55 protein-coding genes, 4 pseudogenes and 2 CRISPR repeat arrays (1 of these 61 only partly in view) are annotated in these 57,671 nt (G+C 44.4%); of the genes and pseudogenes, 7 read left to right on the top strand and 52 right to left on the bottom strand.

Annotation, left to right across the window (positions count from 1 at the left end; translation table 11 throughout):
• From CI597_RS03010 to CI597_RS03000, 3 genes are all read right to left on the bottom strand, one after another.
• Positions 1-150, bottom strand: partial view of an acyl-CoA dehydrogenase family protein gene (locus CI597_RS03010; protein WP_024728214.1) — the 5' end (the start) only. The gene continues 993 nt to the left of window position 1, outside the view; the window shows 150 of its 1,143 coding nt (coding positions 1-150); the start codon lies at positions 148-150; its stop codon lies off the left edge, out of view.
• A gap of 147 nt (positions 151-297) precedes the next feature.
• Positions 298-1,194 carry a LysR family transcriptional regulator gene (locus CI597_RS03005; RefSeq protein ID WP_024728215.1) on the bottom strand — a complete coding sequence of 299 codons (897 nt, stop codon included), beginning with the start codon at positions 1,192-1,194 and terminating at the stop codon, positions 298-300.
• A gap of 129 nt (positions 1,195-1,323) precedes the next feature.
• On the bottom strand, positions 1,324-1,704 hold the full coding sequence (locus CI597_RS03000; protein ID WP_024728216.1) for a BlaI/MecI/CopY family transcriptional regulator: 381 nt from the start codon (positions 1,702-1,704) through the stop codon (positions 1,324-1,326).
• Between the two features lie 145 nt (positions 1,705-1,849).
• Between CI597_RS03000 and CI597_RS02995 the strand changes: the two are divergent.
• Positions 1,850-2,568: pseudogene (locus tag CI597_RS02995) on the top strand (YeiH family protein); the annotation flags it as partial.
• 58 nt (positions 2,569-2,626) lie between these two features.
• Here the strand turns inward: CI597_RS02995 and CI597_RS02990 are convergent.
• The 25 genes and pseudogenes from CI597_RS02990 to CI597_RS02865 all read right to left on the bottom strand — a co-directional run bounded on the left by CI597_RS02990 (position 2,627) and on the right by CI597_RS02865 (position 24,711).
• On the bottom strand, positions 2,627-4,018 hold the full coding sequence (locus CI597_RS02990) for a glycoside hydrolase family 32 protein (protein WP_024728219.1): 1,392 nt from the start codon (positions 4,016-4,018) through the stop codon (positions 2,627-2,629).
• Positions 4,019-4,022: 4 nt separating this feature from the next.
• The gene (locus CI597_RS02985) at positions 4,023-5,957 is read right to left on the bottom strand and encodes a PTS beta-glucoside transporter subunit IIBCA (RefSeq protein ID WP_024728220.1); all 1,935 of its coding nucleotides are present in this window, start codon (positions 5,955-5,957) and stop codon (positions 4,023-4,025) included.
• 5 nt (positions 5,958-5,962) lie between these two features.
• Positions 5,963-6,989 (bottom strand): annotated as a pseudogene (locus CI597_RS02980) (glycosyl hydrolase family 32).
• Between the two features lie 200 nt (positions 6,990-7,189).
• Positions 7,190-8,167, bottom strand: a complete 978-nt coding sequence (locus tag CI597_RS02975; protein WP_024728221.1) for a LacI family DNA-binding transcriptional regulator — start codon at positions 8,165-8,167, stop codon at positions 7,190-7,192.
• A 141-nt stretch (positions 8,168-8,308) separates the two neighbouring features.
• Positions 8,309-9,019 (bottom strand): tRNA threonylcarbamoyladenosine dehydratase, encoded by a 711-nt coding sequence (locus CI597_RS02970; protein WP_024728222.1) that lies wholly within the window; start codon positions 9,017-9,019, stop codon positions 8,309-8,311.
• A 1-nt stretch (position 9,020) separates the two neighbouring features.
• Positions 9,021-9,437 carry a secondary thiamine-phosphate synthase enzyme YjbQ gene (locus tag CI597_RS02965; protein WP_024728223.1) on the bottom strand — a complete coding sequence of 139 codons (417 nt, stop codon included), beginning with the start codon at positions 9,435-9,437 and terminating at the stop codon, positions 9,021-9,023.
• An 86-nt stretch (positions 9,438-9,523) separates the two neighbouring features.
• Positions 9,524-9,811, bottom strand: coding sequence for a hypothetical protein (locus CI597_RS02960; protein ID WP_024728224.1), 288 nt, complete (start codon positions 9,809-9,811; stop codon positions 9,524-9,526).
• A 143-nt stretch (positions 9,812-9,954) separates the two neighbouring features.
• Positions 9,955-10,554 (bottom strand): recombinase family protein, encoded by a 600-nt coding sequence (locus CI597_RS02955; protein WP_024728225.1) that lies wholly within the window; start codon positions 10,552-10,554, stop codon positions 9,955-9,957.
• A gap of 210 nt (positions 10,555-10,764) precedes the next feature.
• A complete protein-coding gene (locus CI597_RS02950; RefSeq protein ID WP_024728226.1) occupies positions 10,765-11,628 on the bottom strand; it encodes a damage-control phosphatase ARMT1 family protein in 864 nt (287 codons plus the stop codon).
• Between the two features lie 405 nt (positions 11,629-12,033).
• On the bottom strand, positions 12,034-12,516 hold the full coding sequence (locus tag CI597_RS02940; RefSeq protein WP_024728227.1) for a PTS sugar transporter subunit IIA: 483 nt from the start codon (positions 12,514-12,516) through the stop codon (positions 12,034-12,036).
• Between the two features lie 14 nt (positions 12,517-12,530).
• The gene (locus tag CI597_RS02935; RefSeq protein ID WP_024728228.1) at positions 12,531-12,830 is read right to left on the bottom strand and encodes a hypothetical protein; all 300 of its coding nucleotides are present in this window, start codon (positions 12,828-12,830) and stop codon (positions 12,531-12,533) included.
• A gap of 15 nt (positions 12,831-12,845) precedes the next feature.
• Positions 12,846-13,502, bottom strand: a complete 657-nt coding sequence (gene deoC, locus CI597_RS02930; protein WP_024728229.1) for a deoxyribose-phosphate aldolase — start codon at positions 13,500-13,502, stop codon at positions 12,846-12,848.
• Between the two features lie 35 nt (positions 13,503-13,537).
• The gene (locus CI597_RS02925; RefSeq protein ID WP_024728230.1) at positions 13,538-14,785 is read right to left on the bottom strand and encodes a PTS galactitol transporter subunit IIC; all 1,248 of its coding nucleotides are present in this window, start codon (positions 14,783-14,785) and stop codon (positions 13,538-13,540) included.
• A gap of 29 nt (positions 14,786-14,814) precedes the next feature.
• Complete coding sequence (locus tag CI597_RS02920; RefSeq protein WP_024728231.1) at positions 14,815-15,708, bottom strand: aldo/keto reductase; 894 nt, start codon at positions 15,706-15,708, stop codon at positions 14,815-14,817.
• A 21-nt stretch (positions 15,709-15,729) separates the two neighbouring features.
• On the bottom strand, positions 15,730-16,023 hold the full coding sequence (locus CI597_RS02915; protein ID WP_024728232.1) for a PTS sugar transporter subunit IIB: 294 nt from the start codon (positions 16,021-16,023) through the stop codon (positions 15,730-15,732).
• 56 nt (positions 16,024-16,079) lie between these two features.
• Positions 16,080-17,012, bottom strand: coding sequence for a sugar-binding transcriptional regulator (locus tag CI597_RS02910; RefSeq protein WP_024728233.1), 933 nt, complete (start codon positions 17,010-17,012; stop codon positions 16,080-16,082).
• Between the two features lie 244 nt (positions 17,013-17,256).
• Positions 17,257-17,508, bottom strand: a complete 252-nt coding sequence (locus tag CI597_RS02905) for a hypothetical protein (RefSeq protein ID WP_024728234.1) — start codon at positions 17,506-17,508, stop codon at positions 17,257-17,259.
• Positions 17,509-17,594: 86 nt separating this feature from the next.
• A complete protein-coding gene (locus CI597_RS02900; protein ID WP_024728235.1) occupies positions 17,595-17,831 on the bottom strand; it encodes a hypothetical protein in 237 nt (78 codons plus the stop codon).
• Positions 17,828-18,439, bottom strand: coding sequence for a DUF1700 domain-containing protein (locus tag CI597_RS02895; protein ID WP_024728236.1), 612 nt, complete (start codon positions 18,437-18,439; stop codon positions 17,828-17,830). Before CI597_RS02895 ends, CI597_RS02900 begins: the two co-directional genes overlap by 4 nt.
• Entirely contained in the window at positions 18,432-18,749 is a 318-nt protein-coding gene (locus CI597_RS02890) for a PadR family transcriptional regulator (protein WP_024728237.1), read from the bottom strand. Before CI597_RS02890 ends, CI597_RS02895 begins: the two co-directional genes overlap by 8 nt.
• A 158-nt stretch (positions 18,750-18,907) precedes the next feature.
• Positions 18,908-19,879: a carbohydrate kinase family protein gene (locus CI597_RS02885; protein WP_024728238.1), complete on the bottom strand. Its 972-nt coding sequence runs from the start codon at positions 19,877-19,879 to the stop codon at positions 18,908-18,910.
• A complete protein-coding gene (locus CI597_RS02880) occupies positions 19,876-21,339 on the bottom strand; it encodes a glycoside hydrolase family 32 protein (RefSeq protein ID WP_024728239.1) in 1,464 nt (487 codons plus the stop codon). The genes CI597_RS02885 and CI597_RS02880 overlap by 4 nt, the downstream gene beginning before the upstream one ends.
• A gap of 10 nt (positions 21,340-21,349) precedes the next feature.
• Positions 21,350-23,254, bottom strand: a complete 1,905-nt coding sequence (locus tag CI597_RS02875) for a sucrose-specific PTS transporter subunit IIBC (protein WP_024728240.1) — start codon at positions 23,252-23,254, stop codon at positions 21,350-21,352.
• A gap of 153 nt (positions 23,255-23,407) precedes the next feature.
• Positions 23,408-23,593 carry a hypothetical protein gene (locus tag CI597_RS18345; protein ID WP_235824532.1) on the bottom strand — a complete coding sequence of 62 codons (186 nt, stop codon included), beginning with the start codon at positions 23,591-23,593 and terminating at the stop codon, positions 23,408-23,410.
• A gap of 128 nt (positions 23,594-23,721) precedes the next feature.
• Positions 23,722-24,711 (bottom strand): LacI family DNA-binding transcriptional regulator, encoded by a 990-nt coding sequence (locus tag CI597_RS02865; RefSeq protein ID WP_024728242.1) that lies wholly within the window; start codon positions 24,709-24,711, stop codon positions 23,722-23,724.
• 140 nt (positions 24,712-24,851) lie between these two features.
• On the opposite strand from CI597_RS02865, the gene CI597_RS02860 reads away from it, so the two are divergent.
• Positions 24,852-25,295 carry a MarR family winged helix-turn-helix transcriptional regulator gene (locus tag CI597_RS02860; RefSeq protein WP_024728243.1) on the top strand — a complete coding sequence of 148 codons (444 nt, stop codon included), beginning with the start codon at positions 24,852-24,854 and terminating at the stop codon, positions 25,293-25,295.
• A complete protein-coding gene (locus CI597_RS02855; protein WP_024728244.1) occupies positions 25,292-25,840 on the top strand; it encodes a flavodoxin domain-containing protein in 549 nt (182 codons plus the stop codon). The genes CI597_RS02860 and CI597_RS02855 overlap by 4 nt, the downstream gene beginning before the upstream one ends.
• An 87-nt stretch (positions 25,841-25,927) precedes the next feature.
• Here the strand turns inward: CI597_RS02855 and CI597_RS02850 are convergent, their stop codons facing one another.
• From CI597_RS02850 to CI597_RS02835, 3 genes are all read right to left on the bottom strand, one after another.
• Positions 25,928-26,914 (bottom strand): bile acid:sodium symporter family protein, encoded by a 987-nt coding sequence (locus tag CI597_RS02850; protein ID WP_024728245.1) that lies wholly within the window; start codon positions 26,912-26,914, stop codon positions 25,928-25,930.
• 219 nt (positions 26,915-27,133) lie between these two features.
• Positions 27,134-27,238: an iron hydrogenase small subunit gene (locus CI597_RS19330; RefSeq protein ID WP_235824536.1), complete on the bottom strand. Its 105-nt coding sequence runs from the start codon at positions 27,236-27,238 to the stop codon at positions 27,134-27,136.
• A 183-nt stretch (positions 27,239-27,421) separates the two neighbouring features.
• Positions 27,422-28,384: a D-2-hydroxyacid dehydrogenase gene (locus CI597_RS02835; protein WP_024728246.1), complete on the bottom strand. Its 963-nt coding sequence runs from the start codon at positions 28,382-28,384 to the stop codon at positions 27,422-27,424.
• Positions 28,385-28,450: 66 nt separating this feature from the next.
• On the opposite strand from CI597_RS02835, the gene CI597_RS02830 reads away from it, so the two are divergent.
• A complete protein-coding gene (locus CI597_RS02830) occupies positions 28,451-29,359 on the top strand; it encodes a PfkB family carbohydrate kinase (protein ID WP_024728247.1) in 909 nt (302 codons plus the stop codon).
• Here the strand turns inward: CI597_RS02830 and CI597_RS02825 are convergent.
• The 7 genes from CI597_RS02825 to CI597_RS02795 all read right to left on the bottom strand — a co-directional run bounded on the left by CI597_RS02825 (position 29,349) and on the right by CI597_RS02795 (position 36,100).
• On the bottom strand, positions 29,349-30,107 hold the full coding sequence (locus CI597_RS02825) for a DeoR/GlpR family DNA-binding transcription regulator (RefSeq protein ID WP_024728248.1): 759 nt from the start codon (positions 30,105-30,107) through the stop codon (positions 29,349-29,351). The two genes, CI597_RS02830 and CI597_RS02825, sit on opposite strands and share 11 nt — an antisense overlap.
• 23 nt (positions 30,108-30,130) lie before the next feature.
• Complete coding sequence (locus tag CI597_RS02820; RefSeq protein ID WP_024728249.1) at positions 30,131-31,144, bottom strand: Gfo/Idh/MocA family oxidoreductase; 1,014 nt, start codon at positions 31,142-31,144, stop codon at positions 30,131-30,133.
• Positions 31,145-31,159: 15 nt separating this feature from the next.
• The gene (deoC, locus tag CI597_RS02815) at positions 31,160-31,846 is read right to left on the bottom strand and encodes a deoxyribose-phosphate aldolase (RefSeq protein WP_024728250.1); all 687 of its coding nucleotides are present in this window, start codon (positions 31,844-31,846) and stop codon (positions 31,160-31,162) included.
• Between the two features lie 131 nt (positions 31,847-31,977).
• Positions 31,978-32,457, bottom strand: coding sequence for a hypothetical protein (locus CI597_RS02810; RefSeq protein WP_024728251.1), 480 nt, complete (start codon positions 32,455-32,457; stop codon positions 31,978-31,980).
• A 118-nt stretch (positions 32,458-32,575) separates the two neighbouring features.
• The gene (locus CI597_RS02805; protein WP_024728252.1) at positions 32,576-34,852 is read right to left on the bottom strand and encodes a xanthine dehydrogenase family protein molybdopterin-binding subunit; all 2,277 of its coding nucleotides are present in this window, start codon (positions 34,850-34,852) and stop codon (positions 32,576-32,578) included.
• A 1-nt stretch (position 34,853) separates the two neighbouring features.
• Positions 34,854-35,312 (bottom strand): (2Fe-2S)-binding protein, encoded by a 459-nt coding sequence (locus tag CI597_RS02800; RefSeq protein WP_024728253.1) that lies wholly within the window; start codon positions 35,310-35,312, stop codon positions 34,854-34,856.
• A 2-nt stretch (positions 35,313-35,314) separates the two neighbouring features.
• On the bottom strand, positions 35,315-36,100 hold the full coding sequence (locus CI597_RS02795; protein WP_034549709.1) for an FAD binding domain-containing protein: 786 nt from the start codon (positions 36,098-36,100) through the stop codon (positions 35,315-35,317).
• 497 nt (positions 36,101-36,597) lie between these two features.
• Positions 36,598-37,149: direct repeats of the CRISPR family, unit length 30 nt; unit sequence ATTTCAATACAACTCTTGTTACTGTTTATC.
• An 864-nt stretch (positions 37,150-38,013) separates the two neighbouring features.
• Between CI597_RS02795 and CI597_RS19675 the strand changes: the two are divergent.
• Together CI597_RS19675 and CI597_RS02785 are read left to right on the top strand one after the other, a co-directional pair.
• Positions 38,014-38,313, top strand: a pseudogene (locus CI597_RS19675) (rubredoxin); the annotation flags it as partial.
• Positions 38,314-38,604: 291 nt separating this feature from the next.
• Positions 38,605-39,018: an RrF2 family transcriptional regulator gene (locus CI597_RS02785; protein WP_024728256.1), complete on the top strand. Its 414-nt coding sequence runs from the start codon at positions 38,605-38,607 to the stop codon at positions 39,016-39,018.
• A gap of 26 nt (positions 39,019-39,044) precedes the next feature.
• Here the strand turns inward: CI597_RS02785 and CI597_RS02780 are convergent, their stop codons facing one another.
• The 8 genes from CI597_RS02780 to CI597_RS02745 form a co-directional block, all read right to left on the bottom strand.
• Complete coding sequence (locus CI597_RS02780; RefSeq protein ID WP_235824530.1) at positions 39,045-40,247, bottom strand: Wadjet anti-phage system protein JetD domain-containing protein; 1,203 nt, start codon at positions 40,245-40,247, stop codon at positions 39,045-39,047.
• Positions 40,228-43,611: an ATP-binding protein gene (locus CI597_RS02775; RefSeq protein WP_024728268.1), complete on the bottom strand. Its 3,384-nt coding sequence runs from the start codon at positions 43,609-43,611 to the stop codon at positions 40,228-40,230. The genes CI597_RS02780 and CI597_RS02775 overlap by 20 nt, the downstream gene beginning before the upstream one ends.
• Positions 43,550-44,206, bottom strand: a complete 657-nt coding sequence (locus CI597_RS02770; RefSeq protein ID WP_024728269.1) for a DUF4194 domain-containing protein — start codon at positions 44,204-44,206, stop codon at positions 43,550-43,552. The genes CI597_RS02775 and CI597_RS02770 overlap by 62 nt, the downstream gene beginning before the upstream one ends.
• On the bottom strand, positions 44,203-45,564 hold the full coding sequence (locus CI597_RS02765) for a Wadjet anti-phage system protein JetA family protein (RefSeq protein ID WP_024728270.1): 1,362 nt from the start codon (positions 45,562-45,564) through the stop codon (positions 44,203-44,205). The genes CI597_RS02770 and CI597_RS02765 overlap by 4 nt, the downstream gene beginning before the upstream one ends.
• Positions 45,565-45,782: 218 nt before the next feature.
• A CRISPR array of direct repeats spans positions 45,783-46,330; the repeat unit is 30 nt; unit sequence ATTTCAATACAACTCTTGTTGATGTTTATC.
• A gap of 226 nt (positions 46,331-46,556) precedes the next feature.
• Positions 46,557-46,697: a FeoB-associated Cys-rich membrane protein gene (locus CI597_RS02760; RefSeq protein WP_034549895.1), complete on the bottom strand. Its 141-nt coding sequence runs from the start codon at positions 46,695-46,697 to the stop codon at positions 46,557-46,559.
• A gap of 59 nt (positions 46,698-46,756) precedes the next feature.
• Positions 46,757-48,940: a ferrous iron transport protein B gene (gene feoB / locus CI597_RS02755; RefSeq protein WP_024728272.1), complete on the bottom strand. Its 2,184-nt coding sequence runs from the start codon at positions 48,938-48,940 to the stop codon at positions 46,757-46,759.
• Between the two features lie 92 nt (positions 48,941-49,032).
• Positions 49,033-49,254, bottom strand: coding sequence for a FeoA family protein (locus tag CI597_RS02750; RefSeq protein WP_024728273.1), 222 nt, complete (start codon positions 49,252-49,254; stop codon positions 49,033-49,035).
• Between the two features lie 12 nt (positions 49,255-49,266).
• Positions 49,267-49,482 carry a FeoA family protein gene (locus tag CI597_RS02745; protein ID WP_024728274.1) on the bottom strand — a complete coding sequence of 72 codons (216 nt, stop codon included), beginning with the start codon at positions 49,480-49,482 and terminating at the stop codon, positions 49,267-49,269.
• Between the two features lie 195 nt (positions 49,483-49,677).
• Here CI597_RS02745 and CI597_RS02740 point away from each other — a divergent pair, with 195 nt between their 5' ends.
• The gene (locus tag CI597_RS02740; RefSeq protein WP_024728275.1) at positions 49,678-50,037 is read left to right on the top strand and encodes a metal-dependent transcriptional regulator; all 360 of its coding nucleotides are present in this window, start codon (positions 49,678-49,680) and stop codon (positions 50,035-50,037) included.
• A 66-nt stretch (positions 50,038-50,103) separates the two neighbouring features.
• Here CI597_RS02740 and CI597_RS02735 read toward each other — a convergent pair whose 3' ends face one another.
• From CI597_RS02735 to CI597_RS02710, 6 genes and pseudogenes are all read right to left on the bottom strand, one after another.
• Positions 50,104-51,762 (bottom strand): FAD-dependent oxidoreductase, encoded by a 1,659-nt coding sequence (locus tag CI597_RS02735; RefSeq protein WP_198959570.1) that lies wholly within the window; start codon positions 51,760-51,762, stop codon positions 50,104-50,106.
• A gap of 12 nt (positions 51,763-51,774) precedes the next feature.
• Positions 51,775-52,338: an alkyl hydroperoxide reductase subunit C gene (gene ahpC / locus CI597_RS02730; RefSeq protein WP_024728277.1), complete on the bottom strand. Its 564-nt coding sequence runs from the start codon at positions 52,336-52,338 to the stop codon at positions 51,775-51,777.
• 108 nt (positions 52,339-52,446) lie between these two features.
• Positions 52,447-52,869 (bottom strand): annotated as a pseudogene (gene eno / locus CI597_RS02725) (phosphopyruvate hydratase); the annotation flags it as partial.
• Between the two features lie 39 nt (positions 52,870-52,908).
• Positions 52,909-55,533 (bottom strand): pyruvate, phosphate dikinase, encoded by a 2,625-nt coding sequence (gene ppdK / locus CI597_RS02720; protein WP_024728279.1) that lies wholly within the window; start codon positions 55,531-55,533, stop codon positions 52,909-52,911.
• Between the two features lie 190 nt (positions 55,534-55,723).
• Positions 55,724-56,488 (bottom strand): DUF975 family protein, encoded by a 765-nt coding sequence (locus CI597_RS02715; RefSeq protein ID WP_024728280.1) that lies wholly within the window; start codon positions 56,486-56,488, stop codon positions 55,724-55,726.
• Between the two features lie 337 nt (positions 56,489-56,825).
• On the bottom strand, positions 56,826-57,530 hold the full coding sequence (locus CI597_RS02710; protein WP_081723869.1) for a C39 family peptidase: 705 nt from the start codon (positions 57,528-57,530) through the stop codon (positions 56,826-56,828).
• Positions 57,531-57,671 lie beyond the last annotated feature (141 nt).

Below are 57,671 nucleotides of genomic sequence, written 5' to 3'. Positions count from 1 at the left end.
ACCGAATTTTTTCATTTTTTCAAGCAGATCCATGCTGAATTCTTCTGTTTCATCCATATCCCTGGCAATTGGTTTGATTTCTGTCTCTGCGAAATCTTTGAACATCTGCTGTGCAAGCAGCTGTTCTTTTGTCAATTTAAATTCAACCATTTTCTTTTTCCTCCTGTTTGCTTTTACATAAAACTTATTAGCATCCCTACTATTAGCCCGCCAATACTTTGTAAGCTAAATATTTGTGAGCTAATAGTATCACTTTGTGAAAGTTGTGTCAACAGCTTTCGTTAATTTATTGTCTATTTATATTGTATATTCATCATCTTTGTGCAAACTGTTGAATATATCAAGGTAATCTTGTGAAAAAATGCTATGATACCTCCACACGAATGTAAAATCATGAACTACCGGAAAATCTTTCAATTCCAGTTTTCTCAGTATACCGTCTCTTAATTCTTCTCTTGCGGCTGCCTCATACAGGAAGGTAATCCCGCACCCTTCAGCCACCAGTTTTTTTATCATATGCAGACTGCTGGCCTCATGATTTTTCTTAAAATCTCCGATCTTTAAGTTCCTTCCCTCCAGACTTTTTTCCATAATCTCTCTCGTACCTGATCCCGCCTCCCTCGTTATCAAAGGTTCAGAGAGCAGGTTCTCCAGCACCTCCGGTTCCTTTTGAAAACAATAGTCTCTGCCGCAGACAGCAATATAGGATTCCCTGGAATATATGCGGTAATCATATTCCTTCTTTTCAAAATATCCCTCAACCATGGCAAAATCAATCTCACCCTGATCCAGCTGGTTTAAGAGATCCTCTGTATTTGCAATCCTTATTGAAATTTCTGTGTCGGGATGCATTTTAATAAATTCAGCCGCTGCATGGGGAAGAATAAAATCTCCGATCGTCAAGGTCGCTCCGAAATAAAACCTGCGTTTTCCCTTTTTCATTTCCTGTATTTTATGTTTTAAGTACATCTCATCGTGCTGAAATGTCATAGCCGCATTCCGGAACAGATCTCCTTTTTCGGTAAGACTCAGCTTTTTCCCTTCCATCTCAAACAGCTTTATCCCGTATTCCTTTTCAAGCCATCTTATATGCTGTGACACCGCAGGCTGTGTGATATTCAGTTTTTTAGCTGCCTTTGTAAAATTCATCTGTTTACATACTTCAAGAAATGTAAAAATCCTAAAATCCAGCATATCGTTCTCCTTTGTCTTTTATGTCTGGGACAGAATGGACAAGTTTATATAACGAAAAAGACATCCCTGCAAATCAGAATGTCTCTCCTCTCCCGGCTGAACTTTTCCCGTTTCCAATACTCTGTCAGATCAATCTGCATCCAATTCGTCCAGCAGCTTCTTCAGTTTTTGGTGCTCGTCCCCGGATATTCTCTCGCTGAGAGCACTGATAAAGTTTTTTGCTGATCCGTCAAACCAGATATCCAATACCTCTTCTGCCTTGACTTTCTTGTAGTCATCTTTTTTGACAACCGGCTTCACATAGGAAAATTTTCCCCGTCTCTCAACCACCGCATATCCCTTTGCTTCCAGATCAAAAAGAAATGTACGTACGGTTGTCCTCTTGTAATCCTTACCATACTTATCCTTCAGCTCTTCTATTAATGTCAAAAACGGGATCTCTTCTTTCTCATAATTCCAAATACATCTCATTACTACTGATTCTGCTTCTGTTAGTTTTGCTCCACTCACTTAAATGCATCTCCTTTATATTTTTTGACTAAGCATACAGTTAGATTAACATATATGAATGCTTTATTCAATAGCAATTATGATAAATGTATATATATTTTTTATTTTGAATCAAAAATCATTAAATTATCTTATTATATGATCTATGAAGCCCGGGATTGCCTTTACCTCGAAGAAAATTTTGCAGTATGCGGTCATCCTCCTTGGATTCGGCATGAATCTTACCGATATCCTGGAAAAAGGACAGCAGCCACTGCACCTGTGATCGAAGCCGATGACGAAGAGATTGCACAATCTATCTCCGTCATCTTTCTGTTCAACGTGATTGCTGCCCTTATATTTCCAGCACTCGGAAATATACTTCACCTGTCCAATGGAGGCTTTGGCCTGTTCGCAGGCACAGCCGTCAACGACACATCCTCCGTCACTGCCACCGCTGCAGCATGGGATGGAATTCATGGCAGCAATACTCTGAATGTTGTTACTATTGTAAAACTTACATGAACTTTAGCAATTATTCCGATCACCCTGGCGCTTGCGATTTTCCGTGCAGAGAAAAAAGAGAAGACTTTGGAAGAAAGCGGCTCCAATTTCAGCCTAAAGCAGGTCTTTCCAATATTTGTATTGTTTTTCATCCTTGCCTCTGTCATCACAACTGTGTTTTCCCTGCCTGTAGCTGTGACAGATCCTTTAAAAACTTTAAGCAAATTTTTTATCGTTATGGCAATGTCCGCTATTGGGCTGAATACTCATATCGTCAAACTTGTAAAAACTGGCGGTAAGCCAATCTTTATGGGATTTTGCTGCTGGGTTGCCATCTCTGTGGTAAGCCTTGGGATACAGAGTATTATCGGAATTCTATAAATCGTGAAAAAAAGAAGTCTCAGCCTAAAAGCGAGAGACTTCTTTTATCTTTAAATCTTTATATCATTTCAACTTTATATGACTCAGGAAACAGCCGCAGTGACATAACGTCCTTTCCTCCATCAATATAAATCTCTAAAAATGTATTATCATAATACAGATCAACTTCAACAGATTTATGTGTATCCAGAGGACAGACCCTTCGTGTCCCATATTCCTCACTGATCTTTTGTTTCAGACAGCTCCGGTCAGCAATGAATTGTCCTTTGATTGGGTCCATAACAATCTTCAAATGATCATACGATTCCCCAATATGAATTTCTGTTTTGCATTCTGTATCAGATATGAGATGAAGTCTCCATGCATTTTCTTCCGGGATAATAATTTGACCTCTCTTTATGTCCAATGCAGAAAACTGTGAAATTATTTCCTGTGCAGGCATCTGATACAGTCTGCCGTCTTTAATACAAATTTCTCTTGGCAGAGTCAAAGCATGCTGCCACATATCTTCCCTGAAATACGGCAGTTCCTGTACTCCGCACCCGAACCAGCCAAACATCAGCGGCCTTCCGCCTTTGCCGCAAAACATCTGAGGAGCATAAAAATCAAATCCCTTATCCAGTTCTTCCATAGTTTCCGTTTCAAATGTAAGCTTTTCAAGATCAATTCTGCCAGTAAAACATACTGTGCTGAATTCATTCTGAAAACGTTCTTCCTGGGCTGCGCGGCCGATCAGAGATAAAAGAAGTACATCCTTTCCATCAATTTCCATGTACGCAGGGCATTCAAACATTGTGCCAAGATCCTGCCTACCAAGATCCAGATTTCCCCTATAGTCCCAGCTTAAGAGATCCGCACTTTTATAAATTAAAATCTGTCCGGTTCCGTCAAGATCTGAACCTCCAAGCATCATATAATAACTATCGTCTTTCTCAAATACAAACGGGTCACGGATCTCTCCTGACATTCCTTCCGGTGCTCCGTCTATGACGGGATTACCCGAATATTTATGAATTTTTCCGTCTTTTTCCATTACGGCCAATGCCTGTTTCGGCACCTTTCCCTGTTTGGTCTTATAGTTGGCTGTATAAAACAGATACTGTTTTCCTCCAGCCTCAATAGAATTTCCCGAATAACACCCGTTTTTTTCAAACTCGTGATCCGGCACAAGCATCTCCTCAGACCATTCCCAGTGTACAAGATCTTCAGAAATCACATGGGCCCAGTGTTTCATCCCATGTTTCGGGGCAAACGGAAACCATTGATAAAAAACATGATATTTCCCTTCAAAGTAACAGAGGCCATTGGGATCATTCAGCAACCCGCACGGCGGATGAATATGATATCGTGGAAGACGCGGGCTTTTTTTACAGAAGTCTTTCAGCTGGTCCAAATAACCGCGGTGTTTTTCTTCCAGATATGTATACTTTTCTATATTCAAAAATTCCATAGCTCTACCATTCTCCAATAACATCCGTACCAGCACTTACTTTCTGTCCGGTCTTAAATTTTATCGGCATCGGTGTTCCCTCTTCTGTTGCTACTACGATGACTGTTGGATCAAGCCCGTTTTTCTCAATCTTTTTCTTATCAAATGTCAGCAGTCTCTGTCCTTTTTTGACCTGATCCCCTACCTTCACGTAACAGGTGAACCCATCGCCGTTCATGGATACTGTTTCAATTCCCACGTGGATCAGAAATACAAAGCCATTAGCAAGTCTTATTCCTACCGCATGATTTGTTCCTTCCATAACAGTACAAATCTCACCATCGGCCGGAGCTTTTACCGTTTCTCCCTCAGGACGTATTCCGATTCCGTCACCCAGGATTTTTTCAGAAAACACCCCGTCGTTGACTTCTTCCACCGGAATCACGGTCCCGTCTGTCACTGCAAAAACTGCATGAACTTCCGCCTCTGCAGAGTTCTGTGCGAAAGCAGGCACTTCTTCCTCCGTTTCCTCATTCTCCTCTTCCTGTTCTTCTCTGGGCACCCCTTTACTCTTGTCATAAAGCAGGATTAATCCAATCGGCACAACAAATGCGATCAGGTTGCCTATTACATACATGAGAAGTTTATCCGGCACTACGATCAGCATTCCCAATACTCCGGTCAGTCCCTGTCCGATTGCTCTCACGGACATCAGCTTCATAAAAGCACCTCCCATTCCCGCTCCCAGACAGGAACAGATGAATGGAATGATGGAATACTTCATATTGACCGCGAAGATTGCAGGTTCTGAAATTCCTACCAAAGTCGGTACAAAACTGGACATTGCGATATCACGGTCTTTTGATTTTTTCTTTGCCAGCAAATACATTCCAATAGCTCCGCCGCCCTGAGCAATGATAGAGACAGACCAGATTGCCTGGATATAGTTATATCCGGTGGTGGCTACAAGATTAGCCTCAATTCCCTGGATTGCCTGGTGAGTTCCTGTGACAACCAGCGGCTGGAGCATAGCTGCGAACACAAAAGCTCCCAGAGCGCCTAAACGGTTATAAAGGACATCAATGATTCCTGCCAGCACACTTCCAATCACGTTGCCCACCGGCCCGAATACGGTAAAAAGTGCAATATTTGCCAATAGAATAGTGATTGTCGGTACTAATACAAAAGAAACTACTTCCGGTACATATTTCTGTGCGATCTTTTCAACCTTGGACATAAACCATGCGGTCAGGATTGCCGGGAACACACCTCCCTGGAAAGCCACTCTCGGCACAGAAAGTCCGAGGAAATTCCAATAATCGGCCTTCTCCGGCGTCAATGCAAAGACATTCCGGTTTAACAGCTCCGGATGAACCATAACAATTCCAACCAGGATACCAAGGACCGGATTGCCGCCGAACCGTTTTACTGCACTGTACATAACAAGAATCGGCAGATAATCAAAGGTGGTGGCTATAATTCCAAAGAAATCGGCCATGTTTGCCAGCAACACACTTTTGTCAGCCAGACTTCCTGTTATACCGAATAGACCGTCTGCCAAAAGCAGTGATTTTATTCCAATAATGATCGCTGCCGCCACAAAGGCCGGAATGATGGGGATAAAAATGTCTGAAAAGACTTTGAAGCCCTGCTGAAGTTTTCCCATCTTGCTCACGGCCTGTTTCTTGGCATCCGCCACAGTCACTTCTTTAGCCCCTGTCAGTCTGATAAATTCATCATATACCTTATTCACTGTTCCCGCTCCAAAAATGATCTGCAGCTGACCGCTGTTGAACATGACACCTTTCACCCCTTCAATCTTCTCCAGAGCCTTCCTGTCATATGCTGTGCTATCTTTTAAAATCAGTCTCAATCTTGTCACACAGTGAGTAGCACCATCTATATTCTGCGCACTGCCGATCAGTTCTGCCACATCCCGGGCCGTCTTCTGATAATCCATATCTGTTACCTCTCTTTCTTTACTTTCTTTGAAATCTTTGTATCCTTACAGTAGAATGTACCGTCTGTCACCGTCATTCCCAATGCAGTACCCGGTTTGTCATAAAATCTGGCGTTGAGTGCCGTTCCATTAATATACAAAGTGCCGATCGTATCATCCACGATAAGCCGGATCTTATATTCCTTCTCTGCCTCCAAAAGAATCGGACGCTCCAGGCCAATATTAAAACACTGATACCATGGATAGTTTGGAGACTTATCAAACACCACTCTGTTTTCTTCTATGAGAAATCTATATTCATAAGCAGTTCCGCTTTCCGGATCTTCATAGAATTTCAGCGAAAAAGCTCTGGTGCCTTCCGCAAATCTAATGGTTGTCTCAAAAGCCATCAGATCTCCTGTGTCTCCGATTATGATCTTTTCTGTTTTCGTGTCAATCGTTTTCACACAAAACCCAGAGAAATTTTCCCATTCCTTAAACGCATTCCACAGAGAATCCACTGGTTTTGCTCCCAGTGTCCCATCTTCTCTCTGGTAAAGCTCATGAGGTACAAAGGTCCCTCCCCAGAGGTAAGAGTTCTTATCATTATCTCCTTCAAATGACCACTCCTCCAGATCTCTGGATGTAAACTTTACCAGGCGTCCCGTCTGTTTTCTTTTATCCTCACCCTTTCTGGCACCAAGGATCAGCAGATACTCACCTTTATTTTCATCCCATAGTACAAACGGATCTCTCCAGTTTCTCCTGTCATATCCCTCCTGGGGCGGAAGTTTTAAGATCCCTTTTGATTTTTCCCACGTAACCCGTATAAAACGCATGAAACTTCCCGCCTGAACGAAACACGCTTCCCGCATAGATAAACTGGTCCGGGTCTGTATCAGATCCTCTTTTCAGACTTTCTCCCAAATCTTTATACTTCACAAAGTCCTCAGTCTTTGCCAATGCCCATCCAAACGGCTGACCAAATGGCACCGGATCCCGGGTATCTCTCTGGTGGTAGACAAAAAATTCTCCATCTTCGGCGTATGGCATGATATCACCCACCCATACACCCTCTGGCTGGTAGTAAAGCTTGTGCATGGCTGCTCCTCCTTTTCCCCTTTTTATGACTTATTATATGTCAATCGTTACCATACTGTCACTTTAAATAAAATTTCCATTGCAGATTTGGTGATATCCAACAAAAAAAAGAAAGTCCCTGAGAACTTTCTTTCGTTTTTTACCATATCTGTTTACGCCGTAGTACCCTCAATCAGCCGAACAGGAAGATCCGTATGACTCTCCACTTCTTTCCCTTCAATCTGATCGATCAGCGTCTGGACCGTCACCCTTGCAATGGCTTCAATAGGCTGCTGGACCGTTGTTAGCTCCGGCACCATACTGAGTGTCTGCTCTGCGCCGTCCACCCCGATCACTTTCATATCCTTGGGTATCTGGATTCCCTTTTCCCTGGCCAGGTTTAATACAAGCACTGCCAGTGTATCATCACCAGCAAAGACTCCGTCGATCTCCGGATGTTTCTCCAACATTTCGCTGACCAGCTTCTTCTTTTCCTCAATTGTTTTTATAAATTCCACTTCCATGATCAGCGGTTCATAGTGATATCTTTTCATCGTTTCCATATATGCGCGGCTTCTGTCGTTTCCAGGCATCTTAAGCCGGCTGTTTCCACGGATACACAAAATATGACGGCAGCCTTTCGCAATGAGCCGTTCAGTAGCGATCTTCCCTGCAATGTAATTGTCGCAGGAAACTGTTGCCACATCTTTTGCAATGTAACGGTCAATGGCCACAATTGGAAGTTTAGCCTCCTCATACTCCTTTAAATTTTCATTATGGGTTCCCACAATGATGCCGTCCACCTGGTTCCGCCTCAGCATACTGACATATTCTTTTTCCGTATCCGACCTGTTTTTGCTGTTGCACAGCAATGTTTTGTAATTGTCCTTTGCAAGAAACTGCTCAACATATTGTACAACCTGGCCGTGGAAAGGACTGGAGATTGATGGAACGATGACACCCACCAGGTACGTTCGGTTATTCAACAGTGCCCTGGCTATTTCATTTGGAGTATAGTCAATCGTTTTCATAGCCCGGTAAACTTTCTTTCTCGTCTCTTCGCTGATATACCCCCGGTCATTCAGCACTCTGGAAACGGTGGTTGGTGAAACTCCCGCAACTTTTGCCACATCTTTTATTCCCGGCTTCATTTTATTTCTCCTTTATCTCTTGGACTCATTCAAAGATATTTTAGATCATTTCCTTAAGATCCGTCAAGAAAACAAATGTGCAGGGATCCTTTCTGTTACTTCACTAAATAATCCACAGTATACATCAATCATCCTGCTGCTTTATTTAGTGATCAGATCCTTGATGACTTCCCCTGCTGCGATCAGTCCTGCCACAGAAGGCACAAACGCCACGCTTCCCGGCACCGCTCTTCTGCCTTCTTCCCCGGACAGATCAACTCCAGGCTGCAGGGCTTTTTCTGTAGAGTATACTACCTTCAGATTTTTTACACCCCGTTTTTTCAATTCCTTTCGCATAACCTTTGCCAGAGGGCAGACGGATGTCTTATAGATATCCGTCACCTCAAATTTTGTCGGGTCCAGCTTATTGCCCGCCCCCATACTGCTTATGATCGGGACTCCGGCTTTCCGGGCCTGCATCACAAGCTCAATCTTTGCAGTTACCGTATCTACTGCATCCACAACATAAGAATAACGGCTGAAATCAAACTCCCCTGCATTTTCCGGCAGAAAGAAGCACTTATGAATGTTCACCTTTGCTTCCGGATTGATCTCCAGGATCCTGTCTTTCATCACTTCCACTTTGACTTTACCGACAGTACTGTGTGTGGCGATGATCTGACGGTTGATATTGGAAACGGAAACCGTATCTCTGTCGATCAGGTCAAAAGTGCCGACACCCGTCCTTGCCAATGCCTCCACCACATAGCCTCCCACTCCCCCGACTCCGAATACAGCCACATGGGACTTTTTTAATTGTTCTACTGCCTCTTCTCCCAAAAGCAGCTCTGTTCTGATCCACGGGTTCTCCATATCATTCTCCAATAATCTTGATCAGTACACGCTTGTCCCGTTTGCCGTCGAACTCAAAATAAAAAATCTGTTCCCATGTGCCAAAATCCAGATCACCTTCAGTAATTGCCACAACAGATTCCCTGCCCATGACCGTCCGTTTCAGATGGGCATCCGCATTGTCCTCAAATCCATTATGCTGATACTGGCTGTATGGTTTTTCAGGGGCCAGTTTTTCCAGCCATTTCTCATAGTCATGGTGAAGCCCGGACTCATCGTCATTAATAAATACACTGGCTGTGATATTCATGGCATTTACTAACACCATGCCTTCTTTTATGCCGCTTTTATCCACAGCAGCCTGGACCTTATCCGTAATATTCACAATCCCCCGCCTGGACGGCAGATGAAAATGCAGTACTTCTCTGTATGATTTCATAAAACCTCCTGGATATTATATGAGTGATACTTTTTGTTTTCTTTCTACAATATCTTAACCCATACAACATCTATCTGCAACAGACATTACATCCTTTTTCCGGCCTTGTTATCCGTATAAAAATTGTCCTTATTTACTTCCAGAAATTGCTGTGCCTGTATGGGAGAAGCAAACCGGATATTCTCCCCTGTCAGATATCTGACAGCCTCATTCCATTCCCTCACGCTGTAACGTTCAGCCTTAACGGAACCGGCAATAAAACATGCCACCGGGAACCAAAAACCGGTGGGCAGATCGGACAAGTCCTGACAGCCCGCCTCCTCTGCCAGATATTCTAAAAGCCTGTTCCTGAAATCTTTTTTCTTCTGTATCATATCTTACCTCCAAAGAACGATAAAGCAGACTTTTTCGTTCGCTTAATGTATACTGTAAGAAATGAATTTATCTCTTAAATATATGAATATTTTTTGCAGTTTTATGTACAAAATGGATTGAATGATAATGTCTACTATTTCTTTTACTTCTGTCCTCTCGCCCACCTAAGAAATGTATCCTGGGCAATCTGAAGCTGTGCAGCGGCTTTCCGTGATGAAATTTCACCGCGTTTCCACTGTTCTTTTAACTCATAAAATTTCTCCGGTATCGGTTTCCTCGGCCTCCCAAAATGAACACCTCTCAGTTTGGCCGCCCTGATTCCTTCCTGTTGGCGTTTCTTTATATTTTCCCGTTCTGTCTGGGCCACATAGCTTAAAATCTGAAGTACCAGATCGGCTATAAATGTGCCTGTGAGATCATCCTGTTTCTTTCTTGTATCCAAAAGCGGCATATCTAGAACGACGATATCGGCTTTGGTCTCTTTCGTGACGACCCTCCACTGCTCCAGAATTTCGCCGTAGTTCCGCCCCAGCCTGTCTATGCTCTGGATCACCAGTACGTCTCCTTCCCTCAGTATTTTTGTCAGTTTCCTGTAGCTGGGCCTGTCAAAGTTTTTTCCGCTCAATTTGTCCAAATAAATATTCTTTCTCTCCACTCCAAACGCTTCCAGTGCAAGAAGCTGTCTGCTCTCATTTTGGTCCTTAGTTGACACACGGGCATAACCATAAATATTTGATGCCATAAAACTCACCTCCATATGAAATAGAGTTTCGTAAACGAAACTTTGCGCCTGCGTTGGCTGCCATAAGGCAGCAATTTCCCTATGCGCCGCAGTGCGATCCCACCGGAGAATTTTTATGGCAGAGGAAGGGTCCCAGAACTTTCCTCTGTTATAAAAATAGTACCCTGCCTCGGCGGGATACTATTTATTATGGAGCTTTTGAAATTTTTTTTACATTTCCTTTATAAACATATGCTGAAGATATTCCCCCTCAAACCGTTTGACAAAATAGTCGCATTTGCATAAGAAAAGATAATATACATTCAGCCCGCATCCGGATAAGGTTTCATAATTTCCCTGTCCTTTCGCTATGATCACGTCGGCTCTGCCAATGATTTCTTTTGCTTCCCTGCTGATCCTGTTTAAGCTGGTCCCTGCGATCCTCGTACCGTTTCCGATCACCCTGGCCTCGTCGGAGAGACCCACCTGTACTGCATCCTCCATGGACGCATCATTTGCCACACCCGCTCCACGAACGATCACTGTGACATCAACCTGAGGATAAAATTTTTTCAGTTCCTGGATCAAAACCTTATCCACCACAATCTCACCGCAGTTATCTGTAATATAGACAAGGTTTTTTGCAGAACTGAGATCTGCCTTAAAAGAATCGTAAACCTCAGGCTTCAGCCCTTTTTCTCCATTTTGAAACAAGAGCTGTTCCAGCTGGTCCCCGTCAATTTCGCCCAGAGCGATATAGTCTATGTAATTCCCCGCCTGTGCCGCCTGAATCGCTGTAGCTACCGGATCTTCAGACGCCTCGATCCTTTTTCTGATCTCCGGCTCTTTTTTAAGCATCAGTTCATTAAAATGCCGTTTGAGCGGATCAAAGGCTGTCTGCGCCCCAAAGTGCCGCTCATACAGTTCTGTAAACTCAGCCAGATATTCCGGCGGAGACAGTTCCAGATCCTCATCTCTTAAAGCTGCCCGCACCTGGTCAAGAAACAGCTGTTTCTTCTCCCAGTTCTGCTCCTGTTCCACTTTCCGCTCTTCGCTCCGAAGCAGACATTCCCTGCAATATTTCCCTGTCCTCATAATTTCCCTTTCCTTATCCCTGAATCACTGACTCATAAAAATCATACCTTTATAATATCATTCAATCCTCTGCCTGCAAAGCATTTCCTTATCAGTTCATCCTCTGACGGCACATATCCTTTTGCACTGTACCGGCCATTTCTCAGGCATTCGCTGCTTTGTGATGAATCTCGGAAGAAATGACCAGCCCGGTTCCTGCTTTTTTCGTGGAAAAATCGAGACAGGGATTGATTGTCCCCATCTCCCATAGATGAAACATATCAGGGACCTGCGCCGCAAGTCCCTGGAAAATAGTGTACGGTTATGATATAATACATCCATAAGAAAGAAATGCTCTGCCGACGCTTCGCCCCAAATGAAGACTGTCTATGAGTGTTTCTTTTTTCTTTCTGTGCTGTATATCCATCATTTTAACCCTTTCTGCATATGCTCTTTAAAAAATTCATTCAGCAGTGCACAGATCTGCGCCGGTGAATCCAGAACTTCAAGCTTTGCCATTTCTTCTTCATTGGAGATCAGCAAAACCAGAGTACTCAGCACCTCTACCTGCTGACTCGGCTCTTTGACGCCCAGAACAAAAGCAAATTTTGCGTTCACCTGGATTTCAGGATCTCCCATGTGCGAAAACAAAACCGTCTCTTTAAATCTTACAAAAGATATGGATGCCTCTTTTACATGTTCCACATCCGTATGCGGAATTGCAATCTCAAATGCTTCGGTCTTGAGACCTGTAGGATAAACTGCTTCCCTGCTTTTCAGCCCATCGGCAAAACTTTCTCTGACTTTGCCCTGCTCATAAAGCCTTTCTCCGATCTGTTCAAAAAACTGATTTCTGTCCTCAAATGCTTCGTCCAGCCAGATGAAATCTTCTCTGAAAATCTGCTCCATCCTGTCTCCTCCCTTTATCTGCCGTCAAGATTCTTTTCCACTTCCTCATACAGTTTCCCTGTCCCCATCCATGGATATAAAAGACACAGTCCCTGAAGTACCGGAAGCGATGTATTCAGACTGCCTGTCGCCGTGGAGATCACCATATCATGGCCCTCTTCCAGACTTTTTATGTCCGTCACCTCATATGTATTTACAAATGTCACCTCGGCCTTTATGTCCCTTTCTATTAATCCTTCTTTCAGAAAATCTGCCGCCTTTTGGGCTTTTTCTTTCTTCATGCCCCCGGCCAGCAGTAAAGATGTCTCTCTCATAATATCACGCTCCTATTAGAATTCTTCCAGGATCGCTTTTGTTTTGCTGATGCCGATCCGGTCAGATCCCGCCTCAATCATTGCCACACATTCTGCAAGATTGTTGATCCCTCCGGCGGCTTTTACATGAACCTTCTCAGACACAGTATCTTTCATGAGTTTGATATCTTCAACCGTAGCCCCGGAAGGTGCAAATCCTGTGGATGTCTTTACGTAGGCGGCCCCTGCCTCCTCTGTCAGTTCACAGCCTTTTTTGATCTCTTCTTTGGTAAGAAATGCGGTCTCAAGAATGACTTTTACTATGCCCGGTGTCGCATTGACCACTGCCTCGATGTCCTTTTTTACATCCTCGTATTCACCATTCCTCAGTGCCCCGATGTCAATGACCATATCAAGCTCCACTGCCCCTCTGGCATATGCATCCACTGCCTCCGCTACTTTTGAAAATGTTGTATGTGCCCCTGAGGGAAATCCGATCACCGTTCCGATCTTTACATCGGTACCCTCCAGTACTTCTCTTGCCATATCCAGATTACACGGATTAATGCAGACAGATGCACAGTGATTCTCCTTTGCAAACTGAAGTCCTTCCATGATCTCTTCTCTGGTCAGCTGAGGTTTTAACAATGAGTGGTCCACTTTGCTTAAAAATTCTTGTTTTGTCATTTTCATAATCTTCTTTCTCCTTTAATCAATGAATGTGTTATTTAGCCAAACAGCGAGAATATCTTAACGAACAGCCACGAGATCAGGTTCGCGCGGTCAAGATTTCCGATCTGGGAAGCTCCCGCCGGCATTTTGATTCCTGCAGTCAATGCCATCTGCGTCTCGATCGGTGCCAGATTTGTTGCCATCAATAATACGCATGCCATAACGACTGTTCCCACGATCAGCGCCCGGATGACATTTCCCTTTGACATGGCAGTGATCAGACATACGATGAACGGGATAACCGCCAGATCCGCAAACGGCAGGAGTTTATTGCCCGGCAGTACGATAGCCAGCAGTATCGTGATCGGCACCAACAGAAGCCCTACAGCAATTACAGAAGGCTCTCCCAGAGAAACTGCGGCATCCAGTCCGATAAAGATTTCTCTGTCCCCGAAATGCTTTGCCATAAACTCCCTGGCAGCCTCTGAGATCGGGATCAGCCCTTCCATCAGAATCGCTACCATCTTTGGCATGAGATACATGACCGCTGCCATGGTGATGGCAAGTTTTAAAACTGCGTCAATCTTCTGTCCTCCCAAAATCCCAAGTGCAAGACCGATGATCAAGCCCATGGACATTGGTTCTCCAAAGATGCCGAACCGTTTTCTGATGGTCTCCGGATTGGCATTCAGCTTATTGAGTCCCGGAATCTTATCGATCAGCCAGTTTAAAGGCACGACCAGCGGCAGAAATCCAAGTGCCGTCAAATGCGGAAATGAAATGCCCGGCATGCCGAAGAACTTTTCCACAAAAGGCTGGGTGTAATCTGCAAGAATCAGCGCGAGGATGGACAGTGCACTGGCTGCAATAATTCCCATCGGCAGGCTTCCGCTCACGGTTGTCACCGCATATCCCACGAAAGCGAACTGCCAGTAGTTCCAAATGTCAACGTTCATGGTCTTCGTAAGTTTCAGCGTCAGCATCACGAAATTAATCACGAGTCCGATCGGTATCATCAGACCTGCCGCTGCCCACGCCCAGGAAATAGATGACATTGCCGGCCATCCGATGTCGATGACCTGAAGATCCAGTCCCAGACGTTCCGTCATGGCCTGTGCCACCGGGCCCAGCTGATCCGTCAACAGTGTAATGACCAGATTGATCCCTGTAAATCCGATTCCTATGGTCACACCGGATTTAAATGATTTTGAAAATCCTGCCCTCATGATGAGCCCGAACACGAAAATAATGATCGGCAGCATAACTGTGGAACCCAATCCCAATATAAAATTTAATATTTCCATACAATTCCTCCCATTGTACCCTCATTCATCTATGGTACTTTGTGGCCCTTGACTGCCGTCCAGACCATAAACCACTGTTCCGGCGTCAGCCGGTATTTCAGCGCTTTGACCGGCCTCTCTGCCAATCCGATTTCTCCTGAACCTGTGATCGGAATCGGCTTTGCCGGATGTGAGAACAGCCATGCGAAGGCCACTTCATCGATCTCCTCCGCACCGATCTCCTCCCGGATGACTTCTAAAACCTCTCTGAGCCTTATTTCCTCTTCTCCCTGCCCGGTAAAGATCCTGCCTCCGGCAAGCGGAGACCAGAGCATCGGGTGAATTCTCTCCTCCAGACAAAGATTCATGACTCCGTTTTCCATATTTCCCATCCTGAGAGGAGAAAGTTCGATCTGATTGGTGATCAAAGGCACGGTGAGATAAGATTTCAGCAGACGGAATTCGTCCGGCAGAAAATTAGATACTCCAAAGGTCCTTACTTTTCCTTCCTTTAAAAGGATTTCAAACGCCCTGCTGATCTCTTCCGGGTCCATAAACGGACTCGGACGGTGCAGGAGCAATGTGTCCAGGTGATCGAGTCCCATATATTTCAAAGATTTCTCCACCTGTCCGATGATATAGTCTGTACCGTAGTTATAATACTTGACACGTGCAGTTTCTGACTTGTAGACAATGCCGCACTTTGAAATGATCTGCATTTTGTCTCTGAGATCCGGCCTTTTTTTCATGGCTTCCCCGAATTTCTCTTCGACCGTGTAGTCCCCGTAAATGTCCGCATGATCCATCGTCGTAATCCCCAAATCCAGACATTCTTCCAGATAGCGGATCAGTTCATCAGTTGAAAGATTCCAGTCTAAAAGTCTCCAAAAACCAAGCACCACCCTGGAAAACTCAAGGCCTTCCGCCATTGTTACATATTCCATGCTTTACCTCCATATACATCGTCATTCTCCCAGGTCCCTCAGGACCTTAAGAATTTGTTCGTCAACAGCTTCCGGTTTGATCCCTGTCAGATAGTTAATGGCAAATACTGACGGTGTCGTTACTGTTTCAGGAACTCTCGTGCTTGCAACAATGAGGTCAAATTCCGAAGCCATCTTTTCTACCTCCACAATTTTCACCTGCTGTACTTTTACTTTAAATCCATTGTCCTCGCAGAGATTCTTTACCCGGTTGGCAATCACCGTGCTGGTAGCAATACCGCTCCCGCAGGCGATCAAAATATGGTATTCCTTCATGTCATCCACCTCCTTTCTTAATTTATTTTTAAAGACCGGTTTTCCGGTCCTTAAAATCATTTGGACAGATACTCCGCGGTATCCTGATCCGTGATCAATATATCGATATATCCTGCCTCCAGTGCGGATCTCACGGAGTCATATTTTTCTTCACTCTCTACCACACAGATTTTGTTGGGAATCCTTTTTAACTGTTCCTCGGTGATCCCTATGCATCTCTCAGTAATATTTTCACAGCATATATGGCTGTTCTTATCCAGAAAAACAACGGAGACAACGTCACAGATGGCATCCTCCTTTTCCAGCTGTCTTAAGTCTGCCTCAGAAATGTAGCCCGACTTTTTGATGCTGCTGTCCTTTGCCAGCGGATTGCCAAGGCTGAAAACCGCATATTCTGCCTGGGCTGTGCGCTCGATTACACGTTTTACCTGGTTGTCATCTGTCAAAAATGCTTTCTCTTCTTTATTTTTCACAAGTGCTGGAGCAATCAGGGACAGCGATCTTCCTCCTGTTCTTTTTGCCAGGTTGGAAGCTATGGTCGTGGCGTGCATATCCAGTTCGCTCTGTCCGTGTCCGCCGATGATTGGTGAAAATAACAGCTCCGGATCATCCATCTTCTGTATATAATCCGGGATCAGACGCATCGTGGACCCCCACCCGACGGCGACTGTAGAGCCGGCTTCCAAATGCCGTTCCAGATAATAGGCCGCGGCGGAGGCCACCTGTTCTTTTGAAGAATTTCCGATGGAGGTGTCTACGATGACCACATCCTTTAACTTATATTTTCCTTTGATGTCCTGTTCCAGTTCCGGATAAACGCCGGAGTAATCTATGATAATCCTTACGATACCTTCTTCCTTTGCCTTCTGGAGAATCCTGGACACTTTCATCCTGGACAATCCGGTCTGCTTTGCGATCTGCTGCTGGGTCATATTTTCTTCATAATACAGCTTGCTGATCATAGTCATAGTTCTTCTCTGCATATCCATGTCATCACCTCTTTTTGTTCATTTGAACATATATTGTTATTTTGTTCATCTTTATAATATAATACTTATGTAAAAAAGTCAATAAAATTTACTGACAGGAAAATTTTCTCAACAGCAAAATGAACAAGCCGCCTCCTCTTCTGGGCCCCTCACTCGTTGAGCGGATTTATAATTTTTCCAAAAAAAATCAAAAAAGGATGTAAGTCCTGTTTTCTGTACAGTTCTCACATCCCTTTTCAGTTTTTTAGCGGTTCGTCCGCCGTTTCCAAAAGTTCTCCGGCCACATCTCACCTATAGAACGATACTTTTTTACATGAATCTCTGCCTTGTTTTTCCCTGCCGCTTTTCTGCCCTTGTTGTACGCTGCTCTGCTTTTTATTTTTAGCAGCTCCGTAATGTCTGTTTTTTCTTTTGCTGAAACCGGAACCAAAAGACTTCCCATTGCCAGAACAACAGACATCAAGATTCCTATCAACTGCTTGCATCTTATACTCATAACCATTCCTCCTGTCAACTTGTCTGTCTATTATAACAAAATCCAAGGAGAAATTTGTAACATAACTGTGATGGATCTATTACGAATCACTCTCTGGTGCCGCCGAATGTAAGCAGATAAACACCCTTCTTGACCTGGATGCCGATCCACGCTCCCTGCTCATCTGCATAAAATGTTCGGTACCACTTTGGTTTTCCCTCTTCTTTCACATTCTCTGCCTTAAAATCTGCCATGCTCCAGCCGGCCCCTGTAAGGACAGACCCGATAATCAGAAAAACCGCACTCATTATAAGACATTTCTTTTTTAAATTTCTGATCTTCATAGTTTTTTCCTCCTCATCCCGGTGATTATCCCTGCCAGCCATTTACTGAATCTGACAGTTACTTTCACGAAATATTGTCCTAAAATCCATGTCAGCAGGCCTGCCAGAATAAAAATACCCGCAGATGACATGCCAACGCCCAGCTGTATGACCCCTGCCGCAGAGTTCTGAAAAATGATCACTGCTGCGCCGCCCATACTGACTACCGACAGGATCAGGCCTGCCACTGAAACTGCTCCGGTACATATCGGAATACACCAGATAACAATGTAGGCAGACAGTACCAGCAAAACAGCAGACAGCACGAGACAGAATCCGGCAAGCACCAAAGATCCCCAGAGCGGAAAGCCAAGGACCAGCAGGACTGCGATTAATCCCTTCATCCCGCGGGACATCGGCGTCTTCATCTGTGTCTGCTGTTCCTTCAGAATCTCCTGTGCGATCTGCCCCGGAGAGCCGATCTGCTCCACCGCTTCCTCCTCTGTATATCCGTCTTCCATATAATCGTCAATGATTTCATTGTAATAGGAGAGCGATTTTTCTCTCTCACTCTTCCCAAGACTTTTTAAAAGCCGGTTAAGACTTCCTAAAAACTCTTCTTTACTCATGTTCTGCCGCTCCTTTCACAAACTCATAAATACCCATGATCTGCTGCCACTCATCCAAAAATTCTCTGATATGGTCTCTTCCCTTTTCTGTTATCCTGTAATACTTTCTGAGACGGCTGTTGTGTTCCACCGTGTAAGTATTCAGATATCCACTGTTTTCCAGACGTTTCAGAATGGGGTACAGAGTTGACTCGGAAATCTTAATACATCCCGATACATCTTTGATGATCTGGTAACCATAGGAGTCATCCTCACAGAGGGCAGCCAAAATACAAAACTCTAAAAACCCTTTTTTCAACTGTACATTCAATCTATCGCCTCCTTATGCATTATACTATATATTACATAGTATAATGTGTCAAGAGGTAATTATAACTTCATTATAGATTAATCGGACAATAAACCGAAAAAAAGCCAGCGAAACCTTTTTCAAAGGCTCATTGGCTTTTCGCTTTTTATGTATTTTAATTACTGCAGATTCTTTCTGAAATCGGCAAACTCCCGGGCATCTGCCATGGCTGCCAGTGCTCCTTCTTTTGTCGTCGTGCAGGCCGCATACGCATTAGCAAAATCCAGATACTTCTTTAAAGTCCCCAAATCCACCGCTTCCAGATCCCTCACTTCATCCCTCAAAAGCTGGTATAAAAACGCTCCGATAAAGGAATCACCCGCTCCGGTCGTATCTCTTACGTCAATGGAATATCCGGGTGCTTCCGTCATTCCATGTTTCGTATAAATCTCCGCGCCGTCTTTTCCTTTTGTATAGATGACATACTTCGTCCTTCCGTTCAGCAGGTCAGGCACTGCCTCCCTTATATCCGTATGTCCTGTGATAAACTCCAGCTCTTCATCCGAGATTTTTATGATATCCGCAAAAGGCAAAAATTCATTGACTGTCTCTTTCAGTTCCTGTAAATCGTCCCACAGGGAAAAACGGAGGTTTGGATCAAATGATACAAGCACGTCTTTGCCGTTAGCCATGTCAATTAATTTTTTATGTGCATCTTTCATCGGCGAATTCACCAAGTCTACGCTGCAGAAATGGATCATCCCGCAGTCATCCAGAACATCCGGCTCGATGTCATAGACACTATAACGCAGATCCGCGCTGTTCTTGCGGTAAAACTTAAAATCCCTGTTCCCGTCTGATGCCAGAGAGACAAAGGCGAGAGCCGTCTCTGCTTCTTTGTCCCTTTTGATATGGCTTGTGTCAATTCCAGCCTCATCAAGTACTTCAACTATATAATCACCAAAGGGATCGTCTCCAAGCTTTGTCAAAAACTTGGACGGAATCCCAAGCTTCGTCACCGCACCGGCTACATTGGCAGGAGCCCCTCCTGCTACCCTGGTAAAAGACGGTACATCCTTTAATCTCTGTCCTTTGACTTCCGGAATAAAATCAATCAGTGCCTCTCCAATTCCGCATAATTTTCTGGTCATTCTCTTTCTCCTATCTCCAGGGGCCGCAGGCAATAGATCTTCATGGTACCCGAACAGTCCCCGTCTATGCCAAGCTTTCCCTGGCTGCTGTATACCCTGGTGGTAAAGACTTCTTCACCGCCGTTTACAAAAATTTCAAGAGAAGTAGTGTCTGCGAAAATCCGCAGGTCTTTTAATTCATCCAATCCGGCACATCTTGTCGTCCTGCCCGCACCAAAATCCCCCAGATCAAGGGTGAGCAGTCCGTCACCATAGGACAAAGTGACACCTTTCTTTAAAGTCAGAACCATATCAGCACAATGTCTGAATCGAATCTCTGCTTCATACAGTTTAAGATTGCTCTCCATCCTGCCCTGTTCAGAAAATGTACAGATCAGTTCTCCTTTTCTCATCTGCTCCGTCTCCTTTATGGGCTGCTGAATGATCCTTCCATCCTTTATGTGCAGTTCCCTTGGTATCGTCAGTGCGTGCTGCCATCCATGCTCAACTGTCGGATTCGCGTAACCGGCATCCGGAATCCCCATCCATCCGATCAGGATACGGCGTCCTTTCTCATCCTCAAAGGTCTGGGGCGCGTAAAAATCAAAGCCCCTGTCTAACTGCTGAAACTCCAGGTTATCGCAGATCTCATATGTCTTGTTCTCAAAGTCATAGTCAATCCTCACCGCTGTACACTGATGCACATTCTGATAGTCGATGCCTTTCGATTCTACCCCCTGAGGGCAGGTAATCAGCATCATCTGTCCGTCCAGCTCAAACAAGTCCGGACACTCCCACATATAGCCGAACGGTTCTTTCGGAACGATCCTGTCAAAATACTCCCAATGAGACAGATCCTTTGAATGAAACATCAGGATCAGTCCATGGCTGTCCATATCCCTGGCTCCCTGGACCATGTAGTAATCATCCCCTCGTTGGATGATCTTCGGATCTCGCACATGACAGCTCATATCTCCAGGATAATCGTCCGTGGTCATTAAAAGCTCTTTTTCAGAAAAATGATATCCGTCTTTGCTGGCCACATGAATCGTGTTGCTGCCCCGTCCTGAGTTGACGTAATCGTAATCATCCCTGTCAAAATACTTGATATTTCCTGTATAGAAATAGTGAATCGTATCCTCTTTTACAAAGGCGGAACCGGAGTAGACACCGTGGGCGTCAAACTCCGAATCCGGAAATAATGCCGGTCCTTCATCTATATAAGAAACAAAATCTTTTGTCGTATAATGCCCCCAAAGCTTCAGTTCTCCAGTCGGTTCAAACGGGGTGTACTGATAATAGATATGGTAGGTGCCGTGAAACTGGCACAGTCCGTTGGGATCGTTCAGCCATCCGGTCTTGGGCATCAGATGAAACTTAAGCCGCATCGGATCTTTCGCTGTCTCTTCTCTGTCACTTTCATGTTCAGCATACCACTTTTCATAGTCTTCTTTCAATACTTTATTATACTTCTTAAACATGATTTCCCTCTTATCTAACGATCATAACCTGTGTTTTTGTATCTGCACCAGTCTTTGGAATGACTTCCACCTGGCCGTCTCCCTCTGCCAGCGTCATCATAGTCTGAGCACTGTAGCCTTTTTCTTTCACGAGATCCATATCAAACGTTAGAATCTTGTCTCCCTGTTTTACCTTTGTTCCGGCTTCTACGAATGTCTCAAAGCCTTCCCCTTCCATTTTTACTGTGTCAATTCCCGCGTGAATCAGAAAACTCTTTCCTGTTTCTGCCTGAATCGCAATCGCATGTTTCGTCGGAAAGATCATAGTTACGGTACCGTCACACGGCGCGTACACTGTGCCCTCAGAAGGATTGACGGCCACACCGTCCCCCATGGCTTTCGATGCGAATGCAGCATCCTCAGACTCTGTGATGTAAAGCACTTCCCCTTTCATCGGTGAGTAAAGCACTGTTTCTGCCTGTTCCGGCGCTTTCTCTCTTTCCTCAGAGGTCTGTACCGGTTTTACTGTTTTTTCGTTACCGCCAAGGTTATATTTTTTCCAGAACACAACCGTGAGTCCTGCTGAAATGACCATGGAGAGGATCAATCCGATCCCAAAGTGAAGGAAATGCTCCGGTTTCATTGATATAAATCCGGGAATTCCCGCTGCTCCCAATGCCTGTGCCAGTGTTCTTGTAGCTGCCGCATATGCACTTCCCACTGCGGTACCAATGATCGCCGCATAGAAAGGATATTTTAATTTCAATGTCACACCGAACATGGCCGGCTCCGTGATTCCCAATAATGCGGATACTCCGGATGCAGAACAGATAGACTTCTGTTTCTGATCTTTTGTGAGGAACAGGACTGCTAAAACTGCCGCTCCCTGTGCAACATTGTTCATACTTGCTGTCGTAAAGATGAAACTTCCTCCGGTCACTGCCTTTGCGGCCAGAAGCTGAGTTTCGATGGCAATAAAGCTGTGGTGAAGTCCTGTCATCGTGATTGGTGCGTATACAAAACCAAAGAGTCCGCCTCCCACAGCGCCAAGTGTATTGTAAACCCATGTGATGCCGTCTGCTAATAAGTCACCTGCTTCTCTTAATACCGGTCCCACACAGATGAATGTTAAAAATGCAGTCACGATAATAGAAAGCAATGGTGTCGTAAGATTGTCAAGCCAGGTAGGTGTTACTTTGTGAAGCCTTTTTTCGATCTGGGCCAGGATCCAGGAAACTGCCAGAACAGGAAGTACCGTTCCCTGATAACCGATCGCCTGAATGTTGAATCCGAAGATATCCCATACCGGTGCCTGCCCGATGCCGATCTGGTAAGCATTTAAAAGGTCTGGATGTACCATGATCATACCCATTGCCGCGCCTAAAAACGGATTGCCTCCAAACTTTTTCGTGGCGCTGAATCCGATCAGTACCGGAAGAAATGTAAACGGTGCGTTGGCAAATGTATTGACTGCCTGAGTCAGCCCCTTCCACTGTGGATATAATTCAATGATCGATCTGCCGTCAAACAATCCCGCAGTCAAAATATTGTTCAGTCCCATCAGAAGACCGCCTGCCACGATGGCCGGGATGATCGGGACAAAAATATCACTGAGCATCTTTACAAAACGCTGTACGACAGAGCCCTGCTTTTCTTCTTTCTCCTCTTCTCCTCCGGCTGAGGAGACATCCCCAATCTGTTTCTGTACTTCGTCACAGACCAGATTTACGAGTCCTGATCCAAAAATAATCTGGAACTGTGACTGGGTTAAAAAGACTCCTTTCACCCCTTCTAAGTCACTGATGGCCTCTTCATTTCTCAAGTCATTATTCTTCAGCTGAAAACGAAGCCTGGTCGCACAGTGTGCCACAGATTTGATATTCTCTTTTCCGCCCACGTTAGCGATGACCTGGCCTGCAATCTTTGCATAATCCATAGTTTTTTCTTATCCTCCTTACGATATTTATGGCATCGGTTCCATATTTGTATTATAGGACGATTCTTTCTTTTCGTCAATACTTTTATGGTATCGGTTCCATAAAATTTTGCACAAAATTAAAGACTCCTGATTAGAAGTATTCAACAAAAACTAAATTATTGATGAATACTTTGCCTTGATTTGATCTGTCACTTCCTGATCTTCCAGCTCTCTTTCACTCTCCGGGACTTTTGTTTTTATCTTATTTAAAATACTATAGGTTTCCACTGCATAGAGCAGCCCTTCCTCCCTCCTTTTCTTTATGAAATTTATAAAATTCTTCTCCGTAGCTTTCATAATTTTGTCTCCTGTCCCCTGAACAGTTCCCGCCTTCACTCTATATTTTGTACGCAGACAGACTTTTCTGACAGAAAAAAAGGCCATAAGCTCCAGCTAAATCCGGATCTTATGGCCTTTTTGCAGTCCTATGTTCGATTTTTTACGCTCTTTCCTTCTATAAATTCATACTCTACGATCTGTTTTTTGGATATCGGTTCTTCTTTTATCATCTTGAGAATCGTTTCCGCCCCAAGATATCCCATCCCATACGAATCAAATTTCAGTGTCGTAAGCTCCGGCGTTAAAAGACTGCTCTCGTCATATCCACCAAATCCCACGACCGAAATATCTTCCGGAATTCGCAGTCCTTTCTCCTGCAAAACTTTATAGGCCCCGAACGCCAGGCGGTCAGTGGCGCAAACAATAGCGTCCGGCTTCATTTCCTCCAGGATCTCTCTCGTATTTTTCTGTCCTCCGAGAAAACTGTAATCACTCTTTTTTATCAGCGGATCATAAATTCCGAATGACGCAAGTCCGTCCAGAACTCCCTGACGCCTCCGGACACCTACGGCCTCATCGGTCTCATAAACGCCAATATATCCAACTTTCTTATGACCTGTCCTTCCGATATATTCTCCCACACATTTTCCTGCATTGTAATCATCGTCGATGATAGAAATCCCGTCTTCATAATCCTGAGCCAGGATAACAATGGGAATCTGTGTCTGTTCAAAAATATCGTGATGATCCTCTGTGATCGCAATAGAGCTGATCAAAATCCCATCTACATTTAGATGGATCAGCTTTTGTATGTTTAAAAGCTCCAGATCAATATCGTGATCCGAATTCTTGATCAGTGTTGTATAATTCCTGTCCCTTAAATACCGGTCAATGCTTGTGATGACACGGCTGGTAACCTTGGAATTCAGAGTGGGCACTACGACCCCGATCACATTGCTTTCCTTTGCCTTTAGCCTTGCGAATGTATTCGGCGCATAATTATATTCTTCGATTACTTTCTGGATCTTTTCCCTTGTAGCCTTTTTGACATATCCCCCATTAAAATAACGGGAAACCGTGCTTTTTGTCACTCCCGCCATCTCTGCCACAACAGCCATTGTTATTTTTTTTGGCATTGTGTATCCTGCCTTTCTCTCATACTTGATTTTATTGTAAGATGATTTTCCGGATTGTGCAACCGGAATCCGGTTTCTTTCTGTTTTCTTTGACATTTTATTATTTGTGTAATATATTACATATAGGAGGTGCTTTGACTATGAAATTGGAAGATTACGACAGCAGACACCTGCTGTTTGCAGCATTATTTACGACCAGCAACCGGCTCCAGTCGATCGGAGACCGCTTTTATGAAGAGATCACGTCAAAACAATGGTTTCTTCTGGCTGCTCTCAATACCTTTGAGTATGCCCCAACCTTTAATGAGCTTTCCTCCCTGATGGGCAGTTCCCACCAGAATGTAAAGCAGATCGCTTTAAAACTTCAGCAGAAGGGTTATGCAGAAATAGAAACAGACCCCGATGACCGCCGCAAAAGCCGGGTTCGCCTTGGCAGAAAGGCCGAGTCACTGCATTCTGCATATGCCTCAAAGGAAGAAGATTTTATGGATCTTTTATACAAGGGTATCTCAGAATCACAGCTGAAAACTACACTGGAAACCCTGAATACTATGATGAAAAACATGGAGGAATGTAATATATGAAGAAAACCGCAGTTGTCTACGGGTCCGTTTACGGTTCCACAAAGCAGTACGCACAGTGGATTGCCGACGCCTTGTCCGCAGATCTATATGAAAATAAAAGTCTGGACATTTCTGTCCTGGATCCTTATGACATTATTATTTACGGCGGCGGCCTTTATGCCGGAGGAGTCACCGGTATTTCCCTGATCTCCCGCCATCCTGAATTTATTCAGAAGAAAAAAGTGTTTTTATTCACTTGCGGAATTGCCGATCCTGCGAAACCTGAAAACATAGAACATATTTTAAAAAACTTAGATTCAGTTTTCACCGGTAAATTAAAAGAACAGATTTCTTTTTACCATTTCAGAGGAAGAATGGATTATGAACGGCTCAGCACAAAGCACCGGGTCATGATGTGGATGATGAAAAAAATGCTCTCAAAGAAAAAACCTGAGGAGCGGACGGAAGAAGATCAGGGAATCCTTGACACTTATGGGACACTGGTTGACTTTACCGACCGGAGCAGCATCATTCCTCTGGTGCAGGATGCCAGTCAATATATCTAAAAATTCCAAGAAAAGTCGTCAAAAACTCTGAAATTAAGCCATAAAACAGGGATACGCCTGTACAATACAAGTGTATCCCGTAAAATTTTATTCTGTTTCTGCTGCTTCCCGGTTTTTTACCTGTTCTTCCTGCATATTATCTTTTTGTAAATAGATTCCTGCCAAAATAGTTCCTGAAATTGAGTGCCATACACAGGATACAGCACTGGCCATAGCCGCCTGAGGTGCCGCAGCAAAATGGGCTGTCGCCAGATTTGTAGCAAGTCCCGCATTCTGCATTCCGACTTCAATAGAAATTGTGCGTTTCTTTGCTGTGTTCATTCCTGTCAGTTTGCCGACTCCATAGCCAAGGGCATATCCAAGGCTGTTGTGCAGCAAGACTGCAATAAATATCACAGCACCGGATTTAAAGAAATTCGCTCCCTGAAGTGCAATGACGCCTCCGACGATCAATGCCAGTCCGATTACTGATATTCCCGGCATGACCTGCTGTGCTTCTTTGAATGCTTCCTTTTTGCCAAACAACGTATTCAGTATAAATCCGAGCAGGACTGGAAGCAGCACAGATTTCACGATCGAAATGAACATGGAAGCGGCGTTGACTTCGATCCTCGCTCCTGCCAAAAACAGTACCATCATCGGTGTCATGACCGGTGACAAAAGCGTGGATGCCGTAGTCATTCCCACGGAAAACGGCACATCCCCATGGCATAAGTATGACATGATATTAGATGATACCCCTCCCGGGCAGCACCCGACGAGAATTAATCCGATGGCGATCTCATTGGGCAGGCGCAGGATAGTCGAAATCCCATAAGCAAGGAACGGCATTATCAGATACTGTGCCGCTGCTCCGATAAAGATATCCAGCGGGCGTTTTGCCAACACTTTGAAGTCCTCTGTCGTCAATGTCAATCCCATCGTAAACATGATGACTCCAAGTACAAGACTCTGATTATTTCCCTGTACCCAGGAGAAAACATCCGGGACAAAGAAGGCTGCGATTGCCACTAAAATGACAAAAACAGACGTTTTGCTGGACAGCATACTGCTGATTTTTTGTAAGGTTTTCATATGTATCCTCCATCTTTCATATATAAGTCTATTGGATATTTTATTCTAATGAACAGAATGTGTCAAGAAAAGGAAATACGTATATTATTGAAAAATCCAGGACTTTCAGCCTCCCATGGAATGTTCTTAGCCTGAGATGCCTGAGCAAGACAAAACAAAATCTCTCCTTCATTCGGGTCCTCAGCATAAAAGCCTGCCTGCCATAATTCGTAGCTTTTTTCAGCCCCTTATTCTCCAGCAGAACTGAAAGAATGGCACGGTCCCCCTCTGTTCTGCCAGCTCGCTTAACGGCTCCACGTAAAATTCCTCATAAAGTCTCTTAATCTGCTCATTTTCATGGCTTATCCGAAGACCTCACCTTATGAATCATTTTTCTGGCATTTCCTGTGCCGTAGATCACTGCCACGTTGACTGTGAGACCGCCGATATCAAGTTTTCCCCTTGTAAAATGCAATAAACAGTAAAAATTACTATTATTATATATCATTTTCCAGGAGAGCACAATGTTTATTTGCAATATCCTGTCTGAAAATCAACTACATGAAGCAATTCTTCTCCGCTCAGATATCTTCTGACATTTTCCACTGCGATGTCTGCGATAAAATCCAGTGTCTGCGGAAGATGGAAGTCCCCTGAAATATGAGGTGTGATTACTGCATTTTTAATATTCCACAGGCGGTGTTCCTGGGGCAGAGGTTCCGGATCTGTTACATCCAGTCCCGCGGCATAGATCTCTCCCGTGATCAGAGCATTGCACAGCGCCTCCGTATCCACGGCATTTCCGCGGCCTGCATTGAGAAAGACAGCGGTCTTCTTCATTGTCCTGAACTGCTGCTTTCCGAACACACCCCGCGTTACCGGTGTATTTGGCAGAATAGAGACGACAACATCAGCCTTTGGGAGCAGCTCATCGAGTTCCTCCATGGTATGCAGTTCATCCACTCCCTCCGGACACTCTCCCTTCCTTCTCTTAATCCCGATCACATAGGAATCCAGCCCTTTCATCAATTTAGCAAATGACAGCCCGATATCTCCGAGTCCCGCGATCAGCACCGTATTTCCGGTCAGTGAGAGGACCTGCCCTTCATCGGACCAGTCGCAGCGGTTCTGGTTATCCCGGTATACGTGAAGTTTCTTTTGTATAGACATGAGCACGGCAAACAGATGCTCCCCCACGGCTTTTCCATAGGCGCCGGTAGCGCTGGTCATGATTGTATTGTCATTTAAAATATTCACGCCCATATAAGCATCGGTCCCGGAAGAATTCAGCTGCAAAAGTTCCAGATTTTTTGACATGCCGATCATCCATGCGGGGACATTTCCGATGATGATATTTGCTTCCTGCACCATTTCTCTGTCCACATCCTCATAAGAAGAATACCTAATATCACATCCTTCGGAAACCTCTCTTAACTTCTCTTTATATGTATCACTCATCGGAACAACGGTCAAAATCTTTTTCTTTGTCATAATGATTCTCCTATCCTGTTTTATTTTTAGGGATTTTATTATATCATAAGGCATGGAGGAAAAAATATGAACCCGAAAAAGAAAATTTTGATTATCGGCTCCTCTGTGGCCGATGTAATTATAAATGTCAAAAAGCTCCCGGCACCCGGGGAAGATGTGCATATCTTAGATCAGCATCTCTGTATCGGCGGATGTGCTTTTAATGTATCCGATATCATCCGGCATTTCCAGGTGCCTCACCTGTTGTTTTCTCCGGCCGGCACCGGGATCTATGGAGATTTTGTCAGAGAAGAATGGAGAAAGCGTGGAGTTGTCCCTGTCCTGCCTGTCCCTGATCTTGAAAACGGCTGCTGCTACTGTTTTGTCGACCAGACAGGCGAACGGACTTTTGCTTCTTACCACGGAGCCGAATATCTGTTTCAGAAAGAGTGGTTTGATCTGATTGATGCTTCCGACTATGACACAGCCTATATCTGCGGACTGGAAATCGAAGAAAAAACCGGAGAACACATCGTTTCGTTTTTAGAACAGCAGCCGCATATGGACATCTATTATGCGCCGGGTCCAAGGATTGACAAACAGCCGAAAGATCTGATGAAACGCCTTTTTGCACTTCATCCTGTAGTACATTTGAATGAGGCAGAGGCCTTCATACTGTCCGGCGAAACAACGGCAGAACATGCCGCACAGTCCATCAGCAGATTGACCGGACAGGATATAGTGATCACTCTGGGCAAAGACGGAGCATACTGCCTGGAAAACGGAAACGGATTATTTCTTCCGTCCAGAAGTGCAAAACAAATGGACGCCACCGGAGCCGGTGACGCCCACATAGGAGCTGTAATGGCACTTAGAAAACTCGGAGCTTCACTTTCCGACGCGGTCCGCAGGGCCAATCTGATCTCCGCGGCGGTCGTCGAAAAAAAGGGAGCTTCTTTGGATCATCAGTCATTTTTACAATGCCTCAATAGATAATCGTCCCATAGCTTTCAAATGCTTCTTTCATTTCATCGGACAGCGGTTCATCCAGGATAAAGCCGTCGAAGTCTCCGATTTTTGCATACGAACAAATGGTACGTTTTCCGATCTTGGACGTATCGCATACGAGATAATTCTGATCTGCCGCGGCCATCATTTCCTTTTTGATCTCTGCCTGATCCATATTTGGTGTGGTGACGCCCTTGGTCAGTGACACACCGTCCGATGACATGAATGCCTTTTCTACCGAAATATGTTCAAGAAATTTCATGCCCATGCTGCCCACTGTGCTTTCAAAGGCTGTCCGCACATGCCCTCCGATCAGGATCAGATAGACGCCCTCCATTTTTTGAAGTTCCATGGCAGCAGGCAGGTCATTGGTCACGACCGTAAGCTTTTTTGCATCCTTTAAGAGTTTTGCAAGCTCCAGCATGGTCGTTCCGCTGTCCAGAAGGATCGTGTCTCCATCCTTAATCATGCTCCTGGCCTTTGCCGCTGCTTTCTGCTTTTCTCTCAGACATTTCTGCTTTCTTGCGGCAATGGATTCTTCCACATTTAAAATATCTTCGTTCAGCAGAGCCCCTCCGTGGGTCCTTGTAAGCCTCCCGGCATTTTCCAGTTCCATCAGATAGGTGCGGACCGTCGTTCCGCTCACATGAAACCGCTCAGAAAGTTCGGCGCTGCTCACCCTTTTATTTTCTTTCAAAAGCCTCATGATCTCTTCTTTTCGTTCTTCTGCAAACATACGGTCCTCCTGTCAGTCTCTTTTTATAATTTCACAATCTTTTTGTTTACGATGGATTCATTTCCTGCTTTTACGATCCTTACTGCCATCTTTCCGTCATAACCGCTGCACTCTACAGGCGTATCATTTATAATAGAGCGAATAAAACTCCTGTCTTCGGCTAAATAGGCATCCTTGAACAGGAACTTCCAGCTCCTTGTAGTCGGACGTTTCAGCTCATGGTTCGGGGTACAGGTAAGAATCTTCTTTTCATGGATATCGCCAAGACAGATCACCCCTTTTGTCCCCAGGATCTCTACCCTGGCATCATATCCGTACTGGACATACTGGGCGCCTTCCACGCAGGCATGTATCCCATTGGCAAACTCTCCGGTCATGATGACATTGTCATAGAAATCCGGGTACTGTTCGGCAATCTCTTTATTTCTGAAATTCCCTCCTATGGCGTACACGCTCTCAAGTTCACTCTCCGCGAACCAGCGGACCGTGTCAATATCATGGCTGCTGACCTCTGCCAAAGGCCCGTTGCTCTTCTTGATATCAAACATCCACTCTTTTGGTTTACTGGGCCCTCTGGAATGAGATTTGACCAGGACAATATCGCCGATTTCCCCTTCTGCGATCATCCGTTTTGCTTCCTGGAAGCTCTCGTCGAAACGACGCATAAATCCAATTTGAAGCTTTACATTGTTTTCATCGGCAGCCTTGATCATCTCGTCACATTCTTTCTCGTTCATAGCCATAGGCTTTTCACAGAAAATGTGCTTCTTTGCCTGGGCTGCGGCCACTGCGATCTCTTTGTGGTACTTGGTCGGCGTCACGATGTAAACCGCATTGATCTCGTCATTTTTCAGGACATCTCTGTAATCTGTATAATACTGATCAATCCCCAGTTCTTCTGCCGCATTTTTTGCTGTTTCCTCCACCGGGTCACAGACTGCGATAATCCTTGCATTGGGAACGCTTCCTGTGTAATTATGTGCGTGGACCATTCCTGCCCTCCCGGAGCCGATCAGACATACTTTGACTTCTCTCATCTTCTTTTCCTCCCCTTATTCATGCATTTCTTTTACAATCTCAACACCTGCACTCGTTCCGAGCCGCTCTGCACCGGCTTCTATCATGGCAAGGGCCGTTTTCAGATCTCTGATGCCTCCCGCGGCTTTTACCTTCACCTCATCGCCCACAACAGATTTCATCAGCCGGACGTCTTCCACTGTGGCCCCTCCGGTTCCAAATCCCGTAGAAGTTTTTATAAAATCCGGCTTCACTTGTTTTGCAATTTCAGCAACTTTTTGCTTTTCTTCGTCAGTGAGATAACAGTTTTCGAAGATCACTTTGCTGATGACCCCTGCCTTTCTGCAGACAGCGACGATCTGCTCCATCTCTTCTTTTATGTATCCGTAATGATTGTTTTTTACTTCCGCCACATTGATGACATAATCGATTTCATCGGCTCCTTTTTCTATAGCATCATTGGTCTCGAAGACTTTGCACTCGAGTGTGGTCTGACCCAGAGGAAATCCGATGGCTGCACCCACATGTACCGGGCTTCCATCCAACAGTTCTTTACACAGACTGATCTGTGCCGGATTGATCGCTACCATCTTGAACTGGTACTCTTTCGCCTCGCCGCAAAGCTTTTCAAACATTACTCTGTCTGCAAATGCCTTTAAATTCGTGTGATCCACCATACCTGCCAACTGTTCTGCCGTGATCTTCATCTCTGCACCCTCCATTTCGTTTACCTGCGTTATGCTTCGTTTACTTGTGTTTATGATTTTATATTACCACAGGTAATATAAAAAAGCAATACATAACTGAACAAAAGTAAATAAAAGTTTTCATAAGTATTTTATTATTAAAATTCTCAAGTACGTCTATTCATTTGGCACAATTTTTGAAATATTAAATATGCTGCGGTTCTTATTAGATAGTCTCTCAGAAAATCCGGATTATTTGAAACAATCATCATACTCCAGAAAAGGTATGAAATGGATATTACAAACAAAATAAAATTTCCTTTATCTAGATGCCCACTTTTTAGTTGCTTCTCTATAAGTGAAATCACTTTAAACCAATTTGCATCTCTTTTATAAAGATAATAGCCTGCAAATAATAACAGAACCCCTAGATAAGTTATTTCCAACACCTGTTCTATCTCTTCGTTTTCACTGTGGTGGTATCCGAAAATTTTACGAACCATGCTGTTTATTCTCGTTGAACAATATGTTAATGAACCATATAACAAACGATCCAATACTACTTTTCTAAAGTTCTCTGTTTCATCAAATGATACAGGCAAAATAAACAAAACAGCAATTACAACCAGAAAATCTTTTATAAGCATAATTTATACCTCCTTCGTTACTATAAACAACTTTGTGTCACTCATAGTATGAAGAAAGAAGAGTCCTGAAAGATTTTCTCTCATAGACTCTTCTTTTATAAAAGATTCTTCAGTTTTCTTATTTTTCTTTCATCCCCATGTAGATCTTCTCTGCTGTAATCGGCAGTTCTCTCACACGCACTCCTGACGCATTGTATACTGCCTCAGCGATTGCCGGACTCGGGGTATTGATGACAATTTCTCCGATGGATTTTGCCCCAAAAGGCCCTGTCGGCTCATAGCTGCTCTGAAATTCTATCCGGATATTTCCGATGTCCTGTCTTGTAGGAATCTTGTACTGCATAAAAGAGTTGGCCGATGTCTTCCCTTTTTCATTGTAAAGGATTTCTTCATACAAGGCCATTCCGATTCCCTGAGCAATGCCTCCCTCGGTCTGGACTTTTGCAAGGTTTGGATTAATGACGGTTCCACAGTCCACCACAGCCGCAAAATCAATCAGTTCCACTGCCCCTGTCTCCAAATCCACTTCCACTTCTGCGGCCCCTGCCATAAACGGAGGCGGAGAAGTCGGGGAGTAATGGGATTCACTTGCCTGAAGCGCTTCCTCATTTCCGCACATCACCTGATTGCCTATATCTTTTAATGATATTTCTTTTCCGCTTTCCGGGTGGAACACTCTCTTTCCGTCAAACTCTGCTTCTTCCGGCGGACAGGACAGGTACTGGGCACCTTTTTTTAAAATCTTTTCTTTCAATACCTCACAAGTCTTCACCACCGCCATCCCGGTCACATAAGTTGTGCTGGATGCGTAGGATCCTGTATCATACGGGGAAACATCTGTATCCACTCCGTGGACAATGATCTGATCCATATCACAGTCCAGACAGTCTGCCGCCATCTGGGCAAGAATCGTGTCACATCCGGTTCCCATATCAGAAGCACCGATGATCAGACTGTAAAATCCATCGTCGTTTACTTTGATCGTCACCGCAGCCGTGTCCACATTGGAAATGCCAGAGCCCTGCATAGCTAACGCCAGGCCGACACCCCTCACTTTTCCGTTGCCCATGTCTTTTCTTGGATATTTCTCATCCCATGAGATCATTTCTTTTACCCGCTCCACACACTTGTCCAGTGCACAGCTTGTTGCTGTCTCTCCATAGTAAGCAGGCATCTTCTGGCCTTTCTTCACCATGTTCAGTTCTTTTAACTTCACCGGGTCCATGCCCATCTTGTGAGCCAGTTCATTTACTGCGGATTCCACGGCAAAAATACCCTGGGTAGCTCCGTATCCCCGGTAAGCCCCGGCAGACATAACATTGGTATAGACTACATCGTAGGCAAAACGGAATGCTTCTGCCTTGCCGTACAGAGGAATGGACTTATGTCCGGAAAGCCCAACGGTCGTCGGACCATGCTCTCCGTATGCCCCTGTATTTGACAGGGTATATACATCAATTCCTTTAATAATTCCATTTTCATCTGCACCGATGCGCACGGTGATTTCCATCTCATGCCGCGGACTGGATGCGATGAAAGATTCTTCTCTTGTGTAGACGATCTTTGCGGGCTTTCCTGTCTTCATGGTCACCAGGGCCGGATAGACTTCCGTGACCACCGTCTGCTTCGCCCCAAAGCCTCCTCCAATCCTTGGCTTTACCACTCGGATTTTTGACTTTGGAATATCCAGGGCGTTGGACAGGATTCTTCTCACATGGAATGTAACCTGCGTGGAGGACACCACATTGAGCCTTCCATATGCGTCCATATGCGTAAACGTACAGAAGTTTTCCATCATAGCCTGCTGGTTTGCTTTCGTGTGATAAGTCTCCTCTACGTAATATTTACAATCTTTCAGTACCTGATCAATATCGCCTTCCTGTGTCTCACTGCGGGCACAGAGATTTCTCTTATTGTCCGCCCCTACCTCACAGAGAGCTTTCCAGTTTTCCTCCGGATGCACCAGGATCTCATGATCTTTCGCTTTCCTGAAATCCAGGACCGGCTCCAGCACTTCGTAATCAACCTTTACAAGCTTCATGGCCTTTGCCACTGCTTTTTCAGAGACACCTGCGATAACTGCCACCGCATCTCCAACAAAACGCACCCGGTCATCTAAAATCCTGCGGTCATAGGGGCTCGGTTCCGGATAGGTCTGTCCTGCCATGGTAAATCTCTTATCCGAACAGTCTTCATGGGTCAAAACACACTCGATTCCCGGAACTTTCAGTGCTCTTTCCGTTTCTATTTTCCTGATCTTGGCATGGGCATGGGGACTTCTTAAAACCTTTACGATCAGGCAGTCTTTCGGAGCCAGGTCATCCGTATAGACAGGTTTTCCGGTCACCAATGCCATGGAATCTACTTTTGGGACAGAAGTATTGACTAAATTCATGTTACTGTGCTCCTTTTTCTTTCATGTAATTCCGGATAGCGCGCATCTGGCCCTCATATCCGGAACACCGGCAGAGGTTCCCTGCCAGGTACTCTTTTATTTCCTCAATAGACGGATCTTTTAATTCCCTCATCATCGCAATCACGTTCATGATAAATCCCGGAGAACAGTATCCGCACTGTTCTGCCCCTTCTTTTGCGAGGAACCTTCCAAAGACTACCGCCTCTTCCTGAAGCCCTTCTAAAGTTATGATTTCTTTTCCTTCTGCTCTGGCTGCCGGCATGGCACAGGAAAGACTCGGCTTTCCATTCACCAGAACGGTACACAGGCCACAGTTGGTTGTGTCGCATCCCCGTTTTACACTGTAACATCTCATATCTCTCAATAAATCCAGCAGCATGCAGTCCGGCTCTATATCAGCTGCCGCCGGCTTTCCGTTTAACTGAAATTTCACTTCCATCCCTATGACTCCTCCAATACAGCATTTGCAGCGCGCCTCACGAGAACTTTTGCTACCGCTTCCCGATATTCAGCGCTGCCTCTCATATTGCTTCCAAATTTCATGTCAGCGACTGCCTTTTCGGCTAAAGTATCTGCCGGTTGCCCATGGATCACAGCAAGCTCAGCCTTCGCCGGCCTTGCTCCCACAGAGACATACCAGATATCTTCCTTTTTTGATACAGCACATGCAGCCACAGGGAAATCGGTCTTTGTCGCCCTCTGGGACAGATAAGCGACTCTGCGCCCATCTTTTTTAATGATGATCTTCTCTAAAATATCACGGTCACGCTTCCTGTCAGCAAATTCAGCCAAAGTCATTTTTCCTGCATGGACCAGCACCACTTCCGTGTCAAGGGCAAGCAGACAGGTCAGCACGTCAGAAAATCCAAATCTTCCATAGATACTTCCCCCTACCGTGGCCTGGTTCCTGAACTGGACACCCACGATATGCCGCACACTTTCCTTTATTGCCCCGCAAAAATAAGCCTCCAGCTCCGGATGAGTTTCCAGGCTCCTCAGGGAACACATAGCTCCGATCTCAAATGCTTCTTCTGTTTCCTTAATGTAGTCTAAATCAAGTCCGGACAAATCAATGGCATTTTGTATGCGCGGGGAACAAAGTCTCAGCCACATCATCCCCCCAAGGACCCGGTTTGTCTTTTTTTGATTCAGCTTATATGCATCTGAAAGACTTTCCGGCCTTAAATAATTTGCTATCGTTACCAATTCAATCTCCTCCATCGTCATTCGTTAAAATCACTCTCTGTCCGACACATTTTTTCGTTTCCGGACAGAAAATACTAATTTATACTGTAACATAGAAATAAGAAAGAGCGGAAGAGTTTTTTTAGAAAAATCATATGTATACAAAAATTAGATTAATTTATACCCACAGGGCACCCCGTATTCTATACCCTTCGGGTGGGCGCGCTTTGCGCGATAAGGTATACCCACAGGGCACCCCGTATTCTATACCCTTCGGGTGCGCGCGCTTTGCGCGATAAGGTTTGACATACAGATAAATACCCTGGTAGTTAATCACAGAATCCTTTTCTGTGCCTAACTATCAGGGTACAACTTATTTCTTCTTCAAATATTCCTTTACTTAAGAATTAAATAATACTCCGATTCTATAAATAGTGTCGTATACAGATGCGGTTAGTTTTCTCTTATCATAGATAACACAATTTACTCTTGTTACTGTTTATCATATATCCGCTCTGTAATGTCCGTAATGGAGTGTCATTTCAATACAACTCTTGTTACTGTTTATCTGTAATCCCTTCTTTCACAAGCTGTTCAAACGCCATTTCAATACAACTCTTGTTACTGTTTATCCGAAAGAGGTGATAAACATGGAGTATCCAAATAAGAATTTCAATACAACTCTTGTTACTGTTTATCAGAAAAAAACCAGACTCTAAAATGCATCTATTACAAATTTCAATACAACTCTTGTTACTGTTTATCAGAATTTGCAATAAAACGGTTCGAGATCAGAAAAGAATTTCAATACAACTCTTGTTACTGTTTATCAATTTAACAGCATCCGAAGGAATTGGACAAAAAACAATTTCAATACAACTCTTGTTACTGTTTATCGTGTATCCATCTTCATATTCCCCATAATAGCTGTATTTCAATACAACTCTTGTTACTGTTTATCGTAGCCAAGACGGAAGGGCCGTCCAGAACAGAAAATTTCAATACAACTCTTGTTACTGTTTATCCTCAGATCCGATCACTACAGGGATGAATGTGTTTAGATTTCAATACAACTCTTGTTACTGTTTATCCAACACTTTTAAGCCATTCTTCTTTTTCATTATAGTCAGTTTCTCTGATAAAATCAACGTTTCTCTATATTTTTCCCAACCACCGTCAATTTTCTCACATTTTTCTCCAATGTGGCCTCAAATGGCTATTTCCCGTGGTTTACTCACACTTATCGATTTTATCGGTTGGGAAATCAGCAAAATATTGTGACAAATTTTCCGGCTTGCTGTTTCAAAGACGTAAGTCTCCTAAATAGCCAACTTGGACATAGTTTCTTCAGATAAGTATCCATCAATCAAGTCAAGCCATTCAACGATAGTATTTTATCACTATTGGAGGAACGCATTTTAAAGCGTGACGGAAATAGTGATAAAAAACTTATGCAGAAAATGGAACTGGCAATACTCACAGTTATTTTATCATTTTTTCATTAAACTACACAAACTTAATAAAGTTTATATTTTTCACATTACAATTATAGTATTCTAAATGCCTTACCGTGAGATCACACTCTCCGAAGTATCTTTAATCAAGGTATCCCTTACGGTGTTTTCTTCACAAAAAAATTTATAATCAAAGGAGGCTCTATATGTTATTTCAAACAACCGAAGCTCATGAAGCCCGCGTGCGAAATTCATGGAATTTGCAGAAACCGAAATAAAACCTCTCACCTTCCTCTTAGACAAAGAAAATTAATTTCCGACAGAAGCCATCGAAAAGTTTGCCAAAACAGGTATGATGGGACTGCAGTATCCAAAAGAATACGGGGCGCGGGATCTGATGTCCTGAGCTATGCCATTGCTGTAGAAGAACTTTCCAGAGTTGATGGCGATCATTACGTGTTAAACGGAGGCAAGATCTTTATCACCAACGCCGACAAAGCGTATGTAGGAATGTCCTGACAGAAATTTAAGGGCAACCTGTACATCGCCTGCGGCATTTCCGGAGCAGGGCGGCATTTAAGAGGAACCAAAGATGCCACAACCATCGTAGCGATCAATACCAATGCGAACGCACCGATCTTTAAAAATGCAGACTACGGCATTGTCGGGGATGTGGAGGAAAATCCGGCGAACGGAGATCCCGAGGGTGATATCGATCCGGGCACTCTGTTTGAAAAACTTCCGGAAGAGTGGATCTGTCCGGACTGTGGTGAATCAAAAGACATGTTTATTGAAGTTTAAGCGTTCCTGCGTTTGGATGACTGATCAAAAGGAGGTATGATCCATACATTGTGTTAGAAAAGTTACCAAAGATTTATATTGGGTTGGAGGTAATGAACACTGCCTGGTATGGATATATAAGCTGACGGTCTCATAGAATCCATCAAACAGTAAAAATGTTCTAACCCAGAAAAACCAGGTCCGCACTTAATATTGGCGGGTCTGGTTTTTCCCTTAAAGAATTCACTGGGTTCCATTGACAGCTATTTTTTAGTCTGGTATATTTTCACTAAGATAAGGAGGGAGAAATACATGCTGATCTCAAGAGAAACCGATTATGCCCTGCGCATTTTAAGGGCTTTAAGTGACGGAAAGAAACGCTCAATAGAAGAAATATGCTCTCTGGAAGCGACACCAAAACAGTTTGCATACCGTATCATTAAAAAACTGGAGACAGCCGGATGGATCATCATTACCAGAGGAGCAGAAGGCGGATGCCGCCTGACAGCAGACCTGCATGACATAAGCCTCTTTCAGCTAATGCATGGCCTCGGCAGCGGCTTCGGCATCAATGCCTGCTTTAAAGAAGGATATGAGTGCACCAGAGCACCTCTGTGCGATGAACCGTGCCATATCAGAGAAGGACTCTTACAACTGGAAAAAAGTATGGAAAAGGAGTTAAAAGGAACAAATCTATATTTTCTCATTTTCGGAATATCTGACTGAGATCAGTTTCCCGTTTTTGCCGGCATCTAAGTTCCGTTTTCCCCTGCGGTTTCATCGGATGCCAGTAAAAAACTCTCCTGCTCCAGGCCTTTTCCCTCTCTGGACAGAAGTTCTCTTAGCTCCGCCAATTCTGGGCTTCCATTCATTTGCATTTTTTTGAGTTTCTTTAAAGTCTCAGGTTCCATTTTTACCGCATACTTCTCATATTTATGATAGATTTCTCCATCCATTTGAAAAGGCATAAGATCTGGAAATATTTTTTGTTTGATATACCGGTAGATCAGGATACCGCCGTAATCCAAATCTCCGGAATGCAAATACTGTGTCTCCGGACAAAGAACATTTCGCAGGCTGATGAGAAATTCCCGTTCTTTTGGGGTGAAGAACCCATGGCTGTAAATGATGACGGCTTCTTCGTCATAGGGCGTCGCCATATAGTTTGCCTTGTTTTCTATTGTCAGGATTCTTTTTATATTTTGACCTGCCAGCGGCTTCGCATGGACCAGCATCTGTGAATTTAAGACCGCGCCGTAGCAAAACTGCCCGAGATTTATTTCCTGTCCGTTCACTGATATCCGCAGAGGCCCCTTTACGGCCAGCTCCTGAGAATATTCTTCGATCAAAAGCTGTGAAAGAATCTGCGTATTGTTCATTCCCTCTTCTATATCCTCATGATATTTTCTGGCTATGGAAAGCACAATGCTCTCCAGACTATTCTCAAACAGCTTGGAATCCCCCAGACAGTATTTGCTGAAGACCCTTTTATACAGCGGCTCTTTCAGCCCGTCGATCACTTTAAGGCACCGGAACAATGCATCCCTTTTTGAAAATTCCTGCGGGATCTTGCCCTGCTCCAACCGTTTCATGCAGCGAATTAAATATTCTTTTATCCACAGTCCTTTGACCGAATGAAGAAGGTTTTCAACAGCCATCATATTTTCTTCAATCCTCTGAAACTTCGGCCGGATACCGGACATTTCATACATGACTGCAAGATCCTTTAGGGAATACCGGATTCTGCGTATATCAACCCCTATGGCTTCCCATTCAATTTTTAACAGTCCCTGACGCTGAAGCTCTTTGGCTCCGTTTATAAACTCCGTTTTTCCTATCTGATCATAAAGTTCCTGGTGGACCAGAAAGGAACGGTTTCCTTCCGCTCCCTTCTTCCAGTCTGATGCAGACTTCTCGGTCCTGTCGATGATCATTTTAAGCAGTTCCTTCTTCATCCTCTGCTTCCTCCATCAGATGATCAAATTCCCGTTTTTCAAATTCCTGTATGGAAATACTTTTTTTATTTGGGTTGGCATAGACAAAGGTCTTGTCAACGTTTTCCAAATAATTCTGTATCTTATCATTGGTGGCACTTATGATAGCCTGGAATCCGAGTCCCCGGATCAATTCGATGCAGCTGGCTACCTTTTCCGCATCCATCTTGGAAAAGGCCTCGTCAAGGACTACCAGCCGGATCGTAGGGCTTCTCCTTAGCTTTGGCGACAGATTGATCCGGTAGGCCTGGGCAAAGCTCGCAAGAAGGGCTACGTAGAGAGGATTCTGCCCTTCCCCTCCGGAATTTTTCTTGATCATCCTGCCGAGACCGATGGTCAGCTTTTCTTCCCCTTCCACGATCTGTTCCATATCAAAAGAAAGATAGGTCCTGTAATCCGCATATTTTTCCATGTTCCTCTTGGCCTCTTCCAGCTCTTCCGGCGATGCGTTCTCCGGCGGTATGAAAATATCGATCAGATCACTCATGACCTCTCCGTATCGGTTTTCATGTTCCATGGAAAACAGATTCATCTGGTGATCCATGGATGCATCCAGGGTGGACGGATCGATCTGAAGCGATTCATCCATAAACATAGGATAGTAAACACCATCAGGGCCTTTGTTTTTCGTGATGCGGAACTGGTACTTATCTTTTCCGAAGTCCAGCCGGCTGATAATCCGGTTCAATTCGTCTCTTCTCTGATATGCCTCCAATATGGCATACCTGATCTTGGAAATAAAATCGTCCTTAAAATGCTCTGCCGCTGACCTCGCCTGTTCTCTGGCCCTCTCCTGATAATCCGCAAGATGGTCACATTCAAGCTTCAGCAGCAGTTCTTCATATGGTTCATTCGCCTCTATGGCCGGCGAGAAGGTCCGGTTCGGATACTCTCTCAAATATTCAGAGCGCAGTTCCACAAGTGACCTGTAAGCTTCTTCCCTGCCGTTCTCCGCCTGTTTGATCATTCTAAATGTCCCGTTTTTAAGGCTTTCAAGACTTGACGACACCCGCCCCTGCATATAGTCATCAAAAACTTTTTCCAATTCTTCGCTGTAACGAAAACTTCTCTCTTGTTCAGTCAGCTCACTGTTTGCGGAAACATAGAGCTTCTGCCAGTCCTCTATCTGTTTTTCCCTGTTCCAGACGGCTCTTGAAACTTCATTTAACAGCTCCTGCTTCTGTGTCTGAAGCCTTTTATTCTCTCTCTGTCTTTCTTCCAGTTCACCGATGGAGTCTTCCTTCATCTTCAGCATTCTATCCTGCAGGTCTTTTTTAAGCGCAGTTTTTTCTTTTATTTTCTTTAAGGCTTCCTGCTGTTCTATATATTCTTCCTCAGAACGCCCCAGGGCTTCCAGTCTCAAAATATCTTCTGCTTTTTCAAGCATCTTGGCAAATGGTTCTTTTTTGGCTGAAAGCTGTTTCAATTCTTCCTTCAGATCCCTGATCCTTTGTTTCACACTACTCTCACCGATATAGGAACGCTTCGTATAATCTGCCGGATTCAGCCGTTTTAACTGAAAATTCTTGTAGAGCAGACAGTCAGGGGTCACTCCGGTCCTCTGATTTCTCAGTTCTTCGATGGTATGACATTTGATCACCCTTCCGAGAAGCAGGTCCATGAAACTTCTGACATACGGCTTCTTGGCAATCAATTCCTCTGCCAGTGCGTGATCCATGACGGATATCTTTTCTTTTAGGAGCTTTTCCGTGTCCAGAATGGATGCCCTGAAAAACTGCTTTTCATCCATTTCCCGGTAGATCTCCATGGCCGCTTTGACATAATCAGGCTCCACCACCAGTGACAGCTTATTCGATCCTAAATACCCTTCCACAGCCTTATGCCATGTCTCTGACTTCATGTCCAGAAGATCTGAGAGAATGTGTACCTTTACTGCCGTTCCGAATTGAGAGCTTAACCGGGTCTGCAGCTCATACCGGGCATTTTCCAGCTCTCTGGGATAAGCCTTGTTCCCTTTTTTCAGTTCTTTCAGCTCCCCATCGATTTCCTTTTCCCTCTTCTTGATCCTTCTCAGTTCTGAGGCCGCGTCCTGCCGATCGTTTTCCACCTCTTCCCGGATCTCCTTTAAGCTGTGCCGGAGCCTGCGCAGCTCCCCGAGACTGATATTTCCCTTGGAAAAGCTTTCAATATCCCATATGGTCTGGTTCGGTGTTACCTCCAGTTCTGCCCATTGGCTCAGGCCTGCGGACGTCTGCTGCCACGCGGCCTTGCTTTTTTGCAGCTGATCCAGAAGTTCATTGACACCCTGCAGTTCTGTTTTTAAATTCTCATAGCCGCTGTTTGCGATCTGCTTTACCAGACGGTCATACTCCTCCGCGAGATCCGCAAGCTGGGCGGACAGTTCCTTTCTGTTCTCCTCCTGGATTTTCTTGTCTTCCCCCGCCTTCTCTATTTTTTCGTGCAAGTCTCTGATCTGTTCTTTCAGCTGGAGCATTACGAGCTTTTCCATCCGGTACTGACAGACCCGAACCTCCTGCTCTGCCTTGGAAAAACGTTCGTAACCGATTCCTATCTGTTTTAAGCTGCCGATCTCCCTCAGTGTATCCTCGATCTTCTTGCGCATCCTGCCGTATTGAAGCACGCTTTCCTGCATATCTTCGATCTGGATATCCTGTTCCATGCAGATGTATTCCCTCACAAAATCTTCCAGCTTAATGTTCATCTTAAACGGGATCGCTCGTTTGAAAAGCCTCGGAAATTTCTCCGCATCCAGTCCTCCCAGGTAGATGTCGTAGAGCTGTCTCCGAAACCGCTCATTGCTGGAACCAAAATAAAATTCTTCTCTTGGAAAATGTTCCTTTATGTAGTCTCTCACCTCTGTTGTAGCCATGGCACGTTCTTCTTTTCGATAGCGGTTTTCAAGGATTCCTCCTTTATGCCAGAAAAACAGCCTGGAAATCTCGTTGGTAGCAGTCTCCACATCAAAGACGACTCCGACGCATTCCTTTGTTCCGGTGACAATCTGTTCGAGTTCCAGAACGATCGTTGAGGAAAAGTTTCCGTTTCTAATATATTTGCCCTCATTATTGTCTCCCACTGAGATCATGCCTCTCAAATATTCGATCAGGCTCCGGTCCGAGTCATCAGCCGCCGCCTTGTTGAAAAATCCCCTTCCGTCCGTGTTGGCGTACAGAACGATCTGAAGGGCGTCGATGACCGTAGATTTTCCGCTGCCGGAATGTCCGGTAAAGAAATTGATCCCCTCACTGAAAGAAAGCACTTTCCGCTCAATATAATGCCAGTTATTCAGACAGATCTTCGATAGTGCTTTGAATGCCTGTTTGTTCTCCGTCTTCTTCTCCACGTTCGTCCTCCTCCGTAAATGTTTCAATCAATTTCTGTACATCCGCCCCGAGAAGAACCGCATTGATGCACGGATACACCACCATACGACTCTCCTCGTTAAGATCTTGGAGCACATCCATCGGCTCAATAATCTGGTATTTTTTTAATAGAGAAATGGTCTTCCTCATCTCTGTCGCGGAGGACAGATTTTTAAGCAAGCCAAAATCCCCGATTTTTTCATTGATTTCTCCCAGGGACGTATACACATAGCTGCTTGCAGACGCAGTTTCCATCTGCTCATCGTAGATCAGCTTTAAAATCAAAAGGTAAATGGTAGCCAGTCTGGGCAGCTTTTCTCCAAGTACAGTCTCTCCCTGGATATAAAATACTCCCATATGACTGTTATCCCGAAGTTCCAGTCCGGCAATCGAAAAATACTCCCTTAAAAATTCCAGGTGCTGGTTTAAGATCCTGTAATCCTTCTGGAAAGCAAATCTTCCGGTCCTTTTTTCGTATTTCCGTTCCAGCACAAAGGTCTGCCGGAACAAAAGCTGAATGACACGCTTTACATCATCTCTCTCCTCATCACTTAGCTGTTCATAGTATTCAATCATGTCTTTCTCCTCACAAACAACAGATCCGGATAACGGTATTTTCCATTTTCCAGCATCTTATATTCCCGATCGATCACCTGATACCGGCTGTTTTTCCTGGTACAGTAGTCATAGGCCAGGATCAGCTTTTCAAAAGCCTCATCGTCGCCGATGTCGACGTCTCTCATTTCCATGGAGCCGTCTTTCATATGGCTTTCCAGAAACTCCTCGATCTCTTTTTTACTATAACGTGTATGAATCTTATTGAGTCTCAATACTTCTTCTCTGGTAAGCTCCTGCACATCTTCGTCAGGTTCTAACCGGCTGATGAAATCTCTCCTTTTCTTTCTTCTGAAAAGAGATTTTTCCGACAGGACTTCCAGACGTAACAGATTCATTTTTTCCGCCACCTGAGAAAGCCGTTCTTCCCTCTTTTCATCGATTTCCAGGTGCTTTAAAAGACTGACCACCATTCCCTTCATATCTGCCTCGCCGCTGAGCATATAATTAAGTCTTGTGACTGTGGCACGCACATATTTGGAATGTTCTTTGTCCATGTTGGCGATTCGGTGCTCGATGTCGTCAAAACCTCTCTCGATGGCGTCCAGAATATCAAGCACATCTTCCTTTTCATCCCTGCCCTCTGCTCTTGCCTTTGCCCGGACTCTCTCGATCCACTCTGCGTCTTCCCGCATTTCCTGAAGACATTTTTTAATATCCATTTTGTAGAGATAAAAGTTATCGTTGGTCTTCAGCATATGGTACTTTTTCTTGACGATTTCTTCCACATATCCCTCCAAATGCTCCGCCAGGACATCGCCGTAAGACTGCTGTTTCAACAGGCGGCCGAAAAACTTGTCCATGTTGTGGAGCAGATCCTGAAGCGCCTTGTTCAATTTCTTCGTATTGATCAGGGCTGTTTTCAGCATCCCAAGATTGATCCGTTTATCATTTTGAAATGAGAACAATGTTGCATAGACATTTTGGATATAAATCTCCGTATCTTTCATCTGCGGATTCACGAGCTGTTCAAAAGTCTCGAGAAAAATTGCAGCGTAATCAGGGATCACAATATTGGACGTAAGTGTTGAAAAGTCATCCAGTTTTTTCAGCCATCCGGTCCTGATCAGCCAGTTTAGTATCCGGTTTGGGGGAGTCTCCAGTACATCCAGTTCAGATTCAAACTCTTCCCTCTGAAGCCAGATGCGCTTGTCCGCATTCCAGTCGCTTAAGACCTGAATGCAGACCTCCCGGCTTAGAAAATAGTTGTTATATTCATATTCTTCGCTGATTTTCAACAGCGCTTCTATGTAAAGCTCCCGGTTTACAGAACGGAACAGGCTCCAAAAAGAATCCGGGATGTCGTAACCAAATCTCATAGTTCCTCCTTTGTGTTTTGCTCTCTTATCATAACATAAAAAAGGCAGCTTGTGGACTGGTGCAGCTGAACAGACAAAAGGTAAAAAAATAGAAGATAGGAAATCACTCCTGTCTTCTGAGCATATGTTTACTGGCTAAAATGAATGTGTTACAACGATACAACGTTTGTTTTTATTTATCTCGGTATAGTACCTGAAGAAATCAAAGAACACACCTACTTCCAATATAACCCTTGTTGATGTTTATCAGCAACGGCCCTTGTAACAAGCAATGGGACCTGTGATTTCAATACAACTCTTGTTGATGTTTATCAAGAGAAAAAGATCGGAAGACAAACAAGAACATTCATTTCAATACAACTCTTGTTGATGTTTATCCTGTTTTCTTTCCTGCACCCGCGTTGTTGGTTGCTATTTCAATACAACTCTTGTTGATGTTTATCATTAGCGCAGCGGCGAAAGCGGCGTGAGAGCACAATTTCAATACAACTCTTGTTGATGTTTATCGTAGTTTTATGCCAACATGGCAGAAAGGGATCATAATTTCAATACAACTCTTGTTGATGTTTATCCTTTCTTCCCATCCTTGGTATTTTTCTTTGGTTTATTTCAATACAACTCTTGTTGATGTTTATCGTGCTTTGATGTAGAACACTATGGAACACTTATAGAATTTCAATACAACTCTTGTTGATGTTTATCACGATTGACGCCGCACGGTACGGCTTAGAAGATGATTTCAATACAACTCTTGTTGATGTTTATCTCCCGCTTTTAAGCCATTCCTATTTTTCATTATAGCCAGTTTTTCTGATAAAATCAACGTTCCCTTTGTTTTTTCCCAACCAACTTCATATTTCCTGTTTTTTCTTTCAAATCGCCTGCAAACCACCAATTTCTGAGGTTCTGCGATACTGTTTAAATATTTGTGGTTGGGAAACTTAATATTTATCAACCAGCCTCAATGTAGTGCTGAAACAACTCTCCATTTCTCAACGACTGCAGTGCCCACCGCAATGTTTGCAGTCATTCCCGCACTGGATCGACTTCCCCTGTTTCTTATCCTTTACCATGCTTCTGACTATCAAACTGACAATGCCAAGGACGGCCAAACCTACTGCTATTGTTCCCATATAAACCTCCTTCATAATGCAGGTCTGCACATTGAGTGCAGACCCGCATGTTTCCGGCATTATCTCACACCGGTTACTCCTTTTATATCAACATTTAACGTCTTGCCTTCCCTGTATGGCCTCACCAGCAGATAGATAAATCCAATAACCAGCAGGAAAGCAACGGCTGTACCGATCCCAAAGGTTCCTGTGGTGATCAATGTTCCAATCTGGTAAACACAAAGGGAGACCACATATGCAAGCGCTGTCTGGTATCCAACGGCGAACCAGAACCATTTCTTGTTATTCATCTCTCTTTTAATTGCTCCCATTGCTGCAAAGCATGGTGCACACAGCAGGTTAAATACGAGGAAGGAATATGCTGCCGCCGCAGTCATGCTTCCGGCAAGAGTTCCCCAGATCTCAGCTCCGTCTTCTGCCACTTCTGCGAAACCAAACAGAATCCCAAAGGTACCTACAACATTTTCTTTTGCTACCAATCCGGTGATAGCAGCTACAGCTGATTTCCAGTTGCCCCAGCCAAGCGGAGCAAAGATCCATGCAACGCCGTTTCCGATCGCGGCAAGAATACTGTGATCAAGTTCCATTTTAGTGAGCATTCTGAACTGTCCGTCAACCCATCCAAAGTAAGTAGTAAACCATACGAAAATGGTGGAGAGCAGGATAATGGTTCCGGCTTTCTTAATAAAGGACCATCCGCGCTCCCACATGCTTCTCAGCACATTGGACACTGTCGGCATATGATATGCAGGAAGTTCCATGACAAACGGCGCCGGATCTCCTGCGAACATGTTTGTTTTCTTTAAAATAATTCCAGAGCAGATAATGGCTGCGATACCCACAAAATAAGCACTCGGGGCCACCCACCATGCACCGTGGAACAGTGCCCCGGCGATCAGTGCGATAATCGGCAGCTTTGCGCCGCACGGAATGAATGTGGTTGTCATGATCGTCATTTTACGGTCCCGGTCATTTTCAATAGTACGGGATGCCATGATACCCGGCACTCCGCATCCGCTTCCGATTAACATCGGTATGAAGGATTTTCCGGAAAGTCCAAACTTGCGGAAAATACGGTCCATGATAAACGCTACTCTTGCCATATATCCACAGGACTCCAAAAACGCAAGGAAAATAAACAGCACCAGCATCTGCGGCACGAACCCTAATACCGCACCTACACCGGCAACCATACCGTCAAGGATCAGTCCCTGCAGCCATCCGGCACATCGGGCTGCGTTCAGTCCGGCTTCGATCACGGAAGGAATACCCGGCACACTGAGTCCAAAAAGGCTCCATCCGTCGCCGAACACTCCGTCGTTTACCCAATTTGTCGCCCATGTTCCTATGGTGCTGACGGAAACATAATAGACAACAAACATAACCGCTGCAAAGATCGGAAGTGCAAGAAATCTGTTTGTGACAATACGGTCGATCTTGTCAGACGTCGTCATCGTTTCTTTTCGGTTTCTCGTAAAACACTGTTCAATGATGGAAGAAATATAAGTATAACGTTCATTGGTGATAATGCTTTCTGTATCATCATCCATTACCTCTTCAATCTTCTTGATGTCATCAGAAACATCCGGAACCAGTTTCATCTGTTCCTGAATCTTATCATCTTTCTCCAGCATCTTGATGGCAAAGAAGCGCTTCTGTTCTGCCGGGATCTCACTGCCCAGCTTTGATTCTACGGAATTCAGAACTTCTTCTACCTGAGGATCAAACGTATGTATCGGAGGAGCTGCTTTTCTGTTATTTGCAAGTGCTGCTGCTTTCTCAGCCGCTTTTTTGATTCCTGTCCCTTTCAGTGCAGAAATCTCTACTACTTCACATCCCAGCTTCTCACCCAGCTGCTTGATATGTATCTGGTCTCCGCTCTTCTCCAGGACGTCCATCATGTTGACTGCCATAATGACCGGAATACCAAGCTCCATCAGCTGTGTGGACAAATAAAGGTTCCTCTCGATATTGGTACCGTCTACGATATTCAAGATAGCATCCGGCCGTTCCCCGATCAGAAAGTTTCTGGCAACAACCTCTTCCAATGTATACGGGGAAAGGGAATAGATACCCGGAAGGTCCATAATCGTTACATCTTTGTAGCCTTTTAGCTTCCCTTCCTTCTTTTCCACCGTAACACCGGGCCAGTTGCCCACAAATTGATTGGAACCCGTCAAAGCATTAAACAGCGTCGTTTTACCACTGTTAGGGTTTCCAGCTAAAGCAATTTTAATTGACATTCTGCATTTACCTCTTTTCTTTCCATACACTCTTGTTTGTTCATGCTTATTTATATTAGTTTTAACTAACTCCTATACAAAAAAAGAAAAAGCTATTCCACCAAAATCATTTCCGAATCCGCTTTTCTCACAGACAGTTCATATCCCCGCACCGTGATTTCCACCGGATCGCCCAAAGGGGCTACCTTTCTTACAAAAACATCCACTCCTTTTGTGATTCCCATATCCATAATACGGCGTTTTACAGGGCCTTCTCCATTCAATTTCTTAACTTTTACAGTCTCGCCGCAGGCAACTTCTTTTAATGTCTTCATTTTCTCTCCTTTTTAGTTCACCATAATCTTATTTGCCATATCTTTGCCAATCGCCACTCTGGAATCTTTGACATTCACAATGACATTTCCACCGATGACAGATACGACAGTAACCATCCCGCCAACAGTAAATCCAAGGTTTTCAAGAAATCTTTTCGTTTCTCCCCTGCCGCCGACTTTACAGATGATATTTTCCTTCCCTTCTCTTACCATTGTTAAAGGCATCATGACTCCTTCTTTCTTAATTGGTTTTGATTATCATTTTCTTTCAGTAATTAGTATATTCTAACATATGTTATCAGTCAATATCTCTTGTTGATTCTTTTTATCAATAAGCCAAATATTTGAAGTATATTATGAGATATGATATACTTTGTAATGCTTTACATAAAAATTATATATTATTAGAAATGAGGTAAATTCATGAGTTTAAATGAATCTGCTGAAAATTATTTAGAAACAATCTTAGTCTTGAGCGAGTCCCGCCCTGTTGTCCGGTCTGTGGATGTAGCAACAGAGTTAGGGTTTAAAAAATCCAGTGTCAGCGTAGCCATGAAAAAGCTCCGCCTGAACGGACATATTACCGTTTCGCCGGAAGGATACATTTATCTCACAGACTCCGGAAAAGAGATTGCGGAGATGATTTATGAGCGGCACAAGCTTCTCTCATCCTGGCTTACCGCGCTGGGAGTTAACAAAGATACCGCGGCAGAAGATGCATGCCGGATCGAGCATGTCATCAGCAAAGAGAGCTTTGAAGCCATAAAAAAACACGTAAAATAACAGAGATGCCAATACAACTTGGCATCTCTATTTTTTTGTACATTTTGCCTTCTCTTTGTATTTTCCTTAATTCTCCAGGAATCCAAGGATCTCTTCCACACTTTTCTTTCCGAAATACACATCTTTTTCATTCACGATCATGCACGGCACGCTCATGATCTGATACTTGTCTTTCAAATAAGGGAAATATGCCATGTCATAAATATCTGCCTCGACATTAGGATTTTCCAGTGCAATCCTCTGTACGGCCATTACCAGTTCCGGGCACATCGTACAGGAGAGAGATATGACAGTCTGAATCCTGATCTCTCTGCGGATGTTCCGAATACGGTCCAGCAGTCCCTCATCGATGGCCTGTCCGGGACCGGCGGCATTATAAATCGCTATAATGAAAGAATTGAATTCATGTCCTCCGGGAACTCCGTGGAATGCAGTGCCCAGATACGTTCCGTCGCCACTGCAGATACAGATTGCAGGAAGTTCGATCTTCTCTGCTCCTTCCGGATTCACTTCACATCGGATATGAGGCGACAGGTCTTTCATCTCTCCGGCAAACTCTTCCACTTCCCGTGAAATTGGACTGTCATCCGTGTAAAATTTCAGCACTACGTCTTTCTCAAGCCTCTCAAATACCGGCACCAGCTGCTGTTTCATTTCTTCTGTCAGAAATCCGCCAGTTTCCGCAGATTCCTGCTTCGGCACATCCGTCGGCTTCCTTCTTTCCGGTGTGGATATCTCACGCTCGGGAAGCTGCAGTTTTTCGTACATTCCGGATAAATATTTTTCCAGTGAGGTGGCGGCCACTGCCCCGTCAGAGACGGCAGTCACTACCTGCCTCAAGTTTTTCACACAGATATCCCCGGCGCCATAAATACCGTCTTTGCTTGTTTTCTGGTTCATATCCGTCACCAGATAACCGTCCTCATTCAGTTCCAGAAATTCTTTAAAAAGCCCCGTAGCCGGTGCATATCCGGCAAAGACAAAGATACCAAAACTTTTTCCTGTCGGCGGCTCGTATCTCCATGTTTCCCCGGTCTCATTGTTTCGGAACACGGCATACTGAAGGGTGCTTTCGCCTCCTGCCTCTACGATCTCGGTCTGATAGTGTACTTCGATCCCAGGATGGTTTTTGACCTGTTCTGCTACGGCTGCCGCACAGGTAAAGTCCTCTTCCCTGACGATGACCGTGACTTTTTTTGCGTACTTTGTAAGGAATACAGACTCTTCCGCCGCGGCAAAGCCTCCGCCTAAGACAAACACATCCAGCCCCGTAAAAAATTCTCCGTCGCATGTGGCGCAGTAAGCAACACCCCGTCCCTGGTATTTGATTTCTCCCTCAAACCCGATCTTTCTGGGACTGGCACCGGTGGCCAGCACAATCCCCAGGGTCTCAAAGCTCCCCTTGTCTGTGACAACCTTTTTGACGTCTCCATCCGGATTCAGCTCCTTTACATCTGCCATCATAAATTCCGCACCAAAAAACTCGGCCTGCTGTCTCATATTTTCTGTGAGCCTTCTACCGTCAGTTTCAGGAACCCCCGGATAATTGACGACCTCCGACGTGATTGTGATCTGACCGCCCATCTTTTCTTTTTCTATGACCAGCACACGATATTTTGCCCTTGCGAGATAAATGGCGGCGGAAAGCCCTGCCGGGCCTCCGCCTATAATGATGCCGTCATAGAGTTTACTCATATCAATTCCGTTCAAAGTATCACCTTCCATTTACATCTGTGCTTAGATCAAACCTACCAGATCAAGACTCGGTTTTAAAGTTTCTGCTCCCGGCTGCCATTTTGCAGGACAAACCTCATCTCCGTGTTCTGCTACGAACTGGGATGCCTGTACTCTTCTAAAAAGCTCTTCCGCATTCCTTCCGACATTACCGGCAATGACTTCATAAGCCACGATCTTGCCTTCCGGATTCACAATGAAGCTTCCCCTCTCTGCCAGTCCGCTTTCTTCGATCATCACATCAAAATCTCTTGCGAGCACTCCGGTCGGGTCTGCCAGCATCGGATACTGGATCTTCTGAATTGTCTTAGACACATCATGCCATGCCTTGTGCACAAAATGTGTATCACATGACACAGAATAGATCTCACATCCCGCTTTTTTAAAGTCTTCATATTTATTCGCCAAGTCTTCCAATTCAGTTGGGCATACAAATGTAAAATCTGCCGGATAGAAAAAGAACACGGACCATTTTCCAAGGATATCTTCCTTTGATACCTCTTTAAATTCGTTTCCCTGATAAGACTGTACTTTAAAATCTGTTACTTCCTGACCTATTAATGACATTTTATTGTCCTCCTTAATTTTGTTTGCTTTATTCCAGGTTCTGTTCTTACTGCTTAAACTTTCCGAAAAAACAAGGTTTTATGCACAAAAAAGCAGAAAGAAATCACCTTAAAAGACATGTTCTTTCTGCTTTCCATGATACTCTTCATTTAAAATTGCCACCCTTTCACTTCTGCTTGGCGCACCGGTTTTAATCTGTCCGGTATTTAATGCTACGGCAAGGTCAGCTATGGTCGTGTCTTCCGTCTCACCCGAGCGGTGGGATACTACAGCGGTATATCCTGCCTTGTGTGCCACTTTAACAGCCTCCAGCGTCTCGGATATTGTCCCGATCTGGTTTAGCTTAATCAGGATAGAATTTCCGCATTTTTCTTTCGTACCTTTTTTAAGACGCTCCGTATTTGTTACAAACAGATCGTCTCCTGCCAGCTGAATCTTGTCTCCAAGCTCTCTGGTCATATGTTTCCAGCCTTCCCAGTCCTCTTCATCCAGACCGTCCTCAATGGACACGAAAAAAAATTCCTTGAGCGTTTGCTCAAGGAATTTTTATTTTTATCTGATGATTCAGTTCTATTTATCGTTCAGCGCCGCCTGTGCTGCTGCAAGTCTTGCGATCGGCACACGGTATGGGCTGCATGATACATAGTTTAATCCAACTTTATGACAGAACTCAACGGATGCAGGATCTCCTCCGTGCTCTCCGCAGATACCAAGTTTGATATCCGGACGGGTTGATCTGCCCTTTTCAGCTGCCATGGCGATCAGCTGTCCGACTCCGTCCTGATCCAGTTTCGCAAACGGATCTGACTCGTAGATCTTGTTGTCGTAGTAAGCTTCCAGGAACTTACCTGCGTCATCACGTGAGAATCCGAAGGTCATCTGTGTCAGGTCATTGGTACCGAAAGAGAAGAACTCTGCTTCTTCTGCGATTTCATTGGCCAGAAGAGCAGCACGAGGTATTTCAATCATTGTACCAATGTGATAATTGATATCTGACTCATAATAAGCTTTTACCTTCTCTGCTGTTTCTACAACAACATTCTTGACAAACTGGAGCTCTTTCTTCTCTCCTACCAGAGGAATCATGATCTCAGGAACAATGTCGAATCCTTTTTCCTGTTTTACTTCGATAGCAGCTTCCATAACGGCTCTTGTCTGCATCTTGGCGATTTCCGGATAGGTGACAGCCAGACGGCATCCGCGGTGTCCCATCATAGGATTAAACTCATGCAAAGATGCACGTGTCATATTGATCTCTTCTACTGTCACATTCATGTCTTTAGCCAGTGCTGAAATCTCTTCCAGTGTGGTTGGCAGGAACTCATGCAGAGGCGGATCTAAGAAACGGATAGTAACCGGTTTTCCTTCCATAACCTCGTACAGTTCTTTGAAGTCTTTCTTCTGATATGGAATCAGCTGATTCAGAGCGATCTCTCTCGCCTCTTTGGTCCTTGATAAGATCATACGGCGGATCTTCGGAATTCTCTCTGCGTCAAAGAACATATGCTCTGTACGACAAAGTCCGATTCCCTCTGCCCCGAACTTAACTGCGTTCAGTGCATCTGCCGGTGTGTCGGCGTTGGTGCGTACCTTTAATGTACGGATCTCATCTGCCCATGTCATAATGCGGTCAAAGTTTCCGCTGATGGTTGCAGGTATCGTGCGGATCTCTCCATAGTAAACTTTACCGGTAGATCCGTCGATGGAAATATAATCTCCCTCACGGACAGTCTTTCCGCCCAGGGTGAACAGTCCTTTTTCTTCGTCTAACTGAATATCACCGCATCCTGCTACACAGGCTGTACCCATACCGCGGGCAACAACGGCCGCATGGGATGTCATGCCTCCGCGGGCTGTCAGGATGCCTTCAGCCGCATGCATACCTTCGATATCTTCCGGTGATGTCTCTAAGCGGACAAGGATAACTTTCTCTCCCGCTTCATGATGAAGTTTTGCAGTCTCAGCAGTAAAGTAAACCTTACCGGTTGCAGCTCCTGGTGATGCCGGGAGTGCTTCCCCGATTGGGACAGCAGCTTTGATGGCTTCCGGGTCAAAGCGCGGATGTAAGAGCTGATCCAATGCTTTTGCCTCAATCCTTGAAACGGCTTCCTCTTTTGTGATCATGCCTTCATCTACGAGCTCACAGGCAATACGGAGTGCTGCCGGTGCAGTTCTCTTTCCATTTCTGGTCTGTAAGAAGTAAAGTTTGCCTTCCTGAATGGTAAACTCCATATCCTGCATATCGCGGTAATGGTCTTCCAGAGTTTTGGCAATCTGCATGAATTGTTCATAGCAGTCCGGAAGGTCTTCTTTCAGTCTGGTGATCGGCTGCGGAGTACGCACACCTGCTACCACGTCCTCTCCCTGTGCATTGATGAGGTATTCTCCATAGATCTGTTTTTCACCGGTGGATGGATTTCTTGTAAATGCTACACCGGTTCCTGATGTATCTCCCATATTTCCGAATACCATGGTCTGCACGTTTACTGCAGTACCCCAGTCTCCAGGGATGTCGTTCATTCTTCTGTAATAGATAGCACGAGGATTATCCCACGAACGGAACACAGCCTTGATCGCTTCCAACAACTGTTCTTTCGGCTCCTGCGGGAAATCTTCCCCTAACTCGCTCTTATAAATCTCTTTGTATCGCACGATGACTTCTTTCAGGTCATCTGCCGTTAAATCTGTATCAAACTTCGCTCCCTTGGCTTCCTTCATCTCGTCAAGGACCGCTTCAAATTTAGCTTTGTCCACTTCTTTTACAACATCTGCGAACATCTGGATAAATCTGCGGTAAGAATCATAAGCAAACCGTGGGTTGCCGGTCTTCTTTGCAAATCCTTCCACAGCTACGTCATTCAGACCTAGGTTCAAAATCGTGTCCATCATACCAGGCATAGATACTCTGGCCCCGGAACGTACAGAAACCAACAGCGGGTCTTCTAAGTCTCCGAACTCCTTCCCCTGAATATTTTCCAATGCTTTCATCGCATCGAAAATCTGTCCCTGTACCTCATCACTGATGTTTTCGCCGCAGTCATAGTAATTGGTACATGCTTCTGTCGTTACCGTGAACCCCTGAGGAATTGGAAGACCAAGTCCTGTCATCTCTGCCAGGTTTGCTCCTTTGCCGCCCAAGAGGTTTCTCATTTCTGCATTGCCCTCGTTAAATTGATAAACCCATTTTGTTGACATGTCTATACCTCCTAAAATAGTATGTTGTAACAGTGTATGTCGTTGGATTAATTGTACCACAAAACAAATTATTTGTTAATTATTTTTATACGTTTTTAACAATAAATTTTATAAACTATTATAAAAACTATTTATATTCTCTAAATCGACATGTTTTTCTCACTTTTTTTGTTTTATCTTTCGTGAAATATTAATAAAATGGAAAGCCCTGCAATTCTTCCGGTGTAGCAGTCTCGTTCTGAAGCGCCTGTTGGCGATTAACTTTATAAAACTCTGCCCATGTTGCCTGCCGGTAAGGCATCACATAAAACACATCCAAAACCCCGCAGGTAATACTAGAGAGAATCCACCATCCGATAAAAGATAAATCCAAAAAGAAAGCGTTCAGCTTCTGTCCGTCCATCATCTTTCTGCTTATCTCAAAAGCTCTTCTCCTTGAAATCGAAGGATTTTCCGCCAGTATATACGGAATCATTGAATAGGAATAAGACTTTACAAGTCCCGGTATCAGCAGCAGTAGACTCCACAGCGCTGTAAACAACTTTCTCAGAAACATTGTCAGCACAACATTCAGATAGTTTCCACTCTGAAAAACAGTTCCTATCAACCCAAATCTAGCCTTTCTGTCACTGTTTTCCAAAAAGAAACGGCTGCATCCTACCAGAAGAGGATTGCCCAGAAAGATTTTAAGCAGCGTAAATCCTATAAAAAGAATCATAAGAATTCCAATCGCTGCCGACACAATCATCAGAAATTGAGTGCTCGTAAAGAAATCCATGTTTTCCCCATTCCATCCGGAATCCCTCAGTTCGGTTTTTAAACTGTTGTAAGATACATTTCCCCCAATTTGTCCATTGATAATACCTGCGATCAGCGCTACCACCACCATAATCCAGTAGTTTCTCCTGATTGATTCTTTTGCCCTCTCTTTTAATTCAGCTCTCGTCCACCACATATTATGTCCTCCTTTTCTTGTCATCTTATGTGAAAGTTACATTAAATAGTATGACATTTTCCACACGATTTCCGTTCGGCTCTTAGAATGCCTCACTCCAATCGTGTAGAAAATGGACATATTATCTCCTGGAGCAGGCTGCTTAGAAATCAAAGTTGCCACCTGCGATAGTTTTTCTCCATTGTCAGAAGGAGGCCTTTCCAGAGCCGACTGGAGATAATGGAGAAAAACTCGTAGAATACAGTATGCCCTGTAGATATATCTTATCACCTTTACCTTGTCTGTTCCAGAAAAAAAGCAGATGCCGTAGTTCTTAACAGCATCTGCTTTTATACTTCTAATTTTCTATATGTTTTTTCAGATCGATTTTATTCCCTATCTTCAGCAGACCGTGGTCAATTCCTTTTTCCTGTACTTGCTTTTCCGGTTCTGTATAGCTGATCTCCCAGAAAGGACCACCGGCATCCGCGCCTTCTTTCCCCTGGCTTACGACCTTCTTTAACGACCATGTCTCGGCTGTATTGGCACGGCTGCCCACATCGGCAACCCTCACCTTATCTTTTCCGACCATCCTGGTCAAAACGATAAAATGTCCGTTTTTTGTGAAATCTCCGGGGCCTACCAGAGCAACCACCGGATGTCCGTTTTTCAAAGCCTTTTTTATAGCATGATAGTCGGTGCCCAGACCTTTGCAGTCCAGTCCGTATTCTTTTGCAAGCCCCGGAATCACCTGATGGACACATCCCTGTCCGTTGATATACCAGCCCTTTTTATAGGCTATTTTGCACATCTTCGGCACACTGACTTTCTTCCCCGTCAGTGAACTGTAACAGACTGCAATGCAGGTCGGCCCGCAGCCTGCAGCCTTGATCGTGCTCTTCCCGATTTTCTTACCGGGATAATCCGCCTGATTATAATAAACTACATTAAGTTCTTTTTTGTCTCCCTCTGCCGCCGGTACATTTGTCACCTGAAATAGCATGCCCAACATAACGCAGCACATCAGTGTACATACGATGCGTTTCAAGTTCAGAATCTTCATTCCCTGTTTCCCTCCGATTCTTTGCGCATTTTTCCCCACAATTCGAAGTATATCAAGGTTTGTTCTAAGAAGCAAGTATTATTTTTAATACTTTTGTAATAATTTTGTGAAATTTCTTCTAAATCAGCTGTCTTTTATCGT

It is taken from the genome of Anaerostipes hominis (ex Lee et al. 2021), from assembly GCF_002270485.1.
GTDB lineage: Bacteria > Bacillota > Clostridia > Lachnospirales > Lachnospiraceae > Anaerostipes > Anaerostipes hominis.
This window is presented reverse-complemented; position numbering and strand designations above follow the sequence as displayed.

What these genes read in the sequence shown, in the direction of transcription:
- CI597_RS02960 (WP_024728224.1), bottom strand. Translation starts at nt 9,811, where the DNA reads ATGATACAGAAGAAAAAAGATTTCAGGAACAGGCTTTTAGAATATCTG.
- CI597_RS02915 (WP_024728232.1), bottom strand. Translation starts at nt 16,023, where the DNA reads ATGAAGGAATACCATATTTTGATCGCCTGCGGGAGCGGTATTGCTACC.
- CI597_RS02855 (WP_024728244.1), top strand. Translation starts at nt 25,292, where the DNA reads ATGAAGAAAACCGCAGTTGTCTACGGGTCCGTTTACGGTTCCACAAAG.
- CI597_RS02740 (WP_024728275.1), top strand. Translation starts at nt 49,678, where the DNA reads ATGAGTTTAAATGAATCTGCTGAAAATTATTTAGAAACAATCTTAGTC.
- CI597_RS02955 (WP_024728225.1), bottom strand. Translation starts at nt 10,554, where the DNA reads ATGGCATCAAATATTTATGGTTATGCCCGTGTGTCAACTAAGGACCAA.
- CI597_RS02820 (WP_024728249.1), bottom strand. Translation starts at nt 31,144, where the DNA reads ATGAGAGAAGTCAAAGTATGTCTGATCGGCTCCGGGAGGGCAGGAATG.
- CI597_RS02710 (WP_081723869.1), bottom strand. Translation starts at nt 57,530, where the DNA reads ATGAAGATTCTGAACTTGAAACGCATCGTATGTACACTGATGTGCTGC.
- CI597_RS02970 (WP_024728222.1), bottom strand. Translation starts at nt 9,019, where the DNA reads ATGGAGAACCCGTGGATCAGAACAGAGCTGCTTTTGGGAGAAGAGGCA.
- CI597_RS02905 (WP_024728234.1), bottom strand. Translation starts at nt 17,508, where the DNA reads ATGAGTATAAGATGCAAGCAGTTGATAGGAATCTTGATGTCTGTTGTT.
- CI597_RS02875 (WP_024728240.1), bottom strand. Translation starts at nt 23,254, where the DNA reads ATGGATTATGCAAAGATTGCAGGCCAGGTCATCGCTAACGTGGGCGGA.
- CI597_RS02780 (WP_235824530.1), bottom strand. Translation starts at nt 40,247, where the DNA reads ATGAAGAAGGAACTGCTTAAAATGATCATCGACAGGACCGAGAAGTCT.
- ppdK (WP_024728279.1), bottom strand. Translation starts at nt 55,533, where the DNA reads ATGTCAACAAAATGGGTTTATCAATTTAACGAGGGCAATGCAGAAATG.
- CI597_RS02835 (WP_024728246.1), bottom strand. Translation starts at nt 28,384, where the DNA reads ATGACAAAGAAAAAGATTTTGACCGTTGTTCCGATGAGTGATACATAT.
- CI597_RS02865 (WP_024728242.1), bottom strand. Translation starts at nt 24,711, where the DNA reads ATGCCAAAAAAAATAACAATGGCTGTTGTGGCAGAGATGGCGGGAGTG.
- CI597_RS02825 (WP_024728248.1), bottom strand. Translation starts at nt 30,107, where the DNA reads ATGTTTGCAGAAGAACGAAAAGAAGAGATCATGAGGCTTTTGAAAGAA.
- ahpC (WP_024728277.1), bottom strand. Translation starts at nt 52,338, where the DNA reads ATGTCATTAATAGGTCAGGAAGTAACAGATTTTAAAGTACAGTCTTAT.
- CI597_RS02925 (WP_024728230.1), bottom strand. Translation starts at nt 14,785, where the DNA reads ATGGAAATATTAAATTTTATATTGGGATTGGGTTCCACAGTTATGCTG.
- deoC (WP_024728229.1), bottom strand. Translation starts at nt 13,502, where the DNA reads ATGAAAATGACAAAACAAGAATTTTTAAGCAAAGTGGACCACTCATTG.
- CI597_RS02965 (WP_024728223.1), bottom strand. Translation starts at nt 9,437, where the DNA reads ATGAAATCATACAGAGAAGTACTGCATTTTCATCTGCCGTCCAGGCGG.
- CI597_RS02750 (WP_024728273.1), bottom strand. Translation starts at nt 49,254, where the DNA reads ATGAAGACATTAAAAGAAGTTGCCTGCGGCGAGACTGTAAAAGTTAAG.
- CI597_RS02935 (WP_024728228.1), bottom strand. Translation starts at nt 12,830, where the DNA reads ATGAGAGAGACATCTTTACTGCTGGCCGGGGGCATGAAGAAAGAAAAA.
- CI597_RS02745 (WP_024728274.1), bottom strand. Translation starts at nt 49,482, where the DNA reads ATGATGCCTTTAACAATGGTAAGAGAAGGGAAGGAAAATATCATCTGT.
- CI597_RS18345 (WP_235824532.1), bottom strand. Translation starts at nt 23,593, where the DNA reads ATGAAAGCTACGGAGAAGAATTTTATAAATTTCATAAAGAAAAGGAGG.
- CI597_RS02900 (WP_024728235.1), bottom strand. Translation starts at nt 17,831, where the DNA reads ATGAAGATCAGAAATTTAAAAAAGAAATGTCTTATAATGAGTGCGGTT.
- CI597_RS02765 (WP_024728270.1), bottom strand. Translation starts at nt 45,564, where the DNA reads ATGAGATTTGGTTACGACATCCCGGATTCTTTTTGGAGCCTGTTCCGT.
- CI597_RS02715 (WP_024728280.1), bottom strand. Translation starts at nt 56,488, where the DNA reads ATGTGGTGGACGAGAGCTGAATTAAAAGAGAGGGCAAAAGAATCAATC.
- CI597_RS02885 (WP_024728238.1), bottom strand. Translation starts at nt 19,879, where the DNA reads ATGACCAGAAAATTATGCGGAATTGGAGAGGCACTGATTGATTTTATT.
- CI597_RS02805 (WP_024728252.1), bottom strand. Translation starts at nt 34,852, where the DNA reads ATGAATTTAGTCAATACTTCTGTCCCAAAAGTAGATTCCATGGCATTG.
- CI597_RS02850 (WP_024728245.1), bottom strand. Translation starts at nt 26,914, where the DNA reads ATGAAAACCTTACAAAAAATCAGCAGTATGCTGTCCAGCAAAACGTCT.
- CI597_RS02810 (WP_024728251.1), bottom strand. Translation starts at nt 32,457, where the DNA reads ATGCTTATAAAAGATTTTCTGGTTGTAATTGCTGTTTTGTTTATTTTG.
- CI597_RS02760 (WP_034549895.1), bottom strand. Translation starts at nt 46,697, where the DNA reads ATGGGAACAATAGCAGTAGGTTTGGCCGTCCTTGGCATTGTCAGTTTG.
- CI597_RS02860 (WP_024728243.1), top strand. Translation starts at nt 24,852, where the DNA reads ATGAAATTGGAAGATTACGACAGCAGACACCTGCTGTTTGCAGCATTA.
- CI597_RS02830 (WP_024728247.1), top strand. Translation starts at nt 28,451, where the DNA reads ATGAACCCGAAAAAGAAAATTTTGATTATCGGCTCCTCTGTGGCCGAT.
- deoC (WP_024728250.1), bottom strand. Translation starts at nt 31,846, where the DNA reads ATGGAGGGTGCAGAGATGAAGATCACGGCAGAACAGTTGGCAGGTATG.
- CI597_RS02735 (WP_198959570.1), bottom strand. Translation starts at nt 51,762, where the DNA reads ATGGAAGGTGATACTTTGAACGGAATTGATATGAGTAAACTCTATGAC.
- CI597_RS02785 (WP_024728256.1), top strand. Translation starts at nt 38,605, where the DNA reads ATGCTGATCTCAAGAGAAACCGATTATGCCCTGCGCATTTTAAGGGCT.
- CI597_RS02940 (WP_024728227.1), bottom strand. Translation starts at nt 12,516, where the DNA reads ATGGAGCAGATTTTCAGAGAAGATTTCATCTGGCTGGACGAAGCATTT.
- CI597_RS02990 (WP_024728219.1), bottom strand. Translation starts at nt 4,018, where the DNA reads ATGGAATTTTTGAATATAGAAAAGTATACATATCTGGAAGAAAAACAC.
- CI597_RS02910 (WP_024728233.1), bottom strand. Translation starts at nt 17,012, where the DNA reads ATGGATATGCAGAGAAGAACTATGACTATGATCAGCAAGCTGTATTAT.
- CI597_RS02770 (WP_024728269.1), bottom strand. Translation starts at nt 44,206, where the DNA reads ATGATTGAATACTATGAACAGCTAAGTGATGAGGAGAGAGATGATGTA.
- CI597_RS03005 (WP_024728215.1), bottom strand. Translation starts at nt 1,194, where the DNA reads ATGCTGGATTTTAGGATTTTTACATTTCTTGAAGTATGTAAACAGATG.
- CI597_RS02800 (WP_024728253.1), bottom strand. Translation starts at nt 35,312, where the DNA reads ATGGAAGTGAAATTTCAGTTAAACGGAAAGCCGGCGGCAGCTGATATA.
- CI597_RS02795 (WP_034549709.1), bottom strand. Translation starts at nt 36,100, where the DNA reads ATGACGATGGAGGAGATTGAATTGGTAACGATAGCAAATTATTTAAGG.
- CI597_RS02895 (WP_024728236.1), bottom strand. Translation starts at nt 18,439, where the DNA reads ATGAGTAAAGAAGAGTTTTTAGGAAGTCTTAACCGGCTTTTAAAAAGT.
- CI597_RS02920 (WP_024728231.1), bottom strand. Translation starts at nt 15,708, where the DNA reads ATGGAATATGTAACAATGGCGGAAGGCCTTGAGTTTTCCAGGGTGGTG.
- CI597_RS02880 (WP_024728239.1), bottom strand. Translation starts at nt 21,339, where the DNA reads ATGTTTAAGAAGTATAATAAAGTATTGAAAGAAGACTATGAAAAGTGG.
- CI597_RS02985 (WP_024728220.1), bottom strand. Translation starts at nt 5,957, where the DNA reads ATGGATTATCAGAAGACGGCCCGGGATGTGGCAGAACTGATCGGCAGT.
- CI597_RS02950 (WP_024728226.1), bottom strand. Translation starts at nt 11,628, where the DNA reads ATGAGGACAGGGAAATATTGCAGGGAATGTCTGCTTCGGAGCGAAGAG.
- CI597_RS02975 (WP_024728221.1), bottom strand. Translation starts at nt 8,167, where the DNA reads ATGAAGCCGGGAATAAAAGATGTGGCAAAAGTTGCGGGAGTTTCACCA.
- feoB (WP_024728272.1), bottom strand. Translation starts at nt 48,940, where the DNA reads ATGTCAATTAAAATTGCTTTAGCTGGAAACCCTAACAGTGGTAAAACG.